The organism is Streptomyces sp. NPDC029138, from assembly GCF_055564375.1.
On the sequence record NZ_JBVHWM010000048.1, the window covers coordinates 1 to 57,011 of the forward strand.

Consider the following 57,011-nt stretch of genomic DNA (forward strand, 5'->3'; position numbering starts at 1 on the left):
TACTACGGCGACGAGATCGGCATGGGCGACAACATCTGGCTCGGCGACCGCGACGCCGTACGCACCCCCATGCAGTGGACCCCCGACCGCAACGCGGGCTTCTCGTCCTGTGACCCGGGACGCCTGTTCCTGCCCGCGATCATGGACCCGGTCTACGGCTACCAGGTCACCAACGTCGAGGCGTCCATGGCCTCACCCTCCAGCCTGCTGCACTGGACCCGCCGCATGATCGAGATCCGCAAGCAGAATCCTGCCTTCGGACTGGGGTCCTACACCGAGCTGCCGTCGTCGAACCCGGCGGTGCTCGCCTTCCTGCGCGAGTACGAGGACGACCTCGTGCTGTGCGTCCACAACTTCTCCCGCTTCGCGCAGCCCACGGAGCTGGACCTGAGCCGGTTCGGCGGGCGGCATCCCGTCGAGCTGTTCGGCGGGGTCCGGTTCCCGGCGATCGGCGAGCTGCCGTACCTGCTCACCCTCGCGGGACACGGCTTCTACTGGTTCCGGCTGCGGCGGGAACCCGTATAGCGCGGGCCCGGGTGGGGCGGTGCGGCGTTTCCACCGTCCCACCCGGGGCACGCATCAGTAACACCCCGACGCCCCCCGGGGAAAGGACGTGACGCCCATGGCGGAAACGGTCACCTCTTCCGGCACCACCGGTTCACTCCTCGCCTCGCTCGATCCCCTGCTGCGCGCCTGGCTGCCCCGGCAGCGCTGGTTCGCGGGCAAGGGACGCCCGGTCACCGGGTTCACCCCCGTGTCCGTCACCGAACTGCTGCCGCCCGACGGCCGGCTGGGTCTCTACCACCTGCTCGTGCGCGTCCACCAGCCCACCGTGCCCGGCGCCCCGCCGCACCCCGGCGACTGCTACCAGCTCCTCATAGGCGTGCGCGAGGCGCTGCCGCCCCGGCTCGCGCCCGCGCTGATCGGACATGTGACCGAGGGCTCGCTCGCCGGACGCACGGTGTACGAGGCCCTGTACGACGCCCGGCCCGCCGAGGTGCTCCTGGAGGCCCTGCGCACCCAGGCCCGCATCGGCGGGCTGCGCTTCGAGCGGGACCCGGCGCGGGAGATCCGGGCGGGCCTCGTGGCCCGGCTGATGACCGCCGAACAGTCCAACTCGTCGGTGGTCTACGGAGATACGTTCATCCTGAAGCTGCTGCGCCGGGTGGTGCCCGGCGTCAATCCCGATCTGGAGCTTCCCCTCGCCCTGGCCCGCGAGGGCTGCCCCCGGGTGCCGGCGCCCACGGCCTGGCTGCACGCCGAGGTGGCGGCGGACACCTACGTCCTGGCCGTGCTCCAGCCGTTTGTGAGCGGCGCCGCCGACGGCTGGGAGCTGGCGCTGCGCGAGCTGGCCAAGGGCGAGGACTTCGCCGCCGAGGCCCGCGCGCTGGGCCGGGCCACCGCCGAGGTGCACACCGCGCTCGCCCGGGCCCTGCCGACGGTCACCCTCGGCCACACCCAGCTGGAGCTGCTGGTCGACGGCATGACCGAGCGGCTGGCGGCGGCCGTGCAGGCGGTGCCGGCGCTGCGGCCGTACGAGCGCGGGCTGCGCTCGGCGTACGAGGCGCTCGGCACGCTCGCCGCCGAGGGCCGCACCTGGACCGCCCAGCGCGTCCACGGGGATCTGCACCTCGGCCAGTGCCTGCGCTCGCCGTCCGGCGCGTGGTCGCTGATCGACTTCGAGGGCGAGCCGGCCCGGCCGCTGTCCGAGCGGCGCATGCCGCAGCCGCCGGTACGGGACATCGCGGGGATGCTCCGCTCCTTCGACTACGCGGCCCACTCGGCGACCCCGCCCGCCCCGGAGTGGGCGCACACCTGCCGGGCCGCCTACTGCTCCGGATACGCGGAGGTGGCCGGCCGCGATCCGCGTACCGACCCGGTGCTGCTGCGGGCCTACGAGACCGACAAGGCGGTCTACGAGGTCGTCTACGAGGCCCGGCACCGGCCCGACTGGCTCCCCGTACCGCTGAGCGCGGTGCGCCGCCTCGCCCTGCCCGACCAGGAGGCTTGTCCGTGACCCCCAAGGGACACAAGGAATCCAAGGCCCACAAGGAATCCAAGGCCAAGAAGGAATCCGCGGCCAGGAAGAAGACCGCCGCCAGGAAGCCGCCGGCCCAGGAGGTCCCCGCGCAGGCACCGCCGCCCGCCGTGGACGTCCCGCCGCGGGCACCGGCACCCGCCGTCGCGGTCCCCCCGCAGGCACCGGCACCCCGTGCGGAGGTCGCCGTGTCCCCGGCCGTCGACGCCGGCGACCGCGAACGGCTGCTGCACGGCACCCACCACGATCCGCACTCCGTGCTGGGCGCGCACCCCGTCCCGGGCGGGGTCGCCTTCCGTGCGTTCCGCCCGTACGCGCGGGCGGTCACCGTGGTCTCGGGCGAGCTGCGGGCGGAGTTGCACGACGACGGCGACGGCTTCTTCTCCGGCCTGCTCCCGCTCACCGAGGTCCCCGCCTACCGGCTGCTGGTGACGTACGACGGCACGGTGCACGAGACCGAGGACGCCTACCGCTTCCTGCCCACCCTCGGCGACCTGGACCTGCATCTGATCGGCGAGGGCCGGCACGAGCAGCTGTGGCAGGCGCTCGGCGCGCACGTCACCACCCACCAGGGCGTCACCGGCACCCGGTTCGCGGTGTGGGCGCCGAACGCGCGAGGCGTCCGGGTCACGGGCGGGTTCAACTTCTGGGACGGCACCGGTTTCCCGATGCGCTCGCTCGGCGGCACCGGGGTCTGGGAGCTGTTCGTGCCGGGGATCGGCGAGGGCGAGCTGTACAAGTTCGAGATCACCCGCCCGGACGGCTCGCGCACCCGGCGCGCCGACCCGCTGGCCCGCCGTACCGAGGTGCCGCCCGCCACCTCCTCGATCGTGCACGCCTCGCACCACGAGTGGGGTGACGCCCAGTGGCTGGCGCACCGGGCGGACACCCCGGTGCACGCGGCCCCCTTCTCGGTCTACGAGCTGCACCTGCCGTCCTGGCGTCCGGGGCTGACGTACCGCCAGCTGGCCGAGCAACTTCCCGCGTACGTCAAGGAGATGGGCTTCACGCACGTCGAGCTGATGCCGGTCGCCGAGCATCCCTTCGGCGGCTCCTGGGGCTACCAGGTCACCGGCTTCTACGCCCCGACGGCCCGGCTCGGCACCCCCGACGACTTCAAGTACCTGGTGGACAAGCTGCACCAGGCCGGCATCGGGGTGCTGATGGACTGGGTGCCGGCGCACTTCCCACGCGACGACTGGGCCCTCGCGGAGTTCGACGGGCGTCCGCTGTACGAGCACCACGACCCGCTGCGGGCCGCCCATCCCGACTGGGGCACGCTGGAGTTCGACTTCGGCCGGCGCGAGGTGCGCAACTTCCTCGTCGCGAACGCCGTGTACTGGTGCGAGGAGTTCCACATCGACGGGCTGCGCGTGGACGCGGTCGCCTCGATGCTCTACCTGGACTACTCGCGCGAGCCGGGCCAGTGGACGCCGAACGAGCACGGCGGCCGGGAGAACCTGGACGCGGTGGCCTTCCTCCAGGAGATGAACGCCACCGTCTACCGGCGCTGCCCGGGCGTGGTGACCGTCGCCGAGGAGTCCACGGCCTGGGACGGCGTCACCCGGCCCACCCACCACAAGGGCCCGAGCGGCTTCGGCGGGCTCGGCTTCGGGCTGAAGTGGAACATGGGCTGGATGCACGACTCGCTCCAGTACATGAGCCACGACCCCGTGCACCGCAGGTACCACCACCACGAGATGACGTTCTCGATGGTGTACGCCTACAGCGAGAACTACGTCCTGCCGATCTCCCACGACGAGGTGGTGCACGGCAAGCGGTCCCTGGTGTCGAAGATGCCGGGCGACTGGTGGCAGCAGCGCGCCAACCACCGGGCCTACCTGGCCTTCATGTGGGCCCACCCGGGCAAGCAACTGTTGTTCATGGGGCAGGAGTTCGCCCAGGGCGCCGAGTGGTCCGAGGCGCACGGCCCCGACTGGTGGCTGCTCGACCCGGCGTACGGCGCCGAGGCGGACCACCGGGGCGTGCGGGACCTCGTCCGGGATCTGAACGCGGTGTACCGGGCGACCCCGGCGCTGTGGCAGCGGGACACCGACCCGGCGGGCTTCGAGTGGATCACCGGCGACGCGGCGGAGGACAACGTCTTCGCGTTCCTGCGCCACGACGCCGAGGGCACCCCGCTGCTCGCGGTCTCCCACCTGGCTCCCGTGGTCCGCCACGACTACCGCCTCGGGGTCCCGGACGACATCCCGGCCTGGGTGGAGGTCCTGAACACCGACGCGGCCCGCTACGGCGGCAGCGACGTCACCCACCCGGATGTCGTGAAGCCCGAGCCCCAGCCCTGGCACGGCCGCCCGGCGAGCATCCGCCTGACCCTGCCCCCGCTGGCGACGGTGTGGCTCCGCCCGGCCTGACCGGGTGGTGCGCGTCCTATAGTGGCCGCACGTCTTCGGGGTACCACGGGGGGACTGAGGTACGTGCGGCAGTACAGAGCACTGACCGCCCTGCTGTGTGCCGTGGCCGTTCTCCTGCTGAGCGGCTGCGGCACCCAGGTGGCGGGGCGAGGCGGAGGGGCGACGCCCACGGCGACCGGGCCGGTCCCCTGGACCCTCGCGGAGCCCTCCCGGGTCACCGCCGCCCGGATCGGCGCCGACCACCGAACGCTGAGCATCGACGCGGACGTGCCCAGCGGCAGGCACCCCTGCGTACGGAACCTCAAGGCGGTCGACACCGACGCCGAGTACGGCGCCGTGCCGGGCACCGTTCATGTGCAGATCACCTTCACCTCCCCGTCCGGTGACCGGCGTTCCGGGTGCGTCGAGGAGACGACGGCCACGGTCCGGGTACGGCTGCCCGAGCCGCTGGGCGAGCGCGAGCTGGTGGTCGACAACCGCACGGTCTTCACCGCTGACGGCGCGAAGCCGCCCGCCCTGCGGATGTGCGGGCGCCTCGGCTGCCATCCGCCGGCCACCGGCTGCACCCCGGCCTCCTACGACCAGGCGCTGATCGCGGCCGGGGCGCCCCAGCACACCTACCGGGACGCCGAGCACTGCGACGGCAGGTGGCTGGTCCTGGACTTCTCCTGGCGCACCGGCCCGGCGTGCGACTCCGACGACAAGAACCCCGCCTGCTCGGCCCGGCTGGGCGACCGCTGGTTCTTCCGGGCGGAGCGCTCCGGCTGGAAGCCGGTCTTCGAGAGTGCCGCCGGAGGCTGCGAGGCAGTCCGGCGCAGGGTTCCGGAATTCCCGGCCGAGCTGTGCGCGGAGCTGGCCCCGCTGTCCGCCACGCTGCACCCGGGCCACCCACCGCCGTCGGCGTCACCGACGGCCGGTGGAAGCCCCGCCCCGACGGCTACGGCCCGGTGACGCCCGTGGCGAGCGCCTTCGGGAGTTCGCCCGCGGAGAGCACGCCGAGCCGCTGGGTGGCCCGGGTCAGGGCCACGTACAGGTCGCTCGTGCCGTAGGCGCCCGGCTCGACCACCAGGACGGAGTCGAATTCGAGGCCCTTGGACTGCCGGGGGTCGAGCAGGACGACCGTCCGCGTCAGGTCGGGCTCGGCGCCGGCCGTGACGCCGTCCAGGCGGGCGGCCAGGGAGCGGTGCAGGTCGCGCGGGGCGATCACCGCGAGCCGGCCCTCCGTCGGGGTGAGTTCGGCGACCGCCTTGGCGACCGCGCCGGGCAGGTCGTCGGTCACCCGCCGCACCCAGGGGCGTTCGCCGGTGGAGCGGACGGAACTGGGCGGTTCGAAGTCCGGGTTCTCGGCGCGGACCACGGCCGCCGCCAGGTCCATGATCTCCGCCGGGGTGCGGTAGTTGACGCCCAGGCGGGTGTGCTCCCAGCGGTCCTCGACGTAGGGCGCGAGGATGTCCGCCCAGGAGCCGACGCCGGCCGCCTCCGCCGTCTGGGCCGGGTCGCCGACCAGGGTCATCGAGCGGGTCGGGCTGCGCCGCATCAGCAGCCGCCAGGCCATCGGCGACAGCTCCTGCGCCTCGTCGACGATGATGTGCCCGAACGCCCAGGTGCGGTCGGCGGCGGCCCGCTCGGCCGCGCTGCGGTGGTCGGCCTCCTCCTGCCGCTCTGCGAACCGCTCGGCGTCGATGATGTCGTGCGCGGACAGGACCTCGGAAGAGTCCGGGTCGTCGTCCTCCTTGTCCTCGAACTCGTAGGTCCGGGACGCGTAGGAGACGTCCAGGACGCCCTGCGCGTAGGCCACCTGCGTCTCGCGTTCGCGTTCGGCGCGGGCGCGCGCCACCCGGTCGTCCTCGCCCAGGAGTTCGGCCGCCTCGTCCAGCAGCGGGACGTCGGCGACGGTCCAGGCGCGGGTCACCGGGCGGCGGATCGCCTCGGCGTCCTCCTTCGGCAGGTAGCCGTCGGGCTCGGCGAGGAAGTCGGCGACCAGCCGCTGCGGGGTGATCCGGGGCCACAGCTGGTCGATGGCGTCCCAGACCTCGGGGTTCTCGGCGAGTTCGTCGCGGATCTGGGTGATGTCGGCGGCGTCGAGCAGGCTGCTGCCGTCGTAGGGGTCGGTGCCCACGCGTTCGGCGTACAGCTCGGTGAGCGTGTTGAGGATGTGCCCCTCGAAGTACTCACGGGCGACGTTGTGCGGCAGCTTGGCGGCGCGGGTGCGCTCGCGGGCGACGTTCACCAGGCCGTCGTCCAGCATGAGCACCTCGCGGTCGTGCTCGATCGCGATGACCGGGTCGGGCAGGGCCTGCCGGTCGCGTACGGCGGTGGCGAGCACGTCGGCCATGCCGGCACGGCCCTTGACGGCGGCGGCCTCGGGGGTGTCGGCGGCGGTGGCCTTCACGCCGGGGAACAGCTCGCCGACCGTGGCCAGCAGCACGCCGGTCTCGCCGAGGGAGGGCAGCACCTCGCCGATGTAGCCGAGGAAGGCCGGGTTGGGGCCGACGATGAGGACCGCCCGGCGGGCCAGCAGCTCCCGGTGCTCGTACAGCAGATAGGCCGCGCGGTGGAGGGCGACCGCGGTCTTGCCGGTGCCGGGACCGCCCTCGACGACCAGCAAGCCCCGGTGGGGCGCCCGGATGATCCGGTCCTGGTCGGCCTGGATGGTCTGCACGATGTCGCTCATCCGGCCGGTACGGGCGGAGTTCAGCGCGGCCAGCAGGACGGCGTCGCCATTGTGGTCCTCGTGCCCGGTGCGGGTGGCGTCGCCGAGGTCGAGGATCTCGTCGTGCAGGGAGGTGACGGTCCGGCCCTCGGAGGCGATGTGCCGGCGGCGGCGCAGACCCATCGGGGTGTGGCCGGTGGCCAGGTAGAAGGGGCGGGCGACATCGGCCCGCCAGTCGATGAGGACCGGCGTGCGCTCGGCGTCGTCCTCGCGCAGCCCGATCCGGCCGATGTGGTGCGTGGTGCCGTCGGCGAGGTCGATCCGGCCGAAGCAGAGCGAGCCGTCAACGGCGTTCAGCGCGGCGAGCAGCCCGGAGCGCTCGGCGACCAGGATGTCCCGCTCCAGCCGGGCCTGCATGGGCTTGTCGCCCTGGGCGAGCGCGTCGGCGACGGAGGTCTCGGCCGCGCCGCGCAGCACGTCCACGCGCGCGTACAGCCCGTCGATGAATTCCTGCTCGTGCCGGATTTCATCGTCTGGAAAGTCGGTGTTTGACAATTCCGCTCCCGCCCGGATATACTCTGCTCAGTAAATGTCTTCGTGATTCATCGAAATGAAGTCACGAATCATTGAATATACGCACAGGAATCCCCCGAGCGCAATTGCTCAGGGGATTTTTTTGTGGGCGGGGCCGGGTTCACGGCTGTGCGTGCGCAGGCGGTCAGCGGGCCGCGCTGTCCACCAGCTCCTTCTCCTCGGTCGTGGACTCCGGCGTGCCGGCCTCGCGGCGCGGCAGCAGGACGGCCACCAGGACGGTGCCGATGCCGAGGATCACCGCGCCGACCAGGCTGGTGTGGGCGACCGCGTCGGAGAAGGCGGAGCCCACCGCGTCGGCCATCTGCCGGGCACCGGCGGACAGCTCACCGGCCTGCTGCTTGAGCTGCGCGGCCTGCTGCGGGTCGCTCGCCTGCTGGGCCTGTACGGCGGCCTGCCGCGCCTTCTCGCCGATGCCCTCCGCGACGGCGTACCCGGCGCCGACCGAGTCCTGGGCGGTGTCCAGGGCGCTCGCCGGGAGCTTGCTGCCGGCGGTGGCGCCGGACAGGTGGTCGCCGTAGGAGGTGGCGAGCAGCGAGCCGAGGAGGGCGATGCCGAGCGAGCCCCCCAGCTCCAGCGAGGTGTCGTTGACCGCGCCGCCGACGCCCAGCTCGGACTCCGGGAACGCGCCCATGATGGCGTCGGTGCAGGGCGAGAGGGCGAGGCCGATGGCGAGACCCAGGACGATCAGGGGCGCCACGAAGTCGCCGTAGGTGGAGCCCGCGTCCACCCGGGTGAGCAGGGCGAGGGCGGTCGTACCGCCGACCATGCCCGCGCTGACGGTCCACTTCATGCCGAGGCGCGGGGTGAGCCAGCCGGTCAGGGCCGAGCCGACGAAGACGGCGCCGGCGAGCGGCAGCATCCGCACACCGGTCTCCAGGGCGTCGTAGCCGAGGACGAACTGGAGGTGCTGGGTGAGGTAGTAGAACGCGCCGAAGACGGCCAGGAAGAACAGGGCGACGGCGAGGTTGGAGCCGGCGAACCGGCGGCCGGTGAACCGGCGCACGTCCAGGATCGGGCGCGGGTGACGCAGCTCCCACAGGACGAAGGCGAGCAGGCCGACGCCCGCGGCGACGGCCGCCCCGACGGCCTTGACTCCCCAGCCGAAGTGCGGGCCCTCGATGATCATGTAGACGAGCGCGCCGGCCCAGAGCACCGACAGCAGGCCGCCGACGAGGTCGACGCGGTCGTGGTGACCGGCCCGGGACGGCGGGACGAGGACGAAGGCGGCGACGATCGCGACGGCCGCGACGGGTACGTTGATCAGGAAGGTCGAGGACCAGCCGTGGTCGCGCAGCAGGGCGCCGGCGACCACCGGTCCGGCGGCGATGGCTAGCCCGGCGGTTGCGGTCCACAGCGTGATCGCCTTGGCCCGCTCGGCGCGCGGGAAGGTCGCGGCCAGCAGGGAGAGCGTGGCCGGCATGATCAGCGCCGCGCCGACGCCCATCACGGCCCGGGCCGCGATGACGGTCGCCGCGCTGTCGGCGAGATACCCGAAGACGGCCCCGCCACCGAACACCACCAGACCGAGGACGAGCGCCCCGCGCCGGCTGTACTTGTCGCCGATCGCGCCGAGCAGCAGCATCAGCGCCGCGTAGGGCACGGTGTAGCCGTCGATCACCCACTGAAGGTCGGCGCTGGAGAGCCCGAGGTCCCGGGTCATGTCGGGCGCCGCGACCGTGAGCGCGGTGTTCGCCATCACGATGATCAGCAGGCTGAGGCAGAGCACCAGCAGCGCCCACCACCGCCGGGCGTAGGGGCGGTCCATCCTCTCGACCGGTTCGGTCATGACGAGTCGCATGGCAGGGGTCGCCTTCCTCGGGTACGCGACGAGACTTGCAAAACGGCGTGCAATTGCACAACCATGTGCAATGTACGTCGTTGCACAGCACTGTGCAAGTCGACGGAAGACGCCGGGAAGCCTCCGGGGAGGCACAATGACCGCCATGACCACGGGTAACACCAGCCGCGCCGACGCCAACCGGCGCCGCATCCTCGACGTCGCCCTCGCCGAACTGCTGCGCGATCCGGATGCCTCCATGGACCAGATCGCACGCGCCGCGGGGGTCGTACGACGGACGGTCTACGGCCACTTCCCCAGCCGGGAGGCGCTGATCAGCACCCTGGTCGACGGAGCCGTGGAGGCGCTGGCGGACGCGGACTCCCGGGCCGGCGCCCAAGTGACCGACCCGGCGGAGACGGTGGCCCGCTCGGTGCTCGCCCTGTGGCCGGTCGCCGACCGCTACCGGCTGCTGATCGCCCTGGCGCAGCGCACGGTCACCGTGCAGGGCATCCGCGAACGTCTCGCCCCCCTGCGCGAGAACAGGATCCGCCTCCTCCAGCGCGGCCTGGACGAGGGCGCCTTCAGCTCCCCGCTGCCCGCGCCGGCCCTCGCGTACGTGCACGAGCAGATGCTCTTCGCGGTGATGGAGGCGGTGAACGACGGCCTCCTGGCAGCGGAGGAGGCGGGCCGCTCCGCCACGGTCGCCGTCCTGACCGCGGCGGGCGTACCCGCCTCACGGGCCACCGAGCTGGTGGCCGAGGTGTCGTAGCAAAAGGAAGTGTCTGATCAGGGTGTCCGAGCAAAGGGAGGAGCCGGGCGGCTGAGTTACGGGGGAGCCTCAGCCGCCCGGCGGCGGTACCCGAACGCCCGGCCCGGGTTCAGGCGGGGCCGGACGTCCGGAACTTCTATGGTGGATCAGGCCTTGGCGAGTTCCTTCTGGCCGTCCTCCCGAGGCTCGGGAACCTCCGTCACCTCGGTCCCGCCCTCGTCCAGCAGCGTGGTCTCGTCGAACGGCAGCTCCCCGGCCAGCACCCGCCGCACCCGGACCTTGTCGATCTCCTTGGTCCACGTGCCCACGAGCACCGTCGCGACCGCGTTGCCCGCGAAGTTCGTCAGCGCCCGCGCCTCGCTCATGAACCGGTCGATGCCGACGATCAGCCCGACCCCGTCGACCAGCGCCGGCTTGTGCGACTGGAGACCGCCGGCCAGGGTGGCGAGACCCGCACCGCTGACACCGGCCGCGCCCTTGGAGGCCAGCAGCAGGAAGAGCAGCAGCGGGATCTGCTCGCCGACCGACATCGGCGTACCCAGCGCGTCCGCGATGTAGAGCGACGCCATGGTCATGTAGATCATCGTGCCGTCGAGGTTGAAGGAGTACCCGGTCGGCACGGTGATGCCGACGACCGGCCGGCTGACGCCCAGGTGCTCCATCTTCGCGATCAGCCGCGGCAGCGCGGACTCCGACGAAGAGGTCGACAGGATCAGCAGGAACTCGCGGGCGAGGTACTTGAACAGGGAGAAGACGTTCAGGCCCGCGACGACCCGGAGCAGTGCGCCGAGCACGACGAAGACGAACAGGAAGCAGGTGACGTAGAAGCCGAGCATCAGTACGGCGAGGCTCTTGAGCGCGTCGACACCGGCCGAACCGACCACCGCCGCGATGGCGCCGAAGGCACCGATCGGCGCCGCCCACATCACCATGGACAGGATGCGGAAGACGAGCCGCTGGATGTGCTCGATGCCGCGCAGCACCGGCTGTCCGGCCGAGCCCATGGCCTGGAGCGCGAACCCGGCGAGCAGGGCCACCAGCAGCGTCTGGAGCACCTGGCCCTCGGTGAAGGCGGAGACGAACGTGGTCGGGATGATCGACAGCACGAAGTCGACGGGCGGCAGCGCGTCGGGGGACACCTGGTCGTGCCCGGTCGCCTTGATGGCGTTGGTGATGTGCAGTCCGTCACCCGGGTGCAGCACATTGCCGACGACGAGCCCGATGGCGAGCGCCACGAGCGACATCACGAGGAAGTAGCCGAGAGCGATACCGCCGACGGCGCCGACCTTGGCGGCCTTCCGTACCGATCCGATGCCGAGCACGATCGTGCAGAAGATGATCGGCGAGATCATCATCTTGATCAGGTTCACAAACCCGGTGCCCAGCGGCTTCAGCTCCACCGCGGCATCGGGCCAGATCAGCCCCACGGCGATGCCGAGCGCGACCGCCGCGATGACGGCGATGTACAGGTAATGAGTCCGGTCCCGCTTCGCGCGGGGTGCGGCAGGTGCCGTGTCGGCAGTGCTGGCGGCCACGACTGCCCTCCTTGACGTCTTCGTCGGCTAACAACCGGCGTGCGGCTCACGTCCGGGCGTTTTTGGGGAATGCCGTGACTATCTCCCGGCCTGTGAGGGCGGTCACCCTTCCGTTCATTTAGTTCACGCTTAACCCGAGAGGCACACTGCTGACATGCGCGTACCCACCCTCCCGCGGCCCCGCAGCCTGGCCGGCCAGCTGTTCGCCATACAGGCCGTGCTGATAGCGGTGGTCGTGGCCGGGTACGCGCTGTTCACCTACGTCAGCGACCAGCGGCAGGCCGAGGACGCCGCCGCCCGGCAGGCCACGGCGGTGGCCCGGTCGATCGCCGACTCCCCCTCGGTCCGCGAGGCGATCCGCACCCCCGACCCCACGGCCCGGCTGGAGCCGTACGCCCTCCAGGTCATGCGGGACGCCAACGTCGACTTCGTGACGATCATGAACCCGTCCGGCATCCGCTGGACCCACCCCGACAGGAAGCAGATCGGCAAACGTTTCCTCGGCAACATCGGCCCCGCCCAGCACGGCCGCACCTTCACCGAGACCTACACCGGCACCCTCGGCGCGTCCGTCCGCGCGGTGACCCCCATCTCGGACAACGGCCGGATCGTCGGCCTGGTGAGCGCCGGCATCAAGGTGGAGACGATCAGCGCCCGGGTCCAGGACCAGGTCACGGCCCTGCTCGGGGTGGCGGGCGTGGCCCTGCTGCTGGGCGCGGTCGGCACGTACGTCATCAACGCCCGGCTCCGCCGCCACACCCACGGCATGAACGCCACCGAACTGAGCCGGATGCACGACTACCACCAGGCCGCGCTGCACGCGGTCCGCGAAGGGCTGCTCATGCTGGACGGCCGGTACCGGGTGGCGCTGATCAACGACGGCGGCCGGGAGCTGCTCGGGGTGGGCCCGGAGGAGGCCGTGATCGGCCGCTCGGTGGCCGGCCTGGGACTGCCGGCCCCGCTGACGGGCGCCCTGCTGTCCTCGGAGCCCCGGGTGGACGAGGTGCACCTGACGGCGTCCCGGGTGCTGGTGGTGAACACGTCCCCGGTCTCGGGCGGCGAACACCGGGGCACGGTCGCGACCCTCCGGGACGTCACCGAACTCCAGTCCCTCATGGGCGAGTTGGACTCGGAGCGGGGCTTCACCCAGGCACTGCGCTCACAGGCGCACGAGGCCGCGAACCGCCTGCACACGGTCGTCTCCCTGATCGAGCTGGGCCGGGCCGAGGAGGCGGTGGACTTCGCCACGGCCGAGCTGGAGCTGGCGCAGGCCCTGACCGACCAGGTGGTGGCGGCGGTCAGCGAGCCGGTGCTGGCCGCGCTCCTGCTGGGCAAGACCGCACAGGCGAACGAGCGGGGCGTGGAGCTGGTGGTCTCACCGGACAGCCGGCTGGACGACGGCCTGCTCCCGGAGAGCCTGTCCGCCCGCGACCTGGTCACGATCCTCGGCAACCTGATCGACAACGCCGTGGACGCGGCGCAGGGCAGCGTGCGGGCCCGGGTGACGGTGACGGCGTACGCTACGGCCGCCGAAGTGGTGCTCCGGGTGTCGGACACCGGCCCGGGGGTCGACCCCGCCCACGCCGACCTGGTGTTCCAGCGGGGGTTCTCCACGAAGCCGGCCGAACCCGGCGGACGGGGACTCGGGCTGGCCCTGGTCCGGCAGGCGGTGAACCGCCACGACGGCACGTTGACGGTGGCCGAGGCGGAGGAGGGCGGAGCGGTGTTCGAGGTGCGGTTGCCGTTGCGCACGTCCGGGGGCGGCAGCGGATGACGAACGAGCAGCAGCCCATCCGCGTCCTCGTCGTCGAGGACGACCCCGTGGCCGCCGACGCGCACGTGATGTACGTCGGCCGGGTGCCGGGGTTCGTCGCGGTCGGGAAGGCGCACACGGGGGCGGAGGCGCGGCGCTTCCTGGACCGCACACCGGTGGACCTGCTGCTGCTGGACCTGCACCTCCCCGACGTCCACGGCTTGCAGCTGGCCCGGTCCCTGCGGGCGGCCGGGCATCACGCGGACGTGATAGCGGTGACCTCGGCACGCGACCTGGCGGTGGTGCGGGAAGGTGTCTCCCTGGGCGTCGTCCAGTACGTCCTGAAACCGTTCACCTTCGCGACGTTGCGCGACCGGCTGGTCCGGTACGCCGAGTTCCACGCGGCGGTGGGCGAGGCGAGCGGCCAGGACGAGGTGGACCGCGCCCTGGCCACCCTGCGCGCCCCGACACCGGCGGCCCTGCCGAAGGGGTTGAGCGGGCCGACGCTGGAGCGAGTGACGGCTGCGTTGCGGGACGCCGCTTCGGAGGGGCTCACGGCGGCCGGAGTGGCCGAGGCGGTGGGCATCTCCCGGATCACCGCACGCCGGTACCTGGAACACCTGGTGGACGCGGGGAGGGCCGGCCGGAGTCCGCTGTACGGGCAGGTGGGGAGGCCGGAGCTGGTGTATCGGTGGGTGCGGCAGGGGCGGTGAGGGCGGGAGGCTCACCTGTGCCGTGCGGGGGCAGAAATCTGGCCGCGCGACGGGCGTACGCTGCGTCCCGGGCGGAGCCCGCGCGGTCGTAGGCCTCCGCGGCACGGAGCCAGTACGACCGCGCGTGTGCCGGCTCCCCTGCGGTCTCGTGGATCAACCCGAGTGCGTAGAGGGTCTGCCCCTCGCCGTGCCTGTCCTCGTAGGTCTCGCAGATGTCCAGGGCGTTGAGGCAGGCGTCCAGGGCTGCCCGGGTCCTGCCGGACACGTTGAGCGTGATCCCGTAGTTGTGCCAGGCACGGCCTTCGCGGAGCCGGTCGCCGGTCTCCCGGTACAGCTCAAGGGCACGCTTCAGGGCGCTCAACGCCTCCTTCACCCGGCCGGCCTTGCGGTAGGTGATCGCGAGGTTGTTCCAGGCACCGGCCTCGCCGTGCCGGTCGCCCGTCCGCCGGAGGAGCGCGAGAGCGTGACGCAGGGCGTCGACGGCCTCATCGACTTCTCCGACGTCGTTGCGGATCATGCCCATGTTGGAAAGGGCCTTGGCCTTGCCGCCGTCGCGCTCCAGGGAGTCGTAGAGCGCGTACGCCCGCCGGCACGCGTCGAAGGCCTCCTGCATGCGCCCGGTTCCGCGCAGCGCGATTCCCATCCTGTTCCAGGCATCGGCCTCACCGTGTGCGTCGCCGGCTCGTTCCGCGGCGGCCTGGGCGCAGCGGTTGACGGTGACTCCGTCGTCGAAGTAGCGGCGCCACTCCAGATAGTCGGCCAGCACGGCGGCCAGCGAGGACGCGTCGAAGGAGAGTTTCCGCACGGCGGCCCACCGGGTGGCCCCCACCAGGTTCTCGCGCTCCTCGTCGAGCCAGGCGAGGGCCTCTTCGCGATCGCGGAACGGCTGGGGCGAAGAGCCCTGGGCATGCTTGCCCCGCCACCTCCGATCCGCCGCCTGAGCCTGTGTGAGGTAGAAGGACAGGACGCGTTCCCTCGCGGCTTCACGCTCGGCCGTGGTCACCTTGCCCGCGGCGAATTCCGCGACGAGGTCGTGCAGCCGCCAGCGTCCCCGGTGTCTGCCCTGTTCCAGCAGGTGAGCCCGTTCCAGCGCGCTCAGCAAAGCCTGGCATGCGCCCGGCTCGTCGCCCTGGAGGGCTTCGACAGCGGGCAGCCCCGACTCCCTGCCGGGCAGGAGGGCGAACAGGCGTAGCAGTCGTGCCTCTGCCCCGGGCAGTCGTTGGTAGGACAGCTCGAAGGTGAGACGTACGCTCCGCTCACCGTCATCGAGTCGGTCGACCCGGCTCCGGGCGTTGGCGAGGTCGGAGCACAGCTCATGAACCGGTGTGCCGGGGTCGGCGCACAGCAGGGCGGCGGCGATCTGGAGGGCCAGCGGAAGACGGTCGCACAGTTCCGCGAGCCGGGCTGCCGACTCCCGGTCGTCCGCGATCCTGGAGTCCCCGGCGTCCGCGGCCCGCAGCTCCCGGTCGAGCAGGGCGACGGCACTGTCCGGTGGCAGCTCACCGAGGGTCAGGAGCCGGGCGCCCAGTGTGGGCAGCCGGTGGCGGGAGGTGATCAGTACCCGGTGCCGCTCACCCCCCGGCAGCAGCGGCCGTACCTGCTCCGGCGACGACGCGTTGTCGGCCAGGATCAGCACCGCCTCCCGCTCGGCCAGCACCGACCGGTACAGTCCGGCCCGTTCGTCCGCCGTGGCCGGAATGTGCGCGGGCTCCACGCCGAGCGCCCGCAGCAGGGACTGCAACGTCTGGTCCGCCGTGACCGGAGTGTCGTCGTAGCCGTGCAGGTCCACGAACAGCACGCCGCCCGGGAACCACCCCGCCTCCCGCGCCGCGTACGCCGCCCGCACCGCCAGCGCCGTCTTGCCGATGCCGCCGAGCCCCGACACGGCGGTGACGAGGACGGCCTGTTCGCCACCGGAGCCCGAGGGATCGAGCGCCACCCTCAGCCGGCCCAACGCCTCGTCCCGGCCGGTGAGTCCGGCGGCCCTCGGCGGCAGCGCGTCCAGGGCTGTCGGTGCCGGTGCCTGCTGTTTGTACTCCGCCTTGCCGATGACCGGCCCGCGGAAGTCCCCGCCCCGGAAGTCGACGACATCGCTCACCCGGTCCCACCCCCCGCCCGGAACGGCACGGCGTACTGCACCACGCACACGCCCAGCCCCACGACCGCGACCGCCTCCAGCACGGACACGACCGCCAGCCCGGCGGAGACGTCACCGCCCGCCCAGTACACGACGAGCGCGCTCAGCGGCACCACGCAGAAGGCCAGCAGGTCCACCACGCACTGCGTCATCTTCCGGGACACGCGCCGGGTGTCCTCCCGGTGCGCGCTCTCCCAGCGGAAGACCTCGCCGCCCTCCGCCTGGGCCAGTGCGGCGAGCCGGGGTCCCAAGTCGCCCCGCACGTACGCCCCGATCGCCGAGATCTTCTGGTCGTTGACGAGGTACGTCCAGCCGAGAACGACGCACACCGGCGGCAGCGCGAGCAGCATCGCGGCCTGTCTGGCCTGGGCCGCCGCCGCGATGACGGCCGCCACCACCGTCAGGGTGACGTAGAGCAGGTTGTCCCGGAACCCGATCCGCGTCTTCTGCTCGTCCTTGACGGTCTGGTACTCGGTGAGCAGCAACTGCCCCACGGTGACGTCTCGTTCCGGCACATGAGCCCCTTCCCCCGGCAGTACCGGCAGTACCTTATGAGTGTGCCGGAGACTCAACCCACCGTTCTGGTCCTGACCGCACTGCCCCTGGAATACGCCGCTGTGCGGGCGTACCTCCCGGAGCGGCACGAACGCGTCCACCCCAACGGGACCCGCGTCGAGACGGGCCGGCTGCCGGACAGTTCCTGGCACCTGGCGATCAGCGAGCTGGGCGTGGGGGCCGAGCGTGCCGCCGCGCTCACGGCCCAGCTCATCGAGTGGCTGCGTCCCGGGGCCGTCCTCTTCGTGGGGGTCGCGGGGAGCCTGAAGGACGACATCGAGATCGGCGACGTCGTGGTGGGCACGCAGGTCTACGAGATCCACGGCGGCAAGCAGGCCCACGACGGTTTCAAGGTCCGCCCGAGAGCCCTGCCCGGCTCGCACGCGCTGGAGCAGGCGGCGCGTTCCGCGGCCCGGGACCTGCCGGAGGTCCGGGTGCACTTCGCGCCGATCGCGACCGGTGACGTGGTACTGGCCGACTCCAGGTCGGACATCGCCCGGCACATGGAGGCCCACTACAACGACGCGGGCGCCATCGAGATGGAGGGCTCCGGAGCGGCCCAGGCGGCGCACCTGAGCGGACAGGTGGACGCGCTCGTGGTGCGGGGCGTCAGCGACCGCGCGGACCGGAACAAGCGCCGGGCCGACGCCGGCGGCTCGCAGCAGCGGGCCGCCGCGCACGCGGCGACCGTGGCGGTCGCGATGCTGCGCAAGCACCAGCCCCGCCGCACGGGGTCCGGCGACTCCGAGGAGGGACCCCAAGCACGCCACGGGGGCGACCACATCGACTTCCGGGGCGGGACCTTCCACGGGCCCGTCGTCGGCAAGCAGGTCGGAGACCGGTAAGGGCACGGCCCACGGCCCGGTCCCGCGCGCGACCGCCGCCCTGCCGCCCCGCCCCCTCGGCTTCACCGGCCGGTCGGCGGAGCTGGACCGACCCCGAAGGCAACGCCTACATCGCCGTCTCCGGCCAGGAGGACCGCGCCCTCACCGACTCCCGCGAAGTCCTCCGCGCCCTCATCCGGGAGATCAAGGCCGGCAAGGCGGACCATCTGCTGTAGTCCGCCGAGGATCAATCCCGCGCAGACGCATTGACCTGACTAGACCACTCCTCTTACGTTCACACGGCAGTTCATCTCCGCGCCACCCCCACGTGTGCTCAGGAGGTCATGCCCGTGCGCCCCACCGCCGCCCACTCCCGCCGCCTCCCCCTCTCCCTCCTCCTCACCGCCGCTCTCGCCGCCACCGCGCTCACCGCCTGCGGCAGCGGCTCCGGCAGCAGCCCGGACACCATCAAGGTGTCGTACAAGCAGTCCACCGACAACTCCGTCAAGGTGATGGACACCTACCTCGCCGGGATCAAGAAGCAGTTCGAGCACAAGTACCCCGGCAAGAAGGTGGAGTTCGTGCCGATCAAGGCGCCGGACTCGGAGTACTACACCAAGCTCCAGCAGATGCTGCGCTCGCCGCGCACCGCCCCGGACCTCGTCTACGAGGACACCTTCCTCATCAACTCCGACATCACCAGCGGGTATTTGAAGCCGCTCGACCCGTACCTCGCGAAGTGGCCCGCCTGGAGTCAGTTCATCGACACCGCGAAGGCGGCGGCCAAGGGCCAGGACGGGAAGACGTACGGCGTCCCGGACGGGACCGACACGCGCGGGCTCTGGTTCGACAAGCGGGTGTTCCGGAAGGCCGGGTTGCCGCTGGACTGGCAGCCGAAGACCTGGGACGACGTCCTCGCCGCCGCGCGGACCATCAAGCGGAAGGTCCCCGGCGTCATCCCGCTCAACGTCTACACCGGCAAGCCGGCCGGTGAGCGCGCCACCATGCAGGGCTTCGAGATGCTGCTGTACGGCACCGGCGACGGCACACAGGACCCGATGTACGACAGTGGCAGCAAGAAGTGGATCACGGGTTCGCAGGCTTTCAAGGACTCTCTCGGCTTCATCGAGACCGTCTACAAGGACAAGCTCGGCCCCGAGGTCTCCGACGCCCTCGACCCGAACTTCAACACCACCGTCAACGGCGAACTGCTGCCCCAGGGAAAGCTCGGCATCGCCCTCGACGGCTCCTGGCTGCCGCAGGCCTGGCTGCCGGGCAGCGGGCACGAGTGGCCGGACTGGTCGAAGCAGCTGGGGCTCGCCGCCATGCCGACGCAGGCCGGGCAGGCGCCGGGCAAGGTGAGCATGTCCGGCGGCTGGACCTGGTCGATTCCGGCCAAGGCGGCCAACCCCGACCTCGCCTTCGACTTCGTCCGGACGATGCAGACGAAGGACAACGCCCGGAAGTGGTACATCGCCAACTCCGGGATCGCCGTACGCAAGGACGTCGCCGCCGATCCGGCGTACGCAGGCGCCCAGCCCGGCATCAAGTTCTTCACCGACCTCGTCGCGAGCACCCACTACCGGCCGGCGTATCCCGCGTACCCGAAGGTGTCGACCGCCGTGCAGGAGGCCATGGAGGGGGTCACGACCGGTGACCTGTCCGTGGAGAAGGCGGCGAGCGAGTACGACGCCACGGTCAAGGACGTCACCGGCGGCCAAGTGGTCCACAAGTGAGGCGCCGGAACCTGGCCGTCCGGGCCCTCCCGGTCGGCCCCGCCCTGGTCCTGCTGCTCCTCTTCCTCGCCGGGCCGATCGCCTACTGCCTCTGGATCGCCTTCACCGACCTCCAGCTGACCGGCCAGGCCCACTCCTCCTTCGTCGGTTTCGCCAACTTCCGCCGGGCGTTCCAGGACGACGCGTTCCTGAACGCCGTCTGGCTGACCCTGGTGTTCACGGTGCTGTCCTCGCTCATCGGGCAGAACACGCTGGGGCTGGCGCTGGCCGCGCTGATGAAGCGCGCGTCGAAGCCCGTCCGTACCCTCGCCGGCGGGGTCGTCGTCACCGCGTGGGTGCTGCCGGAGGTCGTCGCCGGGTTCCTGCTCTACGCGTTCTTCCGACGCGAGGGCACCCTGAACGCGATCCTGGACTGGCTCCATCTGCCCCGCCAGAACTGGCTGTTCACGCTGCCCATCCTCGCGGTGTCCTTCGCCAACGTCTGGCGCGGGACGGCGTTCTCGATGCTCGTGTACTCCGCCGCGCTGGACGAGATCCCCGCCGAGATCACGGAGGCCGCCGAGGTGGACGGGGCCGGCGGGTGGCGGCGGCTGTGGCACATCACGCTGCCGATGATCCGGCGCTCCATCGGCACCAACCTCATGCTCAACACCCTCCAGACGCTCTCCGTCTTCGGGCTGATCTGGGTGATGACCCGGGGCGGGCCCGGCGACCGGAGCCAGACGCTGCCGCTGTTCATGTACGAACAGGCCTTCCAGAACAGCATGATCGGGTACGGCACCGCGGTCGCCCTGCTCCTGCTGGTCGTCGGCTCCCTGTTCTCCGTCGTCTATCTGCGGCTGCTGCGGACGGAGGTCTGATGGCCCGTAAGCGCTCCTCCCGGCGGCTTGCCGCGGATGTCTCCCTGCTGGCCGTGGCCGCCGCCTTCGCGCTGCCGCTCGCCTGGGTGCTGCTGTCCGCCGTGGACCCGCACGCCGGCCTCCGGGTCAAGGTCCCGGACGGCCTCACCCTGGCCAACTTCGACGCGATCCTGACCCCGGACATCACCTACACCCCGCTGCTCAACAGCCTGATCCTGTGCGGCGGCGCCACGGCGCTGACCGTCGGCTGCGCCGCGCTCGCCGCGTATCCGCTGTCCCGGTTCCGGTCCCGGCTGAACCGGCCGTTCCTGCTGACGATCCTGTTCGCGACGAGCCTGCCCATCACCGCGATCATGGTGCCGGTGTACGCCCTGTTCGTCCGGGTGAACCTCATCGACACCCTCCAGGGCACGATCTTCTTCTTCGCCGCCTCCCAGCTGCCGTTCGCCATCTGGCTGATGAAGAACTTCATGGACGGCGTGCCGACGGAGCTGGAGGAGGCGGCCTGGACGGACGGGGCCTCGGCGGCGCAGTCCCTCGTCCGGATCGTGCTGCCGCTGATGGGGCCGGGGCTCGCCGTCGTCACCGTGTTCTCGTTCGTGATGATGTGGGGGAACTTCTTCGTCCCGTTCATGCTGCTGCTCACCCCGGAGCAGATGCCGGCCTCGGTGAGCATCAACGACTTCTTCGGCAACCGGGGCATGGTGGCGTACGGCCAGCTCGCCGCGTTCTCGGTGATCTACTCGACGCCGGTGATCCTCCTGTACGTCCTGGTGGCACGGCGGCTGGGCGGCGGGTTCGCCCTGGGCGGCGCGGTCAAGGGGTGAACCGGAAGGCGGTCAAGGGGTGAGCCGGAAGGGTGTTCCGTCCGTTGCATACCGAACGGCCGGAACTGTGCGTTCCGACAATCCGTGATCCTGGCCGACCAGACCGTAGCCATCCCGTCACCGCACCCCTAGCTTGTGCGGGGTGCGCCAACCCTCAGCTCCTCCGTTCAACGCCCCGGCGGCCCGCCGGCTGCGCGCCGCGCTCGGCATGGGCCCCGAGCACGTCGCCTACGGCATGCGGGCCTCGTACGGGCTGCCGTATGTCACACCCGATCTGGTGATCGCCTGGGAACGCGGTGTCGTCACCCCGAGCAATCCGGAACTGACCGCTCTCGCGGGCGTGCTGTGGTGTTCCCCGGGCGAACTCCTCGGCCGCCCGCGAACCCTGCGCGAGCATCGCATCGCCCGTGCCGTCGCGCCCGAGGACGTCGCCCGCGCCGTCGGCATGGACGTGCGGTCGTATCTGCGCACGGAGGAGAGCGGGCAGTGGCGGGGCAACGAACGCCAGTCGGCCGCGCTCGCCCAGGTCCTTGATCTCGCCCTGCCCGACTTCGTCGCCGTCACCGGCCGCGAGGCGAAGCTCGCCGGCCTGCTGCACAGCGCGGTGACCACCCGCTGGCAGGCCTATGTGCGGCCGGTACGAAAACTGGCCACGGTGGACACGGGCGTCCTCGAAGGGGTGCTCCAGGAACTCCACCAGGACTACCAGGGGCACATGGCCGCCACCCTCAGCTGGGGTGGCGGCAGCAGGAGCGCCAGCGAGTCCGGCCAGGAGTTCCTGGACCGGATCGTGGACACCTTCTGGCAGGGCGTGGCGGCGAGGACCGCCTAGAAAGCCGCCTCGAACCGCCTAGAAGACCGACTCGGCCTCGTCCATCCGGTCCTTCGGCACCGTCTTCAGCTCGGTGACGGCCTCCGCGAGCGGCACCATCACGATGTCGGTGCCGCGCAGCGCGGTCATCCTGCCGAAGTCGCCCCGGTGGGCGGCCTCGACGGCCTGCCAGCCGAAGCGGGTGGCGAGGACACGGTCGTACGCGGTGGGAACGCCGCCGCGCTGGACGTGACCGAGGATGACCGGCTTGGCCTCCTTGCCCAGGCGCCGCTCCAGCTCGTACGCCAGCGCGGTGCCGATGCCCTGGAAGCGCTCGTGGCCGAACTGGTCGATCTCGCCCTTGCTGTAGTCCATGGTGCCCTCTGAGGGGTGGGCGCCCTCGGCGACGCAGATGACGGCGAACTTCTTGCCGCGGGCGAACCGCTCCTCGACCATCTTCACGAGGTCGGCGGGGTCGAAGGGCCGCTCGGGCAGGCAGATGCCGTGGGCGCCGGCGGCCATGCCGGACTCCAGGGCGATCCAGCCGGCGTGCCGGCCCATGACCTCGACCACCATCACCCGTTGGTGGGACTCGGCGGTGGTCTTCAGGCGGTCCATCGCCTCGGTGGCCACGCCGACGGCCGTGTCGAAGCCGAAGGTGCGGTCGGTCGAGGAGATGTCGTTGTCGATGGTCTTGGGCACGCCGACGACCGGGAGGCCGGCGTCGGACAGCATCCGGGCGGCCGTCAGGGTGCCCTCGCCGCCGATCGGGATCAGCGCGTCGATGCCGAACTCCTCGACCATGTCGGTGGCCCGCTCACAGGCCTCGCGCAGCCGGTCGCGCTCCAGCCGGGAGGAGCCGAGGATGGTGCCGCCACGGGCCAGGATGCCGCTGACCGCGTCCAGGTCGAGGGTGCGGTAGTGGCGGTCGAGCAGACCCCGGTAGCCGTCCTCGAAACCGATGACCTCGTCGCCGTACTGCGCCACCGCCCGGTGCACGACCGACCGGATCACGGCGTTCAGGCCGGGGCAGTCGCCGCCTGCGGTGAGAACTCCGATGCGCATCGTGCTGTGTCTCCTGCTCGCTGTCGTGTGCCGGTGAGCCGGTGTCGATTGTTTCACGTCCGTGGAGCCGGTGAGATCCTGACGGGCGCCTTATCCGGCGGCAGGGGTACTGTCAAGAGGGTTCTGCTCACCTCGGTGAGCGATTTTTATGCCAAAGAGGCGACGAAAGCGACATGAGGAACGGAGTGGACACGTGACGCGCAGCGTGTACGTGACCGGGATCGACCGCGGTGACGGACGCCAGGTCGTGGAGCTGGGGGTCATGGAACTCCTGACCCGGCAGGTCGACCGGGTGGGCGTGTTCCGTCCACTTGTCCACGACGGCCCGGATCGCCTGTTCGAGCTGCTGCGGGCCCGGTACCGCCTCGCGCAGGACCCGGCGACCGTGTACGGCATGGACTACCACCAGGCGTCCGCGCTCCAGGCCGAGCAGGGCACCGACGAGCTGGTCTCCGCCCTCGTCGACCGCTTCCACCTGGTGGCCCGGGACTACGACGTCGTCCTGGTCCTCGGCACCGATTACGCCGGCACCCAGCTGCCGGACGAGCTGTCGCTGAACGCCCGGCTCGCCAACGAGTTCGGCGCGTCCGTGATCCCGGTGGTCGGGGGCCGCAAGCAGTCCGCCGAGTCCGTGCTCGCCGAGACCCGCAACGCCTACCGCGCCTACGACGGCCTCGGCTGCGACGTGCTCGCCATGGTCGCCAACCGGGTGGCCCGCGAGGACCGCGACGAGATCGCCGAGCGGCTCGCGAACCGGTTGCCGGTGCCGACGTACGTGCTCCCCGACGAGCCCGCCCTGTCCGCGCCGACGGTCGCCCAGATCGGCCAGGCCCTCGGCGCCAAGGTGCTGCTCGGCGACGACTCCGGGCTGGCCCGGGACGCGCTGGGCTTCGTCTTCGGCGGCGCCATGCTGCCGAACTTCCTGGGCGCCCTGACCCCGGGCTGCCTGGTCGTCACCCCGGGCGACCGCGCCGACCTGGTCGTCGGCTCGCTCGCCGCGCACAGCGCCGGCACCCCGCCGATAGCCGGCGTGCTGCTCACCCTGAACGAGGTGCCGAGCGAGGAGATCCTCACCCTCGCCGCCCGCCTCGCCCCGGGCACCCCGGTGCTCTCGGTGTCCGGCAACAGCTTCCCCACCGCCGAGCAGCTGTTCTCCCTGGAGGGCAAGCTGAACGCGGCCACCCCGCGCAAGGCGGAGACCGCGCTCGGCCTGTTCGAGCGGTACGCCGACACCACCGACCTGGCCCGCCGGGTCTCGGCGCCGAGCAGCGACCGGGTCACCCCGATGATGTTCGAGCACAAGCTGCTGGAACAGGCCCGCTCCGACAAGCGGCGGGTCGTGCTGCCGGAGGGCACCGAGGAGCGGGTGCTGCACGCGGCCGAGGTGCTGCTGCGCCGGGGCGTGTGCGACCTGACCCTGCTCGGGCCGGTCGACCAGATCCGCAAGAAGGCCGCGGACCTGGGCATCGACCTCGGCGACACCCAGCTGATCGACCCGGCCACCTCCGAGCTGCGCGACTCCTTCGCCGAGAAGTACGCGGCCCTGCGCGCCCACAAGGGCGTCACGGTCGAGCTGGCCTACGACGTCGTGTCGGACGTCAACTACTTCGGCACCCTGATGGTCCAGGAGGGCCTGGCCGACGGCATGGTGTCGGGCTCGGTGCACTCCACGGCGGCCACCATCCGGCCCGCCTTCGAGATCATCAAGACCAAGCCGGACGCCTCGATCGTCTCGTCGGTGTTCTTCATGTGCCTGGCCGACAAGGTGCTGGTCTACGGCGACTGCGCGGTCAACCCGGACCCGGACGCCGAGCAGCTCGCGGACATCGCCATCCAGTCGGCGACGACGGCCGCGCGGTTCGGCGTGGAGCCGCGGATCGCGATGCTGTCGTACTCCACGGGTACGTCCGGGTCGGGCGCCGACGTCGACAAGGTCCGCGAGGCCACCGAGCTGACCCGCTCGCGCCGGTCCGATCTGAAGATCGAGGGCCCGATCCAGTACGACGCGGCCGTGGAGCCGTCCGTCGCCGCGACCAAGCTGCCCGGTTCCGAGGTCGCCGGGCAGGCCAGCGTGCTGATCTTCCCCGACCTCAACACCGGCAACAACACCTACAAGGCCGTGCAGCGCTCGGCCGGCGCGATCGCCGTCGGCCCGGTGCTCCAGGGGCTGCGCAAGCCGGTCAACGACCTGTCCCGGGGCGCGCTCGTCCAGGACATCGTCAACACCGTCGCCATCACGGCGATCCAGGCCCAGAGCCCGGCCCAGAACCCCAGTGAGAAGGCGTCCCAGCAGTGACCTCCCCCACCCGTGTCCTCGTCCTCAACTCCGGCTCCTCGTCGGTGAAGTACCAGCTGCTGGACATGCGGGACAGCGGCCGGCTCGCGGTGGGCCTGGTCGAGCGCATCGGCGAGCAGACCTCCCGGATCGAGCACACCTGCCTCACCAGTGGCGACACCCGTGAGCACACCGGGCCGATCGCCGACCACGACGCCGCCCTGAAGGCGGTCGCCGAGGAGCTGACCCGGGACGGCCTGGGCCTGGACTCCCCGGAGCTGGCCGCGATCGGCCACCGGGTGGTGCACGGCGGGATGTTCTTCACCGAGCCCACCGTCATCGACGACGAGGTGCTCACCGAGATCGAGCGGCTGATCCCGGTCGCCCCGCTGCACAACCCGGCCAACCTGACCGGCATCCGGACCGCGCAGGCGCTCCGCCCGGACCTGCCCCAGGTCGCCGTCTTCGACACCGCGTTCCACACGACGATGCCGGATTCCGCGGCGCGCTACGCGATCGACCCGAAGATCGCCGACCGCCACCGCATCCGCCGCTACGGCTTCCACGGCACCTCGCACGCGTACGTCTCCCGTCGGACCGCGCGGCTGCTGGGCAAGGACCCGTCCGAGGTCAACGTGATCGTGCTGCACCTGGGCAACGGCGCCTCCGCCTCGGCGGTCGAGAAGGGCCGGTGCGTGGACACCTCCATGGGGCTGACGCCTTTGGAGGGGCTCGTCATGGGTACGCGATCCGGTGATCTGGACCCGGCCGTCATCTTCCATTTGGCCCGGGTTGGGGATATGTCCATGGACGAGATCGACACTCTTCTCAACAAGAGGAGCGGTCTGTTCGGTCTGTGCGGGGACAACGACATGCGGGAGATCCGCCGCCGGATCGACGAGGGCGACGAAGAGGCGGCGCTCGCCTTCGACATTTACATTCACCGGATCAAGAAGTACATCGGCGCCTATTACGCCGTGCTCGGCACGGTGGACGCGGTGGCCTTCACCGCCGGGGTCGGCGAGAACGCGGCACCGGTGCGGGAGGCGGCGATCGCGGGCCTGGAGGGCCTGGGCCTGGCGGTCGACCCGGAGCGGAACGCCGTACGCGGTGACGGTCCGCGCCTGATTTCGCCGGAGTCCGCCCGGGTGGCGGTCGCGGTGGTGCCGACGGATGAAGAACTGGAGATCGCGACGCAGACCTACGCACTGGTCGGAAAGAACAACTGAATAGCACCTGAGCGGTGTGGCACTCATTTGTATCTTCCGCCAGACGGAATATTCCGTAGCGAAACAAACCGATAGGATCGCCCCATGCGCCGTTCGAAAATCGTCTGTACTCTCGGCCCCGCGGTCGACTCCCATGAGATGCTCGTCGCCATGATCGAGGCGGGCATGAACGTGGCCCGGTTCAACTTCAGCCACGGCACCCACGCCGAGCACCAGGCGCGGTACGACCGCGTCCGGGCCGCCTCCAAGGAGACCGGCCGCCCCATCGGCGTCCTCGCCGACCTCCAGGGCCCGAAGATCCGTCTGGAGACCTTCGCCGAGGGTCCGGTCGAGCTGGAGCGCGGTGACGAGTTCGTCATCACGACCGAGGACGTGCCGGGTGACAAGCACATCTGCGGTACGACGTACAAGGGGCTGCCGGGTGACGTCTCGCGCGGCGACCAGGTCCTGATCAACGACGGCAACGTCGAGCTGAAGGTCCTGGACGTCGAGGGTCCGCGGGTGAAGACGATCGTCATCGAGGGCGGTGTCGTCTCCGACCACAAGGGCATCAACCTGCCCGGCACGGCCGTCAACGTGCCCGCGCTGAGCGACAAGGACGTCGAGGACCTGCGCTTCGCCCTCCGCATGGGCTGCGACATGGTCGCGCTGTCCTTCGTCCGGGACGCCAAGGACATCCACGACGTCCACCGCGTCATGGACGAGGAGGGCCGCCGCGTCCCCGTCATCGCCAAGGTGGAGAAGCCGCAGGCGGTGGAGAACATGGAGGACGTCGTCGCGGCGTTCGACGCCGTGATGGTCGCCCGTGGTGACCTGGCCGTCGAGTACCCGCTCGAGAGGGTCCCCATGGTGCAGAAGCGCCTGATCGAGCTGTGCCGGCGCAACGCCAAGCCGGTGATCGTCGCGACCCAGATGATGGAGTCGATGATCACCAACTCGCGTCCGACCCGCGCCGAGGCCTCCGACGTGGCCAACGCGATCCTGGACGGCGCCGACGCGGTCATGCTGTCGGCCGAGTCCAGCGTGGGCGCCTACCCGGTCGAGACGGTCAAGACCATGTCGAAGATCGTCACCGCGGCCGAGCAGGAACTGCTCTCCAAGGGCCTCCAGCCGCTGGTGCCGGGCAAGAAACCGCGCACGCAGGGTGGTTCGGTGGCCCGCGCCGCCGCCGAGATCGCCGACTTCCTCGGCGGCAAGGGCCTGGTCGCCTTCACGCAGTCCGGTGACACCGCGCGCCGGCTCTCCCGCTACCGCGCGATCCAGCCGATCATCGCCTTCACCACGGACGAGGGCACCCGCAACCAGCTCACCCTCAGCTGGGGCGTGGAGTCGCACGTCGTGCCGTTCGTGAACACCACCGACGAGATGGTCGACCTGGTGGACCAGGAGATCGCCCGGCTCGGCCGCTTCGAGACGGGTGACACCCTCATCATCACCGCCGGCTCGCCCCCCGGGGTCCCCGGCACCACCAACATGCTCCGCGTCCACCACCTGGGCACCCAGAGCAACTGACGGACCCGGCACGGGTCTTGTACGGCACCGAGGGCGCCCCCTGTGACAGGGGGCGCCCTCGGTGTTGTGCGGCTCCCGAACTGGCTTGTACGACCGCTCAGTCGGTCGTGTACACGTGCATGCCGGGCACGTGCAGGTTGCCGCCGAACTGGGCCGCCTGGGTCACCTTGACGTTGGTGAAGTAGATCAGCGGGATGTTCAGCGGGGGCGGGCTGTCGGGACTGAACGTCACCGGGATCAGCCCGAACAGGTTGCCCGAGATGCTCTCGGTGTACATCACCGTGTCGCCGCCGGTGATGGTGGACGTCGAGCCCTTGGCCGCCTGGACGTGGTACGTCTTGTTCGCCTGCTTGTCCTTCACCGTCTGGTGCAGGTCGCCGATGTCCGTGCCGCCGGAGATGACGTACTTCAGCACCTTCTTCGTGGTGCCGTTCGCCGTCCTCACCTCGACGATGCCCTGGTAGTCGGCGCCCTTGAGGAGCAGGGAGCTGGCGTTCAGGTACCAGGGGTCGTCCGCCACCGGCACCTTGTTGTCGACGCCGCCCTCGTCGTCCGTGGCCACCGGGCAGTCGTCGGCGGAGGCGGACTCGCTCGCGGACGGGCTCGGCGTGGCCGACGCGGTCGCGTCCCCGGCCGTCTTGGTGGCGTCGTCGGCCGTCCTGGAGACGGTGCCGGTCGCGCCCTCGACGGTGTCCTTGACCGTGTCCGTGGCCTTCTTCGCCGTGTCCTTGACGGTGTCGGAGGCGCCGCCGCCGGAGTCCTTGCCGCCCGTGGACGACGGGTCCGTGGTGTCCGTGGTGCCCGAGGCGTCCGGGGCGGACGACTGGGACGCGGACGGCGTCGGGGTCTGCGACGACGTACCGGAGTCCTTGCCGCCGGTGAGGATGTCACCGAGCGTGTCGCCGATGGTGTCGAGGACGTTCCCGTCGCCCTGGGTCTGCGACGACGCCGACGGGGCCGTGTCAGCGCCGGAACCCGAGCCCGTGCCCGAACCCGAGCCGGAGGAACCGGAGTCCGAGGAACCGGAGCCCGAGCCCGAACCGGAGTCGGAGGACCCCGAGGTCGCGGTCGGCTCGGGCGTGTCCTTGTCGCCGGAACCTGAATCCGACGAAGAGGTGCCGCCCGACTCCTGCGTCTTCCCGCTCCCGGTGGTCTCCGACGGCGACGGCGAGGCCGACGTGCTCTGAGACGCGGACGGCGACGGCGAGGCCGAGGGGTCCTTGGAGTCGTCGTCCAGCGCCTTGACGCAGTCCTTGTACTCGTCGGCCGTCAGGCTCTTCGCCGACGTCGACGGGGACGGACCGCCGTTGTTGTCGGCGAGGGCGAGCGTGGAGGTGAAGCCCATGCCCATGAGCACGGCCGTGGGCATGGCCACCGAGGCTATCGCCTTGCCGGCCGGCATGTGGAACCTTGTGAACAGCGGCTTTCTGGGGGCCGCGTGGCGGGGCCCGGTTCTCGCGCGGGACCCGTCCACATCGGTCCCGCGGGTCACCTCGTCAGCCGGCACTGTGCCTCCCGTTCGCCCCGTTGGCCGGGTTCGTTCCTGACAGGTCGTTCGGCTTGTCCAGTCCGTACACGCGCTGCTCCGGCAGGGGTGCGGCGGCGGGGGAACCGCCCTGGTCCGGTGCCGCCCCGGCCGGCGGCTGCGGCTGCGCGGGCGCGCCCGGTGACCAGGCCACGGCCATCGCCCCGCCGGTCAGCGCGGACAGGAATCCGACGATGAAGCCGCCGACGTTGGACAGCGGAATGGACACCAGCGCCAGCAGGATCGCCGCGACGCCCCCGAACACCCGGATGTGCTGCTGGAACCAGAGGATGATCCCGAGGACGAAGAGCAGTCCACCGATGATCAGGGAACTGGAGCCGCCGGGGGTACCCATCGTCATCGTGAGGTGGCCCAGCTGGAGGTGGGCGTACGGGAAGTACAGGATGAGAAAGCCGCCGAGCATGACGAACAGACCGGCCCAGAACGGACGTGTGCCCCGCCAGGCGCGGAACTGCAGCCTCCGGCGGGTGAACTGGCCGGATGCGGCGGCAGGAGTCTCGGCGCTCATGGAAAACAGCTCCCTGGTGCGGCGTTGCTGTGGTGGTGATGTGTGCCGCGTGTGAGGACGCGGCCGGAGTGGGGACGGGCGGGGGCGCCACCGGCTCCCCCGCCCGTCAGCGAGTGCTTAGTAGCACTCCTTGACACCCGTCGACAGCGACATCTTCAGGCCGCTGAGCTTGAAGGTGCCGGCGGTGGTCGCCCACGCCGTCTGCTTCACGTTCTTCAGCGTGGCCTTGTCGGCCTGCTGCGCGAAGCCGAAGGGGTTGGCCTGCTCGCCGCCGCCCTTCATGCCCGGACCCTTGGAGGCGTCCTTGGCGGCCACGCCGATGTCGATGTTGTCGAACGTCGCGTCGGCGCTGAGGTCGGCAACGTCGATGTAGATGTTGTCGGCCTGGACCTTCGCGGCACCCTCGCCGCCGGCCCGCAGGATCAGGCTGACGTTGCCGAAGATCGGCACGTCCGGCGTGACCACGGACTGGCACAGGTTGGTGATCTCCGCGTGCTTGAACGCGGAGACGGCCACCGGGTGCGCCGTCTTCTTGCCGTCCATCGTGTAGCCGCTGTCGATCGCGCCGTACTGCGAGAAGCCCGTGCCGACGAGCTCGTCGGCGGACACCTTGAACGACTGACCGGACACGCTGAACGAGGCGGCGAGAGCGCCCTGCGCGAGGGCGACACCTATACACGCCGTGGCGGCCACGCTGGGCACCATGACCACAGCGAACCGCTTCCATCTGGTCCCGCCACGCACCTGGGACTCCATATTTCCTCCTTCTCGGACGTACATCTCCTGGCCCGGGCTCGCCCCGAATCAGCGGCTCAGCCGGGCAGGGATGGGAGAAGTGCTACGTCCTCGGGAAGGAGAGCGCCCGCGCTCGGCGGCGCGAACCGCGCCCGAATCACCGGCGATCACCCCCGAGCGACAACCACTGGTCGCGCCTGACACGCATCACGCACAACCCTGCTGGGCAGGCTTCGCCGGCCGGCGAAGACCCCCCTGCCCTAGACCCGGCGCCACTGCCGCCGGCTCTGCTCGGTGGGGACCCAGAGTCTCCCGGTGACCCGACCGGCTGCCGGGGTACGGGAATGGACCGAGCGTCGCCGATCGTGGTGCATTCTCGGCCCGGGCACAAGGGGGTTCGTTACTGGCTAGTAACGGCCGGATAACCGGAGGACGACCGACCGGTCTCGGAGTGCCACGCTCGGTGGCTTCGAAGGGCAGAGCAAAGCCGTTGATCCCTGGACGAACCCAGACAGATCAACGGCCTCGATTTACTCCGAGTAACAGTGACCGCGATTACCAAGATTTGGTAAAGCGCGGCCACCGTGACGCCTCGTCGGCAAACCTTTCACCCCGGCATCACAAGCCGTGGCGTTTAGCGACTGGTCAGAACAGGGCGCGCGCGAGCGCCCTGCGTGCGCCCACCACGCGCGGGTCCTCCTGGCCCACGACCTCGAACAGCTCCAGCAACCGGAGCCGTACCGCCTCCCGGTCGTCACCCACCGTGCGCTGCACGGTCTCGATGAGCCGCCCGAAGGCGTCCTCGACATGCCCGCCCACCAGGTCCAGGTCGGCGGCGGCGATCTGCGCCTGCGCGTCCTTCGGCTTCCCGGCGGCCTCCTGACGCACCCTCTGCGGGTCCATGCCCTGCACCCGCTGGAGCAACTCGGCCTGAGCCAGGCCCAGTTTGGCCTCCGGGTGGGCCGGGTCGTCGGCCAGCACGTTCTTGTACGCCTGGACGGCCCCGCCCAGGTCGCCGGCGTCCAGCGCCAGCGCGGCGGCGTTCAGCATGGCGTCGTACGGCCCCTCCGGCGCCGCGGCCTGCGGGGCACCGCCCGGCTCCGCGTCCGGGTCGACGGTCAGACCGGTCAGCCCGAAGCGCTGCTCGGCGACCGCCACCAACTGGTCCAGGGTCTCCCGGATCTGCTGCTCGCCGGCCACCCCCTGGAAGAGCGGCAGCGCCTGGCCCGCCACGACGGCGAACACGGCCGGGATGCCCTGGATCCCGAACTGCTGCATCAACATCTGGTTGGCGTCGACATCGATCTTGGCGAGGAGGAAGCGCCCGTTGTACTCGACGGCCAGCCGCTCCAGGACCGGGCTCAGCTGCTTGCAGGGCTGACACCACTCGGCCCAGAAGTCGATGACGACCGGGACTTCGGCGGAGCGTTGCAGGACGTCCCGCTCGAACCCCGCCTCATCGACGTCGATGACGAGATCGGCCGGGGAGACGGCCCCCGTGCCGCCGTGCCGGGCGGCTTCGGCGCGCGCCTGCTCCGCCTTGGCCTTGGCCTCCTGGGCCGCCTTCACCGCGGCGAGGTCGACGACACCGCTCATGGACATGTTCCGTGGCTGCATGCGTCTATCCTCCCCCGATCCCGCGTCTGATGGAAAAAAGCGATGCGCGGCGCCGGGTCCCCACCCCACGCCTGGTGGTCGTCGCTCGCGTACGTCCCTCACGAGCTTTCGCTACGACTCGTAGCGTAATGCCATGAGGGCACCGCGCGACACCAGGCCCCGGTGATCTCTCTCACGACCGCACAGATCCCGCCGGTTATGGTCAGGGGATGCAGAGCCGCACTCCCGCCAGCCGTACCGGGCGCCCGCGCAGCGCCGCCGCGGACGCCGCGATCCTGGCCGCGACCCGGGAGGCTCTGGTCGAACTCGGCTGGTCGAAACTCACCCTGGGAGACGTCGCCACGCGGGCCGGGGTTGCGAAGACGACGCTCTACCGCCGCTGGGCCGGCAAGAACGAGCTGGTCGTGGACGCCGTGGCGGAACTCTTCGACGAGCTGGAACTGCCCGACCGCGGCAGCCTCGCCGCCGACATCGAGGGCGTCGTCCTCCAGTTCGCGGCCATCCTGGCCCGCCCGGAGGCGAAGAGCGGCCTGATGGCGGTGGTCGCCGAGGCCACCCGTGACGACGCCCTGCGCGAACGCATCCGCGCCTCCATCGTGGACCGCCAGATGGGCCTGGTCCTGGAGGGCCGCGCCCGGGCCCAGCGACGCGGCGAACTCCCCCCGGAACCGGACCCCGGCGAGGCCGCCCGCACGGTCGACCTCATCTTCGACGTGGTCGCGGGCGCGGTGGTCCACCGCACGCTGGTCAGCGGCAAACCGGCGGACGAGAACTGGGTCCGCAGCTTCACACGGTTGCTGCTGCTGGGCCTGACGAGCGCGTCCTAGCCGCGGGCAGTCGTGCCGCTGGGGCGGCACGGGTGGGCGCGGCGGCACCCCGCACGCGCGGGCGAGCGCACCCATCCGGCCGACGACGACACCGGCACCTAGAAGCCGGCCGGCTCCGTGTACACCCCCCACTCGTCCCGCAGCACCCCACAGATCTCTCCCAGCGTCGCCTCGGCCCGCACGGCCTCCAGCATCGGCTCGATCATGTTGGCCCCGGACCGGGCAGCGGCGAGCATCCCGTCCAGCGCGCCCCGTACGGCCGCCTCGTCCCGCGCGGCCTTCCGCTCGGCGAGCACCCGCACCTGCTCCCGCTCCACCTCGTGGCTGACCCGCAGAATCTCCAGGTCCCCGGTGACGGACCCGGTGTGGACGTTGACGCCGACGACATTCTTGTCCCCCTTCTCCAGCGCCTGCTGATACCGGAACGCGGACTCCGCGATCTCCCCGGTGAACCACCCGTCCTCGATCCCGCGCAGAATCCCGGACGTGATGGGCCCGATCGGGTGCCGCCCGTCCGGGTGAGCCCGCAGCCCCCGCTCCTTGATCTGCTCGAAGATCTTCTCCGCGTCCGCCTCGATCCGGTCCGTCAGCTGCTCGACGTACCAGGACCCGCCGAGCGGATCGGCCACGTTGGCGACGCCGGTCTCCTCCATCAGCACCTGCTGCGTGCGCAGCGCGATCTCCGCGGCCTGCTCGGAGGGCAGGGCGAGGGTCTCGTCGAGCGCGTTGGTGTGCAGCGAGTTGGTCCCGCCGAGCACGGCCGCCAGCGCCTCCACCGCCGTACGCACCACGTTGTTGTACGGCTGCTGCGCGGTCAGCGAGACACCGGCGGTCTGCGTGTGGAACCGCAGCCACTGCGCCTTCTCGGACTTGGCGCCGTACACGTCCCGCATCCACCGCGCCCAGATCCGGCGCGCCGCCCGGAACTTCGCGATCTCCTCGAAGAAGTCGACGTGCGCGTCGAAGAAGAAGGACAGGCCGGGCGCGAAGACGTCGACGTCGAGACCGCGGCTGAGCCCCAGCTCGACGTACCCGAACCCGTCCGCCAGCGTGTACGCCAGCTCCTGCGCGGCCGTGGACCCGGCCTCCCGGATGTGGTAGCCGGAGACGGACAGCGGCTTGTACGCCGGGATGCCCGCCGCGCAGTACTCCATCAGGTCGCCGATCAGCCGCAGATGCGGCTCGGGCTGGAAGAGCCACTCCTTCTGCGCGATGTACTCCTTGAAGATGTCGGTCTGGAGGGTCCCGTTGAGCACCCCCGGATCGACGCCCTGCCGCTCGGCGGCGACCAGGTACATGCAGAAGACGGGTACGGCGGGCCCGCTGATGGTCATGGAGGTCGTCACATCCCCCAGCGGGATGTCCTTGAACAGCACCTCCATGTCGGCGGCCGAGTCGATGGCGACCCCGCAGTGCCCGACCTCGCCGAGCGAACGGGGATCGTCGGAGTCCCGCCCCATGAGCGTCGGCATGTCGAAGGCGACGGACAGACCCCCGCCACCGGCGGCGAGGATCATCTTGTACCGCTCGTTGGTCTGCTCGGCGTTGCCGAACCCGGCGAACTGCCGGATCGTCCAGGTGCGGCCGCGGTAGCCGGTCGGGTGGAGTCCGCGCGTGAACGGGTACTCCCCGGGCCAGCCGATCCGCTCGAATCCCTCGTACGTGTCGCCCGGCCGGGGCCCGTACACCGGCTCCACGGGGTCGCCGGAGAGCGTGGTGAAGTCCGCGTCGCGCTTGCGCGCGGCGTCATAGCGGGCCTGCCAGCGTCGGCGGCCTTCCTCGATGGCGTGAGCGTCCATACCCTCGAATTTACTTGGACGTCCTAGTAAATGTCGATGGCAGACCGCCGCACGGCATCCGTACGGCGGTACCCGCTACGCCTTGGCGACGGCCGGAGCCTGGTCGGTGACCCGGGACTCCAGCTCCTGGCTGACCTTGCGCTCGACGAAGAAGGCGGCGGTGGGGATGGTCCCCGCGAGCAGCACCCAGAGCTGCCGCCCGACCGGCATCTTGGCCTTGGAGCCGAGGTCGAAGGCGAAGATCAGGTAGACGACGTACAGCCAGCCGTGCGCGATACCGACGACCTTCACGAAGCTGTCGGACCCGTCCAGGTCCAGCCCGTACTTGGCGATGCAGCCAAGGGTCAGCAGTACCAGCAGGACACCGGTGACGTAGGCCATGACGCGGTAGCGGGTCAGCACGCTTTTTTTCATGGAGCGAGCGTAACCACCCGTTCCGGGAGATCTTGCCCCGGGTCACCGCTCCTCGAAGTCGTGTGCCGCGATCCGCAGCGGGCGCAGCAGGGCGAAGATCTCCTGGCACTCCTCGGCGTCGTACACCCCGAGCCCGAAGTCCATGGCCATCAGGTCGCGGGTGGCCGCGTCGACCACCTCGCGCCCCTTGTCCGTGATGACGGCCAGCGTGCCGCGCCCGTCGTTGGGATTGGGCCGCTTGGCCACCAGCCCGGACCTCACCAGCCGGTCGACGGTGTTCGTGACGGACGTGGGATGCACCATCAACCGCTCACCGATCTTGGACATCGGCAGCTCACCGGCCTTGGAGAAGGTGAGCAGCACCAGCGCCTCGTACCGGGCGAACGTGAGCCCGTACGGCTTGACCACCGCGTCCACCTCGGAGAGCAGAATCTGCTGGGCCCGCATGATCGAGGTGATCGCGGCCATGGACGGCACGTTTCCCCACCGCTGCTTCCAGAGTTCGTCGGCGCGGGCGATGGGGTCGAACGGGAGGCTGAGAGGCTTCGGCACGTCATCAGACCCTACCGGCCGGTCATATGCCGGTCAGCTCCGTCTCGCCTTTCGGTCCCCGGCCGGTCACGAGCGCGCGCCGGCGGCTACGGGCGGGGCGGCCGACCCAGGGGCGCCGGGAACCGCGCGACGAGCCACCACGCGACCGCACACGCCCCTGAACCCCGGCCCGCGTGACGAGCCACCGCCCGACCGCACCCGGGCCCGTGGACCCCGGCCACCCGAGCTGTCAGGCGCGTCCGCGCCGCCGGAGACGGTGGCCGACGGCCCGCTGGGCGACGGGGCCCAGGGACTCCACCGCGGCCACGAGCGCGCCCAGCTGTTCCAGGGCGTCCAGCGCCGTGTGCGCCCCCGCCTCGTCCACTCCCTCGTACAGCTCGATGCCGACGAAGCACGCCACCACGGCCCGTGCCGGCCCCGCCGGGCCGGCGAACTCGCCGAAGGCGGTCGTCGCCAGGACGCGTCGGATCACCTGCTCGATCTCGGTGATCCACAGCCGCAGTCCGTCGGCCGTCGCCGGGCCCAGCGCCGCGTGCGTCGGGGCGCCGACCAGCAGCTGGCCGAGGAGAGCCACATGGCCGCCGGCCCGCTCGTTCTCATGGATCTCGCGGCCGAGGGCGAGGAGTTCGGAGAGCGTGCCCACCGCGGCGAGGCGCTCGCGGTACCGGGCCACGGCCTTCTCCGCGCCGTACCGGCAGGCCGCGGCGAGCAGCTCGTCCACCGATCCGAAGTGGTGGAAGACCAGCGCCTGATTGACCCCGGCCGCCGCCGTACGGGCCCACGTCTTGGCGATGCCCCGCTCGGTGAGGGTCCGCAGCGCGCCCTCCAGCAGCTTCGCCTTGGTCTCCCGCGCCTTCGCGCTCTCCGGGCTCACGCGCGCGCCTCCTCCCGCACCGGGCGCAGTCCGGGCCGTACGCCCCGGGCGCGGACGTCGGTGTACGACGCCCAGAAGGAGCCCTCGCAGCCGAAGAGTTTTGAGCGGTCGCTCAAAGAGCCGGTACGAGAAAACCCCGGCCCTGAGGACCGGGGTTTCGCGGGCGGGTCGCGCTACTGGGCGAGGTGCCGTTCGACGGTCTCCACCTTGGACGTGAGTCCGTCCGTCACACCGGGGCGGATGTCGGCCTTGAGGACGAGCGACACCCGCGGGGCACGCGCCTCGACGGCGGCGACGGCCCGCCTGACGACGTCCATGACCTCGTCCCACTCGCCCTCGATCGAGGTGAACATGGCGTCGGTGCGGTTGGGCAGGCCCGACTCGCGGACCACGCGCACGGCGTCGGCGACGTACTCCCCCACGTCCTCACCGACGCCGAGAGGCGTCACGGAGAAGGCGACGATCATGCGTTCACGACTCCTTCCTTGCGGGCCCGGGCGGCGATGACGGCGTCCTCGGCCTCGCGGCGCAGCTTCCGCTCGGCGAAGAAGCCGCCGGTGGGCAGCACCGAGAGGACGAAGTAGAGGGCCGCCGTCCTCAGCGGCCACTTGGCGCGGTTCCAGGCGTCCGCCCAGAAGATCACGTACAGGATGAACAGGACGCCGTGGACCGCGCCCATCACGGGGACCGCGTTGAAGTCCGTGGTCCGCTTCAGCACCGAGCAGAGGAGCAGGATCAGGAAGGACACGGCCTCCGGGGCCGAGACCAGTCGGAGACGGCGGAGGGCGGTGGCGGTCTTGATGTCCACGGGTCACCTTCGGTGGGAGTAATCGTTTGTGAACGCACGCACAAGCGCTCCCCCATTGTGGCAAACCGCGCCCTTAGGGGTCCGCTCAGGGTGGGTCTCCACCCATGGGCCCTGTTCCGTCCACCCGCCCGGCCGCTACTTTCGCAGCGTGGCGATGTTCCGGCTCCAAGGGAGCAAGGTCCTCGCCGTCGACATGACCGGGGACGCCGTGAAGGCGAAGAACGGCTCGATGGTCGCGTACGACGGGCAGATGGCCTTCAAGAAGCTGAGCGGTGGCGGCGAGGGGCTGCGCGGGATGGTGACCCGGCGGCTCACCGGCGAGCAGATGACGGTGATGGAGGTGAAAGGGCACGGGACCTGCTGGTTCGCGGACCGGGCGTCCGAGATCAACCTGGTGAGCCTCCAGGGGGACAAGCTCTACGTCGAGGCGGGCAACCTGCTGGCGACGGACGCGGGGCTCAGGACGGGCACGACGTTCACGGGGCTGCGCGGGGCCTCGCAGGGCAACGGCCTGTTCACGACGACCGTGGAGGGCCACGGCCAGGCGGCGATCGTCTCGGACGGGCCGGCGGTCGTGCTCCGGGTCAGCCCGCAGTACCCGCTGATCGTCGATCCGGGCGCCTATGTGGCCCATCAGGGCAACGTCCGGCAGTCCTTCCAGTCCGGTGTGACGTTCCGCACGCTCCTCGGGGAGGGCGGCGGCGAGGCCTTCCAGATCCGCTTCGAGGGCGACGGGCTGGTGTACGTGCAGCCGAGCGAGCGGAACACGATCGCGGGGGACGTGTAGATGACCTTCCGAGAGATCAACTCCAAGATGGTCGAGGCGACAGTGACGCCGGGGCAGCGGCTGTTCAGCCAGCGCGGCGCGATGCTCGCCTACAAGGGGGACGTGTCCTTCACTCCCAGCGTCCAGGGCGGCCAGGGCGGGCTGATGTCCATGATCGGGCGCCGGGTGGCCGGTGAGGCGACTCCGCTGATGACCGTGGAGGGCAGCGGCACGGTGTTCTTCGGGCACGGCGGCCACCACGTCCATGTGATCACCCTCACCGGCGACACGCTCTACGTCGAGGCCGACCGACTGCTCGCCTTCGAGGGCACGCTGCGGCAGGGGACGATGTTCATGGGCTCCCAGGGCGGGGTCATGGGCATGGTGCGGGGGCAGGTCACCGGCCAGGGCCTGTTCACGACGACCCTCCAGGGGCAGGGCTCGGTGGCCGTGATGGCGCACGGCGGCGTCTTCGAGATCCCGATCACCCCGCAGCGCCCGGTCCATGTCGACCCCCAGGCCTACGTCGCCCACCACGGCGACGTCCGCAACAAGCTGTCCACCGCGCTCGGCTGGCGCGACATGGTGGGCCGGGGCTCCGGCGAGGCCTTCCAGCTGGAGCTGAGCGGCAGCGGCACGGTGTACGTCCAGGCGTCGGAGGAGAAGCTGTGAGCACCTACGGAACTCCGGGCGCCGGGCCGGTCGTGTACGACCCGATGACGCTGCCCGCCGACGACAACGTGAACACGTACACCTTCTGTGTGGAGCTGAAGGGCGGGCAGTGGTTCCTACAGAAGGGGAAGATGATCGCCTACTACGGGACGATCGAGTTCAACGGCATCGGGCACGGGCGACTCGACCGACTTGTCCGTACGTCGTTCCATTCGCCACTGCACGCGAGCGACTGGGTCGTGGCCGAGGGCTCCGGCAAGATGTTGCTGGCCGACCGGGCCTTCGACGTCAACTCCTACGACCTGGACGACGGGAACTTGACCATTCGCGCGGGCAACCTGCTCGCTTTTCAGCCAAGTCTTTCGCTCAAGCAGTCGATCGTGCCGGGTTTTCTGACCCTTATCGGAACCGGAAAGTTTGTGGCCGCATCTAACGGGCCGGTGGTGTTCATGGAACCTCCGATCCGGGTCGACCCTCAGGCGCTCGTCGGGTGGGCCGACTGCCCGTCCCCGTGCCATCACTACGACCACGGGTATCTGACGGGTGTACTGGGCGGTCTACGTGCGATGACGGGCCTCGGCGGGGTCTCCGGGGAGGAGCACCAGTTCGAGTTCGTGGGCGCCGGGACGGTCCTGTTGCAGTCGACGGAGACCCTTATGGCCGAGGCGGCCACGGGGGCGATTCCGCCCGAACCGGGGGTGCCCGGTGGTGGCGGAACGGCGCCGAGCGGACACGGTCCGCAATCGTCGGGCGTACCGCGCCTTCCCGGACAGCTGGGGGACCTCCAGCGCCGCTTCGGGCTGTGAGCGGTAGTCTGCGGAGTGTGACGTCGAACGCGTGCGCACCGTCACACCACCCGAAGTAGTTCGTCATTCAACTTCTTAGGTAGACTTCATTCATGGAGACCGAGACGGCCACGCGCTGGCTGACCGATGCGGAGCAGTGCGCTTGGCGCACCCACCTGGAGGTCAACAGGCTGTTGACGTACCAGCTCGAAAAGGATCTGCAACCGTTCGGCCTGACAATGAACGACTACGAGATCCTGGTGAACCTGTCCGAGTCGGAAGACGTACGGATGCGGATGAGCGACCTCGCCTCCGCGACGCTGCAATCCAAGAGCCGGCTCTCGCACCAGATCACGCGTATGGAGAACGCCAACCTGGTGCGCCGCGAGAACTGTGACACGGACCGGCGAGGGCTGTACGCCGTGCTCACGGAGCATGGCATGGAGACGATGAAGAAGGTCGCGCCGCACCACGTCGCGTCGGTGCGGCGGCACTTCATCGATCTGCTGTCGCCGGATGCGTTGATGGAGCTGGACAAGGCGTTGAAGCCCATCGCCGAGCATCTGCGGGGGCAGCGGGGGCGTCCCTGAGCCGGGCTTGCCGGCTCAGGGCGCGGTAGCCGGGCGGGGGTGCGTCGCACGGCCCGGTGCTAACGGGATGACTCCCCAGCGGCAGCACTGCCCGCCGCTACGGCGGCTATCAGGGCGGTTCCGCCCGCCAAGGTGAAGCACAGGGGCAGCGGCAGTCGGCCGATCAGCAACCCGGCCGCCATCGCTCCGCCCGAGCTTCCCGCGTTCACCGCCATGTTCACCCAGGCCCCGGCCCGCGTGCGGGCGTGCTCGGGGGCCGATTCGTCGGCCAGGAGGTAGGCGGTCGTCAGGACCGGCGCGATGAACGCTCCCGCGCAGGCCATGGCGGCCGTGAGGGTCCACAGGTCGGGGGCGAGGCCGGCTGCCGCGAGCACCAGGCCGAGGCCCGCCCCGAACCGGCACAGCCGGGCCCGCGCGGTCGCCCGCCAGCGCACCGCCCCGTTGGCCAGGCCGCCCAGCGCGCTGCCCGCCGAGAGCGCGCCCAGGACCCAGGGGACCAGGGCGGGGTCGTAGGAACGATCCGTGGCGAAGGCCATGACGAGCAGCTCGACGGAACTGAGAGCGAGCCCCGCACCGAGGGCGACCACGACCGGGGACAACAGGCCCCGACCCAAGGCGTCCCGTTCCCGGGCAGACGGTTCCCCGGCGGACCGTTCCGGGGCAGGCGGTTGCCCGACGGCCTGCTCCCCGGCAGACCGCTCCTGCCGAGGCGTCGGGCGCCGGCCGGTCAGCGCCTGGGACGTCACGAAGGCGCACGTGCCCCCGACGTTCAGGGCCGCGCTGAGCAGGATTCCCGCGGCCGGTGGGGCGAACCCCCCGAGCGTGGCGATCAGGGCCGGGCCGGAGACGTACAGCAGTTCCTCGGCTACGCCGTCCAGGCTGTAGGCGCGTTGCAACAGGTCCCGGTCCGTCACCAGTGCGGACCACACGGCGCGCATGGTCGGGCCCAGCGGGGGCGCGCAGCAGCCCGCGAGGGCGGCCGTGAGGGCGATGGCCGCCGCCGGCGCGCCGGGGCGCCAGGTCAGGACGGCCAGGAGGCTCAGCAGGGCCCCGTACAGCGCCGACATGGGCGGCAGGGCCCGGCGTGGGCCGTGGCGGTCGATCAGGGAGGCCCGCAGCGGCATCAGGAAGACCGTTGTGGCGCCGAAGAGGGAGAGGACGGTGCCGGAGACGGCGTAGGAGCCGGTGGCGTGGGTGACGGACAGCAGGACCGCGAGCGAGACCGTGCCGTAGGACAGGCGGGCCGTGAGGGCGGCGGCGAAGGTGCGGCGCGCATGCGGGACGCGCAGGACGGCGGCGTACGAGGGCCGCGAAAGGTGCGTGGACACGCGGGGTTCCTCTGGAAGAGGCGGAAGAGGGACACCGAAGGGCGCGGTGGCCGTTCGTCCGGCCCCGCGATCCCGGGTGCGCTCTACGCCAAGGAGAGGAACATGCCGGTCAAGGTAGCAGCGTGATCACCACGTCGGCGACCCTCAGCCCGCGGTCAGCCCCGCGACCAGCACGTCCGCACGGGAGAGCCTGGCTCGCAGCCCTCCATAAGGCCCGCGACCAGCTCCGAGCGGTACGGGTCCAGCTCACCGGCCAGCCCTCCGCCAGGCCGCGACCGACTCATCCGCCGCGCACGGGAGCAGCCCAGCTCACCGCCGACGACCGATCCGCTCACGCCCCAGCCACCGGCAGCCACACGACCAGCTCATCCGCCGCACGGCACGGGTCCAACACGCCGACGACGACCCGCCCGCGACCCTCACCCCTCCGCCAGGCCGCGACCGACTCACCCGCCGCGCACGGGAGCAGCCCAACTGGCCGACCGACCGGTCCGCTCGCGCCCCAGCCTCCGGCAGCCACACGACCAGCTCATCCGCCGCACGGCACGGGTCCAACACGCCGACGACGACCCGCCGGCGACCCTCACCCCTCCACCAGGCCGCGACCGACTCACCCGCCGCGCACGGGAGCACCAGCTGGCTGCCGACGACCGATCCGCTCGCGCCCCTCAGCCCTCCGTCAGCTCTCCGTCAGCCCCACGATCAGCTGCGACCGCCCTCACCCCTCCGTCAGCCCCGCGACCAGTTCGTCCGCCGCGCGGTACGGGTCCAGTTCGCCGGTGACGATTCGTTCCGCGAGGGCGCTGAGGCGGCGGTCGCCGTGGAGGTCGCCGATGCGTTCGCGCAGGGCCGTCACCGCGATGGTCTCCACCTCGCGGGCCGCGCGGGCCTTGCGGCGCTCCGCGAGGATTCCGCGCTCCTCCATCCACGCCCGGTGCTTCTCCAGGGCCTCCACGACCTCGTCGACGCCCTCCGCGCGCGCCGCGACCGTCTTCACGATCGGCGGGCGCCAGTCGCCGGGGCCCCGGGCCTCGCCCAGGCCCAGCATGTGGTTCAGTTCGCGGGCGGTGGCGTCGGCGCCGTCCCGGTCGGCCTTGTTGACGACGTACACGTCGCCGATCTCCAGGATGCCCGCCTTCGCCGCCTGGATGCCGTCGCCCATGCCGGGGGCCAGGAGGACCACGCTGGTGTCCGCCTGGGAGGCGATCTCCACCTCCGACTGGCCCACGCCGACCGTCTCGACCAGGATCACGTCGCAGCCCGCCGCGTCCAGCACCCGGATGGCCTGGGGCGCGGCCCACGCGAGGCCGCCCAGGTGGCCGCGGGTCGCCATCGAGCGGATGTAGACGCCGGGGTCGGAGGCGTGCTCCGACATCCGGACCCGGTCGCCGAGCAGGGCGCCGCCGGAGAACGGCGACGAGGGGTCGACGGCCAGGACGCCGACCCGCTTGCCCTGCTTGCGGTACGCGGTGACGAGCGCGGAGGTGGAGGTGGACTTGCCGACGCCGGGCGAGCCCGTCAGGCCGACCACGTACGCGTTGCCGGTCAGCGGGGCGAGCGCCGCCATGACCTCCCTCAGCTGCGGGGACGCCCCCTCCACGAGGGAGATCAGCCGGGCCACGGCCCGCGGCCGGCCTTCCCTGGCCTGGGCCACCAGAGAGGAGACGTCCTGCATCACAGCTCCGTTCAGTTCACCACGTGGACACCGGCGTACCGGACACCGGCGTACCGGAAACAGACCTTCGGGGCCTCAGGCCTTCGGTACCCGCACGATCAGCGCGTCACCCTGGCCGCCGCCGCCGCACAGCGCCGCCGCGCCGACGCCGCCGCCGCGCCGCTTCAGCTCCAGCGCCAAGTGGAGCACGAGCCGGGCGCCGGACATGCCGATCGGGTGGCCCAGCGCGATCGCGCCGCCGTTGACGTTCACCTTTTCCGTGGACACGCCGAGGTCCTTCATTGACTGCACGGCGACCGCGGCGAAGGCCTCGTTGATCTCGATGAGGTCCAGGTCGGAGACCTCCAGGCCCTCCTTCTTCAGGGCGTGCTGGATGGCGTTCGACGGCTGGGACTGGAGCGAGTTGTCCGGGCCGGCCACATTGCCGTGCGCGCCGATCTCGGCGAGCCAGGTCAGGCCCAGCTCCTCCGCCTTGGCCTTGCTCATCACGACCACGGCCGCCGCACCGTCCGAGATCTGCGAGGAGGAGCCGGCGGTGATCGTGCCGTCCTTGGCGAAGGCCGGGCGCAGCTTGGCCAGGGACTCGGCGGTGGTGTCGCCGCGGATGCCCTCGTCCTTGCTGAACAGCACCGGGTCGCCCTTGCGCTGCGGGATCTCCACCGGGGTGATCTCGGCCTCGAACAGGCCGTTCTTCTGGGCGGCGGCGGCCCGCTGGTGGGACAGGGCGGCGATCTCGTCCTGCTCGGCGCGGCCGATGCCGAGGCGGGTGTTGTGCTTCTCGGTGGACTCGCCCATCGGGATGTTCTCCCACGGGTCGGTCAGGCCGTCGTAGGCCATCGCGTCGAGCATCTGGACCGCGCCGTACTTGTACCCTTCGCGGGTCTTGGGCAGCAGGTGCGGCGCGTTGGTCATGGACTCCTGGCCGCCGGCGACGACGATGTCGAATTCACCCGCACGGATCAGCTGGTCGGCGAGGGCGATGGCGTCGAGGCCGGAGAGGCACACCTTGTTGACGGTGAGCGCCGGGACGCTCATCGGGATGCCGGCCTTGACGGCGGCCTGGCGGGCCGGGATCTGGCCCGCGCCGGCCTGGAGGACCTGGCCCATGATGACGTACTGCACCTGGTCGCCGCCGATCCCCGCACGGTCGAGGGCGGCCTTGATCGCGAAGCCGCCCAGGTCGGCTCCGGAGAAGGACTTCAGCGAGCCCAGCAGCCGCCCCATGGGCGTCCGGGCGCCCGCGACGATCACTGAGCTGGTCGTTCCAGAAGATCCAGAAGTCATGAGGTGCGATCCCCTTCCAGCTGTACACAGCCGAGGAGTGAACGAGGGTTTACTTCGAATGTACTGAGCGGTTGGACATGGCGTCACCGGCCCGTCGGTGTGATCGCGCGCACGTTGCGTAACCATCCGGGGAGCGCTGCACTGAATCCATGCTGACGCGAATCGACCACATCGGGATCGCCTGCCACGACCTCGACGCGACCGTCGAGTTCTACCGGGCCACGTACGGCTTCGAGGTGTTCCACACCGAGGTCAACGAGGAGCAGGGCGTGCGGGAGGCCATGCTCAAGATCAACGAGACCTCGGACGGCGGCGCCTCCTACCTCCAGCTGCTGGAACCGGTCCGCGAGGACTCCACCGTCGCCAAGTGGCTCGCGAAGAACGGGGAGGGCGTCCATCACATCGCCTTCGGTACGGCGGACGTCGACGGGGACTCCGAGGAGATCCGCGGAAAGGGCGTCCGGGTGCTCTACGACGAGCCACGACGCGGCTCCATGGGGTCGCGGATCACCTTCCTGCACCCCAAGGATTGCCATGGCGTTCTGACAGAACTGGTCACTTCGGCCCCTGTTGAGTCACCTGAGCACTGACCCCCGTACATAAGGGCCGGTAGGGTTGGGGGCGGTCGTCCCTGAAACGGGGACGGCCGCATGCCGGGGTCCGGGTTTCGGGGGACGAGCGTCGGGGCAGCAGCCCGTGCTCCGCCGTCTGTCTGACACCATTCCCCGGGGGCCCCGTTCGGCGGATGGACGGAGCTCGTTGGAGAAGCTGACCAGGGGACGGATGGGACCGCGCAGTGCGGGGCTACGAGAGCCAGGAGCGAGAGCCGGCGGCTGACGTCGACCACCTCTCTCGGTTCGAGGCCGAGATGAAGCGGCTGAGGACCGAGCGCGAGAAGGCGATCCAGCACGCCGAGGACCTCGGCTACCAGGTCGAGGTGCTGCGCGCCAAGCTGCACGAGGCGCGGCGCACCCTCATGACCCGGCCCGCCTACGACGCGGGTGACATCGGCTATCAGGCCGAGCAGTTGCTCCGCAACGCCCAGATGCAGGCCGAGCAGCTGCGCCAGGACGCCGAGCGGGAGCTGAGCCAGGCCCGCGCGCAGACCCAGCGCATCCTTCAGGAGCACGCCGAGCAGGCCGCCCGGCTCCAGGCCGAGCTGCACCAGGAGGCCGTGACCCGGCGCCAGCAGCTGGACCAGGAGCTGGCCGAGCGCAGGGCCACCGTCGAGTCGCACGTCAACGAGAACGTGGCCTGGGCCGAGCAGCTGCGTGCCCGCACCGAGCAGCAGGCCCGCCGGCTGCTGGAGGAGTCCCGCGCGGAGGCCGAGCAGGCGATGGCCGCCGCCCGCGCGGAGGCCGAACGGCTGACCCGGGAGGCCCGGGAGCGGTTGCAGAGCGAGGCCGAGGCGGCGCGCACGGAGGCCGACCAGATCCTGCGCCGGGCCCGCACGGACGCCGAGCGGCTGCTGAACGCCGCCTCCACCCAGGCGCAGGAGGCCACCGAGCACGCCGAGCAGTTGCGGACGGCCACGGTCACCGAGTCGGACGCGGCCCGCCGGCAGGCCACCGAGCTGAGCCGGGCCGCCGAGGAGCGGATGGCGGCGGCCGAGGAGGCGCTGCGCAAGGCGCAGGCCGAGGCCGAGAAGGTGGTCACGGAGGCGAAGGAGGCCGCCGCCAAGGCCCTCGCGAGCGCCGAGGCCGCCAACGAGACGCGCACGCGCACCGCCAAGGAGCAGGTCGCCCGGCTGGTCGAGGAGGCCACCAAGGAGGCCGAGCACACCAAGTCCGAGGCCGAGCAGCTGGTCGCGGACGCCCGCGCCGAGGCCGAGAAGATCGTCGCCGAGGCCGCCGAGAAGGCCCGCTCGATCACCGCCGAGGAGACGGCCACCCAGCTGTCCAAGGCGGCCAGGACCGCCGAGGACGTGCTCAACAAGGCGTCCGAGGACGCCCAGAAGACCACCAGGGCCGCCGCCGAGGAGGCCGAGCGGATCCGCTCGGAGGCCGAGGCCGAGGCGGACCGGCTGCGCGCCGAGGCGCACGACATCGCCGAGCAGCTCAAGGGCGCGGCGAAGGATGACACCAAGGAGTACCGCGCCAAGACGGTCGAGTTGCAGGAGGAGGCCCGCCGGCTGCGCGGCGAGGCCGAGCAGCTGCGCGCCGACGCGGTCGCCGAGGGCGAGTCGATCCGCGCCGAGGCCCGCCGGGAGGCGGTGGCGCAGATCGAGGAGGCGGCCAGGTCCGCCGAGGAGCTGCTGGCCAAGGCCAAGGCGGACGCCGACGAGCTGCGGCAGACCGCGACCGCCGACAGCGAGAAGGTCCGCACCGAGGCCATCGAGCGGGCGACCAGTCTGCGCCGGCAGGCCGAGGAGACCCTGGAGCGCACCCGCAAGGAGGCCGAGCGGCTGCGCGCCGAGGCCGCCGAGCAGGCCGAGACGGTCCGGTCGGACGCCGAGAAGGCCGCGCGGGAGCTGCGCGAGGAGACCGAGAAGGCCGTCGAGTCCCGTCGTACCGAGGCCGCCGAGGAGTTGAACCGGCTTCAGACCGAGGCGCAGGAGCGGCTGGCGTCGGCCGAGGAGGCGCTGACGGACGCCCGCGCGGAGGCGGCCCGGATCCGCCGGGAGGCGGCCGAGGAGACCGAGCGGCTGCGCGCGGAGTCCGCCGAGCGGATCCGTACGCTCCAGCAGCAGGCAGAGGCCGAGGCCGAGCGGCTGCGGAACGAGGCCGCGTCCGACGCGTCCGCCTCCCGCGCCGAGGGCGAGGCCATCGCCGTACGGCTGCGGTCCGAGGCCGCCGCGGAGGCCGAGCGGCTGAAGGCGGAGGCGCAGGACAGCGCCGACCGGGTGCGCGCGGAGGCGCAGGCCGCCGCCGAGCGCCTCGGCACCGAGGCGTCCGAGACCCTGGCCGCCGCGCAGGAGGAGGCAGCCCGGCGCCGCCGCGAGGCCGAGGAACTCCTCGGTGCCGCCCGCGAGGAGGCCGACCAGGAGCGGCAGCGGGCCCGCGAGCAGAGCGAGGAGCTGCTGGCCTCCGCGCGCAAGCGCGTGGAGGAGGCGCAGGCCGAGGCCACCCGTCTGGTGGAGGAGGCCGACCGGCGCGCCACCGAGATGGTCGCGGCCGCCGAGCAGCACGCGCAGCAGGTGCGGGACTCCGTCGCCGGGCTGCACGAGCAGGCGCAGGAGGAGATCGCCGGACTGCGCTCGGCCGCCGAGCACGTGGCGGACCGTACCCGCCGGGAGGCCGAGGAGGAGGCGGACCGGGTCCGCGCCGACGCCTACGCCGAGCGGGAGCGGGCGAGCGAGGACGCCTCGCGGATCCGGCGCGAGGCGAACGAGGAGTCGGAGGCCGCGAAGGCGCTGGCCGAGCGGACGATGGCGGAGGCCATCGCGGAGGCCGAGCGGCTGCGCGCGGACGCGGGCGAGTACGCCCAGCGGGTGCGCACCGAGGCGTCGGACGCGCTGGCCGAGGCCGACCAGGCGGCGGCCCGGACCCGGGCGGACGCCCGCGAGGACGCCAACCGCATCCGCTCCGACGCGGCCACCCAGGCCGACACCCTCATCACCGAGGCCCGCAACGAGGCCGAACGGCTCCAGACCGAGACGGCCGCCGAGGCCGACCGGGTGCGCACGGAGGCGCTCATGGAGGCCGAGCGGCTCCAGACGGAGACCGCCGCGGAGGCCGAGCGCATCCGCACGGAGGCGTCGGAGACGCTCACCGAGGCCACCGAGGCGGCGGCCCGGACCCGGGCGGACGCCCGCGAGGACGCCAACCGCATCCGCTCCGACGCGGCCACCCAGGCCGACACCCTCATCACCGAGGCCCGCAACGAGGCCGAACGGCTCCAGACCGAGACGGCCGCCGAGGCCGACCGGGTGCGCACGGAGGCGTTGACGGAGGCGGACCGGGTCCGTGCCGAGGCGGTCGCGAGCGCCGAGCAGCTGCTCGGGGAGGCGACCGACGAGGCGGAGCGGCTGCGTGCCGAGGCCGCCGAGACCGTCGGTTCGGCGCAGGCGCACGCCGAGCGGCTGCGGGCCGAGGCCGAGCGGTCCAGGGCGGACGCGGAGGCCGAGGCCGAACGGCTCGTCAACTCCGCGCGCGAGGAGGCCGAGCGGACCCTGGACGAGGCGCGCAGGGAGTCCAACAAGCGGCGTTCGGAGGCGGCCGAGCAGGTCGACAAGCTCATCACGGAGACCACGGCCGAGGCCGACAAGCTGCTCACCGAGGCGCAGCAGCAGGCGCTGAAGACGACCGCGGACGCCGAGTCGCAGGCCGACACGATGGTCGGCGCGGCCCGCAGCGAGGCCGACCGGATCGTGTCCGAGGCGACCATCGAGGGCAACTCGCTGGTGGAGAAGGCCCGGACGGACGCGGACGAGCTGCTGGTCGGTGCCCGCCGGGACGCCACCGCGATCAGGCAGCGCGCGGAGGAGCTGCGCGACCGCATCACCAGCGAGATCGAGGAGCTGCACGAGCGGGCCCGCCGCGAGGCCGCCGAGACGATGAAGTCCACCGGCGACCGCTGCGACGCGCTCATCAAGGCCGCCGAGGAGCAGCTGGCGAAGGCCGAGGCGAAGGCCAAGGAGCTGGTCTCGGATGCCAACTCCGAGGCGGGCAAGGTGCGGATCGCCGCGGTCAAGAAGGCGGAGGGGCTGCTCAAGGAGGCCGAGCAGAAGAAGGCCAGCCTCGTCAGGGAGGCCGAGGAGCTGAAGGCGGAGGCGATCCGCGAGGCCCGGCGCACGGTGGAGGAGGGCAAGCGGGAGCTGGAGATCCTGGTGCGCCGGCGCGAGGACATCAACGCCGAGATCTCCCGTGTCCAGGACGTGCTGGAGGCGTTGGAGTCCTTCGAGGCCCCCGCGTCCGGCAAGGACAACGGAGTCAAGGCGGGCGCCACGGTGGGTGCCCCCCGTTCGGGTGGCAAGTCGTCAGAGAGCTAGCGTAAGAGGTACGTTCGGGTGTCTTCTGGGGGCTTTGCCCGACTCCTTGGCAAGCCGTCCGACGGTCAGCCACCCAAAAGGGGTGCCATTCTCCAGATCAAAACCGTATCTGCTCGATGACACACCGCTTCGGCCCCTAGGATTCCCCTTATCACCTCACTCACCGGTCTCATTCGACAGGAACCCCATGAGCGACACTTCCCCCTACGGCTTCGAGCTTGTGCGGCGTGGATACGACCGCGCTCAGGTGGACGAACGTATCTCCAAGCTCGTCTCCGACCGTGACAGCGCTCTCGCCCGCATCACTGCCCTGGAGAAGCGCATCGAGGAGCTGCACCTCGAAACGCAGAACGCCCAGGCCCAGATCACGGACGCCGAGCCGTCGTACGCGGGTCTCGGCGCGCGGGTCGAGAAGATCCTGCGCCTGGCCGAGGAAGAGGCCAAGGAGCTGCGTGAGGAGGCCCGGCGGGCGGCCGAGCAGCACCGCGACCTCGCCGAGTCGGCGGCCCAGCAGGTCCGCAACGACGCCGAGTCGTACGCGGCCGAGCGCAAGGCCAAGGCCGAGGACGAGGGCGTCCGGATCGTCGAGAAGGCCAAGTCCGACGCGGCCCAGCTGCGCGCCGAGGCGCAGAAGGACGCGCAGTCCAAGCGCGAGGAGGCGGACGCCCTCTTCGAGGAGACCCGCGCCAAGGCCGCGCAGGCCGCCGCCGACTTCGAGACGAACCTGGCCAAGCGCCGCGAACAGTCCGAGCGCGATCTGGCCTCGCGTCAGCAGAAGGCCGAGAAGCGCCTCGCCGAGATCGAGCACCGGGCCGAGCAGCTGCGCCTGGAGGCGGAGAAGCTGCGCACCGACGCCGAGCGCCGCGCCCGCCAGACGGTGGAGACCGCCCAGCGCCAGGCCGAGGACATCGTGGCCGACGCCAACGCCAAGGCCGACCGCATCCGTTCGGAATCCGAGCGCGAGCTGGCGGCGCTCACCAACCGCCGCGACAGCATCAACGCCCAGCTGACGAACGTCCGCGAGATGCTCGCCACGCTGACCGGCGCCGCGGTGGCCGCGGCCGGCACGTCGACCGACGACGAGCCGATCTCCCGGGGCGTTCCGGCGCAGCAGTCCCGGTAGGTCCGGGTAGTCGTACGACCCCTGAGGGGCGGTGGGACCGGGTCCCGCCGCCCCTTTGCCGTCGCCTAGCGCAGGCCGTACAGCGGCGGTTCCTTGGTGCCCTCGCCGTTGACGACGATCCAGGTGCCGTCCGCGCGCAGCAGTTGGGTGCGCGCGGTCAACCGGTTGGTGGTGACCATGACGCCGTCGTCCTCGCCGATCCGGTCCCCGTCGGCCGTGTCGAGGGTCCACAGCCGGCCGTTCCCGCCGAGTACGGCCACCCGGTCGGGGCCGGTGGACACCAGCGCGGCGACCCTGTCCGCCCCGGCGCGCCACAGCCGCCGTCCGTCGCTGAGGGAGTAGGCCGAGACGTGGTCGGCGTCGTAGCCGCCCGGCTTGGCGGTGGCGACGACGAGGGTGTCCCCGATGACCGTCGCCGGCAGGGCGGGCCGTGCCGTGAAGCCCTCGCCGGAGACCTGTCCGAGCATCAGGTCCTCGTCGTCGGCGGAGAGCGGGATGCGCACGGGGTCGCCGTCGTCGTCGGGGTAGGCGAGGACGGCCGCGACACCGCGTTCGTCGCGCTCCTCCAGCAGCAGGGTGAACGGTTCGGCGGAGACCACCATGGCCGTGTCGACGGGGCTCTCCACGGGCAGTGCCCGGCTGCCGCGCTGCTTGCCGGTGGCGCCGTCCAGGGTCACCACCCGCCCGCTGCCCTTCTCCGGCGCCTGGCAGGTGACGACGACCCGGGCGGTGCCGCCGGCCGCGGAGACGACGTTCGGCGCGCAGGTCTCGTCGGCCTTGGTTCCGCGCAGATCGGTGGTCCAGCGCGTCCGGCCGTCGGTGAGGCCGTACGCCCGCACCCCGGTGTCGGTCAGAGCGAGGGCCACGTCCCCGTCGGCCGCCAGCAGGCTGTCGCTGCCGGAGGTGAACCCGGAGACGCCCTTGATCTTCCTCTCCCACAGGGTGCGGCCGGTGCGGGTGTCGACGCCCCACACGGTGTCACACGGCTTCTGGTACCGGGCGAACGCGACGAGGCCCATGCCATCGGCCACGCCCTCGCTCATCCCGCACACCGACTCGCGCACCGGCGCCCGCAGGGTCCAGCGGCGGTCGCCGTCGTGGGCGTCGTAGGCGACCAGCGCGTCGCCGCGCACCCGGACCACGGTCGAGCCACGCTCGCCCACGGTCCACACGCCCTCGGCCCGGACGCTCGACGGCCGGTCCCGGTCGGCCTGCCAGGCGAGGTCGAGCACCGGTCCGCGCATCCACAGGTACGCCTGCCATCCGGGCCACAGCGCGAGCAGCACGCCGGTGACGGCGAGGACGGCGGGTACGGCCTTGCCGGGGCGCCGGTCGGTGAACTTGCCGATGGTGACCAGGAGGGCGATGTAGCCGGCGAAGGTCAGCGCGAACGCCAGGAGGAGGGTGGGTGTGGTGCCGTCCGGGCAGGGCCGGTACCGGCCGCCGCAGGAGCCGCCCGGGACGGACTTCCAGCCCAGCACGTGGAACTCCACCGCGAGCCCGGCCGCCGCACCGGCGGCCACCACCGCGAGCCCCGCCCGCGCCGCGCGCCACCCCGGGCGCGGTCTGCCGTCCTGGACCACTGTCTCCCCCACCGTGTCCCGCCCCCCGGCGCCCCCCGCGCCGTTCAAGGGGGCTGGAGCATACCGCGCCCGCTCGAGTGGCAGCCGCCCCCAGCCCGTCCTAGCGTGGCCGCATGATCGAGCTGGACGGGCTGACCAAGCGGTACGGCGAGAAGGTGGCGGTCGACCACCTCACCTTCACCGTCCGGCCGGGCATCGTGACGGGGTTTCTCGGGCCCAACGGCGCCGGGAAGTCCACGACCATGCGGATGATCCTCGGCCTCGACCGCCCCACCGCCGGCGACGTCCGGATCGACGGCACGCACTACGACCGGCTCAAGGACCCGCTGACGTACATCGGCGCGCTGCTGGACGCCAAGGCCGTGCACGGCGGCCGGAGCGCCTGGAACCACCTGCTCTGTCTCGCGCAGAGCAACGGCATCCCGAAGCGCCGGGTGGCTCAGGTGCTGGAGACCGTCGGGCTGACCGCAGTGGCCCGGAAGAAGGCCAAGGGGTTCTCGTACGGCATGGGGCAGCGGCTCGGGATCGCCGCCGCGCTGCTCGGGGACCCGCGGATCCTGATGTTCGACGAGCCGGTGAACGGTCTCGACCCGGAGGGCATCCACTGGATCCGGAATCTGATGAAGTCGCTGGCCGCGCAGGGCCGGACGGTGTTCGTGTCGAGCCATCTGATGAGCGAGATGGCGCTGACGGCCGATCACCTGGTGGTCATCGGGCAGGGGCGGCTGCTCGCGGACACCTCCATGGCCGACTTCATCCGGACGAACTCGCGGTCGTACGTGCGGATCCGCTCGCCGCAGCGCGAGCGGCTGCTCGACGTGCTGCACCAGGCCGGGATCACCGTCGTGGAGGCCGGCGGCGGGGCGCTGGAGGTGGAGGGCGGCAAGGCGGAGCAGATCGGTGAGCTGGCCGCGCGGTACGGGCTCGTGCTGCACGAGCTGAGTCCGCGGCAGGCCTCGCTGGAGGAGGCGTTCATGCAGCTGACGGCGGAAGCGGTGGAGTACCACGCGCAGGCCGGTCCCGGTCCCGCCCCGCAGGACTGGGGCGCCGGCTGGAAGGGGGCCTGAGACCATGGCGGCCGTACAGGTCATCCGGTCCGAGTGGACCAAGATCCGGTCGGTGGCGTCCACGGTGTGGACACTGTCGCTGGCCGTGGTGGTCACCGTCGCCCTCGGGACGCTGATCTCCGCGCTGTCGAACCGGCAGTTCGCGAACATGCCCGCGCGGGAGCGGCTCTCCTTCGATCCCACGGTCGTCAGTTTCGCGGGCATGACCCTCGGCCAGCTCGCGATGATCGTGTTCGGGGTGCTGGTCGTCTCCACCGAGTACAGCACCGGCATGATCCGGGTCTCGCTGGCCGCCGTACCGCGGCGCGGCACCTTCCTGTTCGGCAAGGTCGCGGTGGCGGGCGCGCTCGCGCTCGCCGTCGGCATGGTGACGAGCTTCGCCGCGTTCTTCCTCGGCCAGGCGATGCTCGGCTCGCACCGGGCCGCCATCGGCGACCCCGGCGTGCTGCGCGCGGTGTTCGGTGGCGGGCTCTACATGACCCTGATCGCGATGTTCTCCATGGGCGTCGCCGCGATGCTGCGCTCGCCGATGCTGTCCCTCGGCATCCTGATGCCGTTCTTCTTCCTGATCTCCAACATCCTCGGCAACGTCGACGCCACCAAGAAGATCGGCCGCTTCCTGCCCGACCAGGCCGGCAGCCGGATCATGCAGGTGGTGCCGCGCGTGGCCGACGACACGCCCTACGGCCCCTGGGCCGGGCTCGGGATCATGGCGCTGTGGGTGATCGCCGCGCTGGCCGGCGGCTACGTGCTCCTCGAACGCCGGGACGCCCAGTAGACCCGGCCGTCACGCGCCGTAGTGCTCTGGCTTTACTTTCTTTTGGGCGGAACCGTCAGCGCCTCGATATCCTCCTAACCCTTACGGGGGCGTGTGCCCCGCTGTCCTGAACCTTTCGATGGGTGCGGAGCATGATCGAGGCTGTCGGCCTGACCAAGCGCTACGGCGACAAGACCGCCGTGTACAACCTTTCCTTCCGGGTGCGGCCAGGAGCCGTGACCGGCTTCCTCGGGCCCAACGGCTCGGGCAAGTCCACGACGATGCGGATGATCCTCGGGCTGGACAACCCCACGTCCGGGTCGGTCACCATCGGCGGCTACCCGTACCGCAAGCTGCCCAACGCCCCCCGGCAGGTCGGCGCGCTGCTCGACGCCAAGGCCGTGCACGGCGGCCGGAGCGCCCGCAACCACCTGCTGAGCCTCGCCCAGCTGTCCGGCATCCCGGCCCGGCGCGTGGACGAGGTGCTCGGCGTCGTCGGCCTCCAGGACGTGGCCAGAAAGCGCTCCAAGGGCTTCTCGCTCGGCATGGGCCAGCGCCTCGGCATCGCCGCCGCGCTGCTCGGCGACCCCCAGGTGCTGCTCTTCGACGAGCCGGTCAACGGCCTCGACCCCGAGGGCATCCTCTGGGTCCGCAACCTGATGAAGGCCCTCGCGGCCGAGGGCCGTACGGTCTTCGTCTCCTCGCACCTGATGAGCGAGATGGCGCTGACCGCCGACCACCTCATCGTCATCGGACGCGGACAGTTGCTCGCCGACATGAGCGTGAAGGACTTCATCTCGGCCAACTCGGCCGACTTCGCGCGCGTCCGCACGCCCGACTCCGAGCCGCAGCTGCGCGAGAAGCTGACCTCCGCGCTCACCGAGGCGGGCGGGCATGTGCTCCCCGAGCAGGACGGCGCGCTCCGGATCACCGGACTGCCGCTGCCCCGGATCAGCGACCTCGCGCACGAGTCGGGCGTCCGGCTGTGGGAGCTGTCCCCGCACCAGGCCTCGCTGGAGGAGGCGTACATGCGGATGACGCAGGGCGCCGTGGACTACCGCTCGACCGTCGACCAGAGGGCGGGCCTCCAGCAGCCGCTGCCGCCCGGCGCGCAGCCGCCCATGCCGGTACCGGGCCAGGGCCAACCCGGCTGGTACGCCCCGCCGCCGCCCCAGCAGGGCGGCCAGGCCTTCACGATGCCTCCCGCGGGCCCGTACGGCGGCGCCCCGGCGGCCGGCTACGGCGCTCCGGGCACGGCCCCGGGTGCGGCGCCCGGTGGGACGGCGGGAGCGGCGGCAGGGGCCAACCCCTACGCCCAGCCGGGCGCCCAGGGGCAGCCCGCGGCGCCTGCCCAGCCGGCCGCGCAGGCCGCCTCGGCCGGCCCGGCGCAGGACCAGCCGCCGGCCTTGGCCAAGGCGACTCCGGCCGCCTCCGCGAGCGCCGCTGCCCCGCAGGCCCCCGCTGCCCCGCAGGCCCCCGCCGCCCCGCCCGCCCCGCAGCAGGCGCCCGCCGCGGCTCCCCCGGCCCCCGCCACGAGCCCGGCCGCACCTGCCCCGAGCCCGGCCGCCGGCGCGGCCCCCACGCCCAGCCCGGCCGCCGCTCCCGCCTCCGCCCCCGCCGACCCGACCCAGCCCGAGGACGCCCGATGAGCACCCACCAGCCCCCCATGCCGCAGGCCCCGGCCGCCGCGCCTGACTGGCAGGCGGCGCCCGGTGGGCCGTACCCCGGTTACACCTCGCCCATCCCGGTCGTGCGCACCCACCTCGGGCACGCGCTGGCCTCCGAGTGGACGAAGATCAAGTCGGTGCGCTCCACGATGTGGACGCTCGGCGTGTTCGTGCTGCTCGTGGTCGGCATCGGCCTGCTGGCCGGCGCGCTGGTCCAGGCAAACTCCGACCCCGAGAGCCTGAGCGGCGAGAACCCGCTGTCGTTCGGCTTCTTCGGCCTGCTCCTCGGCAGCATCTGCATCATCACGCTCGGCGTGCTGACCACGGCCTCGGAGTACGGCACCGGCATGATCCGGACGACGATGACCGCGTGCCCCAGCCGGGCCCGGGTGCTCGCCGCCAAGTCGATCGTGTTCTTCGCCGTCGCCTTCGTCGTCACCCTGGCCACCTCCGGCTTCGTGGCCATGGTCCAGGCGTCCATGCTGGAGAACACCGGCGCCCGCACCCCGACCGGCGGTGACTGGCTCAAGGCCACCGTCGGCATCAGCCTCTACATGGCGCTGCTCGGCCTGGTCTCGCTGCTCATCGGCTCGGTCATCCGGCACTCCGCGGGCGCCATCACCATCATGATCGGCGTGGTCCTCGCGCCGCTGGTGCTCGCGCTGTTCATGGTGACGGAGTCGCTGGACAAGCTGCGCGAGTGGCTCTTCGAGTACTCGATCCCCAACCAGCTGAGCGTCTTCTACGCCAACTCCCTGAGCGAGTCCGGCCCGTCCGGCTGGGACCCGCTGTGGATCATGATCGTCCTTGCGGCGGCGGTGTACGCGGGCGCGTACGCGCTGCTCCAGAGCCGGGACGTGTGAGAAGCCGGGACGTGTGAGAGCCGGGACGGGTAGCCGTACGGCTCAGAACCTCGGCGCGTTACGGGACCGCTGCACCCGCGTGGTGCGGCGGTCCTTCGCGTTCCAGCAGGCCTTGTGCCAGTGCCGGCGGTCGTCGACGCCCGCGTACTCCGGCCAGGCCACCACGTGCGGGACAGCGGAGGGGATCAGCTGGTCGCAGC

Annotated in this window: 48 protein-coding genes and 1 pseudogene (1 of these 49 running past the window's edge); 27 read left to right on the forward strand and 22 right to left on the reverse strand. The window is 71.5% G+C overall.

All coding sequences use genetic code 11. From position 1 onward, the window contains the following. The 4 genes from ACZ4WH_RS29840 to ACZ4WH_RS29855 form a co-directional block, all read left to right on the forward strand. Positions 1-525 (forward strand): alpha-glucosidase C-terminal domain-containing protein (locus ACZ4WH_RS29840; protein WP_364825267.1); only part of this gene is annotated, 525 nt, incomplete at its 5' end. Positions 526-622: 97 nt separating this feature from the next. Continuing rightward, the gene (locus ACZ4WH_RS29845) at positions 623-2,017 is read left to right on the forward strand and encodes a maltokinase N-terminal cap-like domain-containing protein (protein WP_468186431.1); all 1,395 of its coding nucleotides are present in this window, start codon (positions 623-625) and stop codon (positions 2,015-2,017) included. After that, a complete protein-coding gene (glgB, locus tag ACZ4WH_RS29850) occupies positions 2,014-4,413 on the forward strand; it encodes a 1,4-alpha-glucan branching enzyme (protein WP_468186434.1) in 2,400 nt (799 codons plus the stop codon). Before ACZ4WH_RS29845 ends, glgB begins: the two co-directional genes overlap by 4 nt. Positions 4,414-4,476: 63 nt before the next feature. Then, positions 4,477-5,364: a hypothetical protein gene (locus ACZ4WH_RS29855; RefSeq protein WP_468186437.1), complete on the forward strand. Its 888-nt coding sequence runs from the start codon at positions 4,477-4,479 to the stop codon at positions 5,362-5,364. Here ACZ4WH_RS29855 and ACZ4WH_RS29860 read toward each other — a convergent pair. Both ACZ4WH_RS29860 and ACZ4WH_RS29865 read right to left on the reverse strand, forming a co-directional pair. Further along, positions 5,351-7,591: a HelD family protein gene (locus tag ACZ4WH_RS29860; protein WP_468186583.1), complete on the reverse strand. Its 2,241-nt coding sequence runs from the start codon at positions 7,589-7,591 to the stop codon at positions 5,351-5,353. The two genes, ACZ4WH_RS29855 and ACZ4WH_RS29860, sit on opposite strands and share 14 nt — an antisense overlap. 193 nt (positions 7,592-7,784) lie before the next feature. Next, entirely contained in the window at positions 7,785-9,458 is a 1,674-nt protein-coding gene (locus ACZ4WH_RS29865) for an MFS transporter (protein ID WP_468186440.1), read from the reverse strand. A 136-nt stretch (positions 9,459-9,594) separates the two neighbouring features. Between ACZ4WH_RS29865 and ACZ4WH_RS29870 the strand changes: the two genes are divergently transcribed. Next, positions 9,595-10,209, forward strand: coding sequence for a TetR/AcrR family transcriptional regulator (locus ACZ4WH_RS29870; RefSeq protein WP_468186443.1), 615 nt, complete (start codon positions 9,595-9,597; stop codon positions 10,207-10,209). A gap of 146 nt (positions 10,210-10,355) precedes the next feature. Here ACZ4WH_RS29870 and ACZ4WH_RS29875 read toward each other — a convergent pair whose 3' ends face one another. After that, positions 10,356-11,744, reverse strand: coding sequence for a cation:dicarboxylate symporter family transporter (locus ACZ4WH_RS29875; protein WP_468186446.1), 1,389 nt, complete (start codon positions 11,742-11,744; stop codon positions 10,356-10,358). Between the two features lie 154 nt (positions 11,745-11,898). Here ACZ4WH_RS29875 and ACZ4WH_RS29880 point away from each other — a divergent pair, with 154 nt between their 5' ends. Beyond that, the gene (locus ACZ4WH_RS29880; RefSeq protein WP_468186449.1) at positions 11,899-13,518 is read left to right on the forward strand and encodes a sensor histidine kinase; all 1,620 of its coding nucleotides are present in this window, start codon (positions 11,899-11,901) and stop codon (positions 13,516-13,518) included. Continuing rightward, the gene (locus ACZ4WH_RS29885; protein WP_468186452.1) at positions 13,515-14,210 is read left to right on the forward strand and encodes a response regulator; all 696 of its coding nucleotides are present in this window, start codon (positions 13,515-13,517) and stop codon (positions 14,208-14,210) included. The genes ACZ4WH_RS29880 and ACZ4WH_RS29885 overlap by 4 nt, the downstream gene beginning before the upstream one ends. Here the strand turns inward: ACZ4WH_RS29885 and ACZ4WH_RS29890 are convergent. Both ACZ4WH_RS29890 and ACZ4WH_RS29895 read right to left on the reverse strand, forming a co-directional pair. Continuing rightward, a complete protein-coding gene (locus tag ACZ4WH_RS29890; RefSeq protein WP_468186455.1) occupies positions 14,092-16,308 on the reverse strand; it encodes a tetratricopeptide repeat protein in 2,217 nt (738 codons plus the stop codon). The two genes, ACZ4WH_RS29885 and ACZ4WH_RS29890, sit on opposite strands and share 119 nt — an antisense overlap. Beyond that, a complete protein-coding gene (locus ACZ4WH_RS29895) occupies positions 16,305-16,862 on the reverse strand; it encodes a hypothetical protein (RefSeq protein WP_468186458.1) in 558 nt (185 codons plus the stop codon). Before ACZ4WH_RS29895 ends, ACZ4WH_RS29890 begins: the two co-directional genes overlap by 4 nt. Before the next feature lie 36 nt (positions 16,863-16,898). On the opposite strand from ACZ4WH_RS29895, the gene ACZ4WH_RS29900 reads away from it, so the two are divergent. The 5 genes from ACZ4WH_RS29900 (at position 16,899) to ACZ4WH_RS29920 (ending at position 21,981) form a co-directional block, all read left to right on the forward strand. Further along, on the forward strand, positions 16,899-17,747 hold the full coding sequence (locus ACZ4WH_RS29900) for a 5'-methylthioadenosine/S-adenosylhomocysteine nucleosidase family protein (protein ID WP_468186586.1): 849 nt from the start codon (positions 16,899-16,901) through the stop codon (positions 17,745-17,747). A gap of 323 nt (positions 17,748-18,070) precedes the next feature. Next, positions 18,071-19,462: an extracellular solute-binding protein gene (locus ACZ4WH_RS29905; RefSeq protein WP_468186461.1), complete on the forward strand. Its 1,392-nt coding sequence runs from the start codon at positions 18,071-18,073 to the stop codon at positions 19,460-19,462. Continuing rightward, positions 19,459-20,322 (forward strand): carbohydrate ABC transporter permease, encoded by an 864-nt coding sequence (locus ACZ4WH_RS29910; RefSeq protein ID WP_468186463.1) that lies wholly within the window; start codon positions 19,459-19,461, stop codon positions 20,320-20,322. Before ACZ4WH_RS29905 ends, ACZ4WH_RS29910 begins: the two co-directional genes overlap by 4 nt. Next, positions 20,322-21,149: a carbohydrate ABC transporter permease gene (locus ACZ4WH_RS29915; RefSeq protein ID WP_468186466.1), complete on the forward strand. Its 828-nt coding sequence runs from the start codon at positions 20,322-20,324 to the stop codon at positions 21,147-21,149. The genes ACZ4WH_RS29910 and ACZ4WH_RS29915 overlap by 1 nt, the downstream gene beginning before the upstream one ends. A gap of 142 nt (positions 21,150-21,291) precedes the next feature. After that, entirely contained in the window at positions 21,292-21,981 is a 690-nt protein-coding gene (locus ACZ4WH_RS29920) for a helix-turn-helix domain-containing protein (protein WP_468186469.1), read from the forward strand. 18 nt (positions 21,982-21,999) lie between these two features. Here ACZ4WH_RS29920 and ACZ4WH_RS29925 read toward each other — a convergent pair whose 3' ends face one another. Continuing rightward, complete coding sequence (locus ACZ4WH_RS29925; protein WP_468186472.1) at positions 22,000-23,025, reverse strand: ATP-dependent 6-phosphofructokinase; 1,026 nt, start codon at positions 23,023-23,025, stop codon at positions 22,000-22,002. Positions 23,026-23,218: 193 nt separating this feature from the next. Between ACZ4WH_RS29925 and pta the strand changes: the two genes are divergently transcribed. The 3 genes from pta (at position 23,219) to pyk (ending at position 28,041) form a co-directional block, all read left to right on the forward strand. Then, positions 23,219-25,321, forward strand: coding sequence for a phosphate acetyltransferase (gene pta / locus ACZ4WH_RS29930; RefSeq protein WP_468186475.1), 2,103 nt, complete (start codon positions 23,219-23,221; stop codon positions 25,319-25,321). Beyond that, a complete protein-coding gene (locus ACZ4WH_RS29935; RefSeq protein WP_468186478.1) occupies positions 25,318-26,529 on the forward strand; it encodes an acetate kinase in 1,212 nt (403 codons plus the stop codon). Before pta ends, ACZ4WH_RS29935 begins: the two co-directional genes overlap by 4 nt. An 84-nt stretch (positions 26,530-26,613) precedes the next feature. Continuing rightward, the gene (gene pyk / locus ACZ4WH_RS29940) at positions 26,614-28,041 is read left to right on the forward strand and encodes a pyruvate kinase (RefSeq protein WP_468186481.1); all 1,428 of its coding nucleotides are present in this window, start codon (positions 26,614-26,616) and stop codon (positions 28,039-28,041) included. A 97-nt stretch (positions 28,042-28,138) separates the two neighbouring features. Here pyk and ACZ4WH_RS29945 read toward each other — a convergent pair whose 3' ends face one another. The 4 genes from ACZ4WH_RS29945 to ACZ4WH_RS29960 all read right to left on the reverse strand — a co-directional run bounded on the left by ACZ4WH_RS29945 (position 28,139) and on the right by ACZ4WH_RS29960 (position 32,447). Continuing rightward, positions 28,139-29,548, reverse strand: coding sequence for a hypothetical protein (locus ACZ4WH_RS29945; protein WP_468186484.1), 1,410 nt, complete (start codon positions 29,546-29,548; stop codon positions 28,139-28,141). Further along, positions 29,538-30,095 carry a DUF6114 domain-containing protein gene (locus ACZ4WH_RS29950; protein WP_468186487.1) on the reverse strand — a complete coding sequence of 186 codons (558 nt, stop codon included), beginning with the start codon at positions 30,093-30,095 and terminating at the stop codon, positions 29,538-29,540. The genes ACZ4WH_RS29945 and ACZ4WH_RS29950 overlap by 11 nt, the downstream gene beginning before the upstream one ends. A 117-nt stretch (positions 30,096-30,212) precedes the next feature. Further along, complete coding sequence (locus ACZ4WH_RS29955; protein WP_468186490.1) at positions 30,213-30,851, reverse strand: DUF6230 family protein; 639 nt, start codon at positions 30,849-30,851, stop codon at positions 30,213-30,215. Positions 30,852-31,475: 624 nt separating this feature from the next. Then, positions 31,476-32,447, reverse strand: a complete 972-nt coding sequence (locus ACZ4WH_RS29960; RefSeq protein ID WP_468186493.1) for a tetratricopeptide repeat protein — start codon at positions 32,445-32,447, stop codon at positions 31,476-31,478. A gap of 209 nt (positions 32,448-32,656) precedes the next feature. Here ACZ4WH_RS29960 and ACZ4WH_RS29965 point away from each other — a divergent pair, with 209 nt between their 5' ends. Next, complete coding sequence (locus ACZ4WH_RS29965) at positions 32,657-33,274, forward strand: TetR/AcrR family transcriptional regulator (protein WP_468186496.1); 618 nt, start codon at positions 32,657-32,659, stop codon at positions 33,272-33,274. 98 nt (positions 33,275-33,372) lie between these two features. Here the strand turns inward: ACZ4WH_RS29965 and ACZ4WH_RS29970 are convergent, their stop codons facing one another. The 7 genes and pseudogenes from ACZ4WH_RS29970 to ACZ4WH_RS30000 all read right to left on the reverse strand — a co-directional run bounded on the left by ACZ4WH_RS29970 (position 33,373) and on the right by ACZ4WH_RS30000 (position 37,721). Beyond that, entirely contained in the window at positions 33,373-35,073 is a 1,701-nt protein-coding gene (locus ACZ4WH_RS29970; protein WP_468186499.1) for an acyl-CoA mutase large subunit family protein, read from the reverse strand. 75 nt (positions 35,074-35,148) lie between these two features. Next, a complete protein-coding gene (locus ACZ4WH_RS29975) occupies positions 35,149-35,487 on the reverse strand; it encodes a DUF3817 domain-containing protein (RefSeq protein ID WP_468186502.1) in 339 nt (112 codons plus the stop codon). A gap of 42 nt (positions 35,488-35,529) precedes the next feature. Continuing rightward, entirely contained in the window at positions 35,530-36,039 is a 510-nt protein-coding gene (locus ACZ4WH_RS29980; protein WP_468186504.1) for a MarR family winged helix-turn-helix transcriptional regulator, read from the reverse strand. A 229-nt stretch (positions 36,040-36,268) separates the two neighbouring features. Beyond that, a complete protein-coding gene (locus ACZ4WH_RS29985) occupies positions 36,269-36,913 on the reverse strand; it encodes a TetR/AcrR family transcriptional regulator (protein WP_468186507.1) in 645 nt (214 codons plus the stop codon). Further along, a pseudogene (locus ACZ4WH_RS29990) lies at positions 36,910-37,011 on the reverse strand (DUF4166 domain-containing protein); the annotation flags it as partial. The gene ACZ4WH_RS29985 and the pseudogene ACZ4WH_RS29990, both read right to left, overlap by 4 nt. Before the next feature lie 75 nt (positions 37,012-37,086). Beyond that, a complete protein-coding gene (locus ACZ4WH_RS29995) occupies positions 37,087-37,380 on the reverse strand; it encodes an MTH1187 family thiamine-binding protein (RefSeq protein WP_189891742.1) in 294 nt (97 codons plus the stop codon). After that, complete coding sequence (locus tag ACZ4WH_RS30000; RefSeq protein WP_225809430.1) at positions 37,377-37,721, reverse strand: DUF3817 domain-containing protein; 345 nt, start codon at positions 37,719-37,721, stop codon at positions 37,377-37,379. Before ACZ4WH_RS30000 ends, ACZ4WH_RS29995 begins: the two co-directional genes overlap by 4 nt. A 154-nt stretch (positions 37,722-37,875) precedes the next feature. On the opposite strand from ACZ4WH_RS30000, the gene ACZ4WH_RS30005 reads away from it, so the two are divergent. The 4 genes from ACZ4WH_RS30005 (at position 37,876) to ACZ4WH_RS30020 (ending at position 40,534) form a co-directional block, all read left to right on the forward strand. Next, a complete protein-coding gene (locus tag ACZ4WH_RS30005) occupies positions 37,876-38,508 on the forward strand; it encodes an AIM24 family protein (RefSeq protein WP_468186589.1) in 633 nt (210 codons plus the stop codon). After that, positions 38,509-39,159 (forward strand): AIM24 family protein, encoded by a 651-nt coding sequence (locus tag ACZ4WH_RS30010; protein WP_468186511.1) that lies wholly within the window; start codon positions 38,509-38,511, stop codon positions 39,157-39,159. Next, entirely contained in the window at positions 39,156-39,965 is an 810-nt protein-coding gene (locus ACZ4WH_RS30015) for an AIM24 family protein (RefSeq protein ID WP_468186514.1), read from the forward strand. The genes ACZ4WH_RS30010 and ACZ4WH_RS30015 overlap by 4 nt, the downstream gene beginning before the upstream one ends. A 92-nt stretch (positions 39,966-40,057) precedes the next feature. Then, a complete protein-coding gene (locus tag ACZ4WH_RS30020) occupies positions 40,058-40,534 on the forward strand; it encodes a MarR family winged helix-turn-helix transcriptional regulator (protein ID WP_468186517.1) in 477 nt (158 codons plus the stop codon). A gap of 59 nt (positions 40,535-40,593) precedes the next feature. Here the strand turns inward: ACZ4WH_RS30020 and ACZ4WH_RS30025 are convergent, their stop codons facing one another. The 3 genes from ACZ4WH_RS30025 to ACZ4WH_RS30035 form a co-directional block, all read right to left on the reverse strand. Then, entirely contained in the window at positions 40,594-41,862 is a 1,269-nt protein-coding gene (locus tag ACZ4WH_RS30025; protein ID WP_468186520.1) for an MFS transporter, read from the reverse strand. Positions 41,863-42,580: 718 nt separating this feature from the next. Further along, the gene (gene meaB / locus ACZ4WH_RS30030; RefSeq protein WP_189891732.1) at positions 42,581-43,537 is read right to left on the reverse strand and encodes a methylmalonyl Co-A mutase-associated GTPase MeaB; all 957 of its coding nucleotides are present in this window, start codon (positions 43,535-43,537) and stop codon (positions 42,581-42,583) included. Positions 43,538-43,612: 75 nt separating this feature from the next. Continuing rightward, a complete protein-coding gene (locus ACZ4WH_RS30035) occupies positions 43,613-44,821 on the reverse strand; it encodes an acetyl-CoA C-acetyltransferase (RefSeq protein ID WP_468186523.1) in 1,209 nt (402 codons plus the stop codon). Positions 44,822-44,970: 149 nt separating this feature from the next. Here ACZ4WH_RS30035 and mce point away from each other — a divergent pair, with 149 nt between their 5' ends. The 3 genes from mce (at position 44,971) to ACZ4WH_RS30050 (ending at position 50,874) form a co-directional block, all read left to right on the forward strand. After that, a complete protein-coding gene (gene mce, locus ACZ4WH_RS30040) occupies positions 44,971-45,411 on the forward strand; it encodes a methylmalonyl-CoA epimerase (RefSeq protein WP_468186526.1) in 441 nt (146 codons plus the stop codon). Between the two features lie 206 nt (positions 45,412-45,617). Further along, the gene (gene scy, locus ACZ4WH_RS30045) at positions 45,618-49,751 is read left to right on the forward strand and encodes a polarized growth protein Scy (RefSeq protein ID WP_468186529.1); all 4,134 of its coding nucleotides are present in this window, start codon (positions 45,618-45,620) and stop codon (positions 49,749-49,751) included. A 187-nt stretch (positions 49,752-49,938) separates the two neighbouring features. Further along, on the forward strand, positions 49,939-50,874 hold the full coding sequence (locus ACZ4WH_RS30050; protein ID WP_014675036.1) for a coiled-coil domain-containing protein: 936 nt from the start codon (positions 49,939-49,941) through the stop codon (positions 50,872-50,874). 65 nt (positions 50,875-50,939) lie between these two features. Here ACZ4WH_RS30050 and ACZ4WH_RS30055 read toward each other — a convergent pair whose 3' ends face one another. Next, on the reverse strand, positions 50,940-52,469 hold the full coding sequence (locus tag ACZ4WH_RS30055; RefSeq protein WP_468186533.1) for an outer membrane protein assembly factor BamB family protein: 1,530 nt from the start codon (positions 52,467-52,469) through the stop codon (positions 50,940-50,942). A gap of 101 nt (positions 52,470-52,570) precedes the next feature. On the opposite strand from ACZ4WH_RS30055, the gene ACZ4WH_RS30060 reads away from it, so the two are divergent. The 4 genes from ACZ4WH_RS30060 to ACZ4WH_RS30075 all read left to right on the forward strand — a co-directional run bounded on the left by ACZ4WH_RS30060 (position 52,571) and on the right by ACZ4WH_RS30075 (position 56,811). Beyond that, positions 52,571-53,524 (forward strand): ABC transporter ATP-binding protein, encoded by a 954-nt coding sequence (locus ACZ4WH_RS30060; protein ID WP_468186536.1) that lies wholly within the window; start codon positions 52,571-52,573, stop codon positions 53,522-53,524. A gap of 4 nt (positions 53,525-53,528) precedes the next feature. Next, positions 53,529-54,302, forward strand: a complete 774-nt coding sequence (locus ACZ4WH_RS30065) for an ABC transporter permease (protein ID WP_468186539.1) — start codon at positions 53,529-53,531, stop codon at positions 54,300-54,302. Positions 54,303-54,433: 131 nt separating this feature from the next. Then, positions 54,434-55,930 (forward strand): ABC transporter ATP-binding protein, encoded by a 1,497-nt coding sequence (locus ACZ4WH_RS30070; RefSeq protein ID WP_468186542.1) that lies wholly within the window; start codon positions 54,434-54,436, stop codon positions 55,928-55,930. Beyond that, a complete protein-coding gene (locus ACZ4WH_RS30075) occupies positions 55,927-56,811 on the forward strand; it encodes an ABC transporter permease (protein WP_468186545.1) in 885 nt (294 codons plus the stop codon). Before ACZ4WH_RS30070 ends, ACZ4WH_RS30075 begins: the two co-directional genes overlap by 4 nt. Before the next feature lie 42 nt (positions 56,812-56,853). On the opposite strand, the gene ACZ4WH_RS30080 is transcribed toward ACZ4WH_RS30075, so the two are convergent. Next, positions 56,854-57,011: the end of an ATP/GTP-binding protein gene (locus ACZ4WH_RS30080; protein WP_468186548.1), read on the reverse strand. The gene runs 175 nt beyond the window's last position; 158 of the gene's 333 nt are visible here — the last part of the coding sequence; the start codon falls outside the window, past its right edge; its stop codon occupies positions 56,854-56,856.

Coding starts and splice junctions, on each gene's coding strand:
- ACZ4WH_RS29845 (WP_468186431.1), top strand. CDS start 623: ATGGCGGAAACGGTCACCTCTTCCGGCACCACCGGTTCACTCCTCGCC.
- ACZ4WH_RS29865 (WP_468186440.1), bottom strand. CDS start 9,458: ATGCGACTCGTCATGACCGAACCGGTCGAGAGGATGGACCGCCCCTAC.
- ACZ4WH_RS29870 (WP_468186443.1), top strand. CDS start 9,595: ATGACCGCCATGACCACGGGTAACACCAGCCGCGCCGACGCCAACCGG.
- ACZ4WH_RS29880 (WP_468186449.1), top strand. CDS start 11,899: ATGCGCGTACCCACCCTCCCGCGGCCCCGCAGCCTGGCCGGCCAGCTG.
- ACZ4WH_RS29885 (WP_468186452.1), top strand. CDS start 13,515: ATGACGAACGAGCAGCAGCCCATCCGCGTCCTCGTCGTCGAGGACGAC.
- ACZ4WH_RS29900 (WP_468186586.1), top strand. CDS start 16,899: ATGAGTGTGCCGGAGACTCAACCCACCGTTCTGGTCCTGACCGCACTG.
- ACZ4WH_RS29905 (WP_468186461.1), top strand. CDS start 18,071: ATGCCCGTGCGCCCCACCGCCGCCCACTCCCGCCGCCTCCCCCTCTCC.
- ACZ4WH_RS29915 (WP_468186466.1), top strand. CDS start 20,322: ATGGCCCGTAAGCGCTCCTCCCGGCGGCTTGCCGCGGATGTCTCCCTG.
- ACZ4WH_RS29925 (WP_468186472.1), bottom strand. CDS start 23,025: ATGCGCATCGGAGTTCTCACCGCAGGCGGCGACTGCCCCGGCCTGAAC.
- pyk (WP_468186481.1), top strand. CDS start 26,614: ATGCGCCGTTCGAAAATCGTCTGTACTCTCGGCCCCGCGGTCGACTCC.
- ACZ4WH_RS29950 (WP_468186487.1), bottom strand. CDS start 30,095: ATGAGCGCCGAGACTCCTGCCGCCGCATCCGGCCAGTTCACCCGCCGG.
- ACZ4WH_RS29955 (WP_468186490.1), bottom strand. CDS start 30,851: ATGGAGTCCCAGGTGCGTGGCGGGACCAGATGGAAGCGGTTCGCTGTG.
- ACZ4WH_RS29960 (WP_468186493.1), bottom strand. CDS start 32,447: ATGCAGCCACGGAACATGTCCATGAGCGGTGTCGTCGACCTCGCCGCG.
- ACZ4WH_RS29965 (WP_468186496.1), top strand. CDS start 32,657: ATGCAGAGCCGCACTCCCGCCAGCCGTACCGGGCGCCCGCGCAGCGCC.
- ACZ4WH_RS29970 (WP_468186499.1), bottom strand. CDS start 35,073: ATGGACGCTCACGCCATCGAGGAAGGCCGCCGACGCTGGCAGGCCCGC.
- ACZ4WH_RS29975 (WP_468186502.1), bottom strand. CDS start 35,487: ATGAAAAAAAGCGTGCTGACCCGCTACCGCGTCATGGCCTACGTCACC.
- ACZ4WH_RS29995 (WP_189891742.1), bottom strand. CDS start 37,380: ATGATCGTCGCCTTCTCCGTGACGCCTCTCGGCGTCGGTGAGGACGTG.
- ACZ4WH_RS30005 (WP_468186589.1), top strand. CDS start 37,876: ATGTTCCGGCTCCAAGGGAGCAAGGTCCTCGCCGTCGACATGACCGGG.
- ACZ4WH_RS30010 (WP_468186511.1), top strand. CDS start 38,509: ATGACCTTCCGAGAGATCAACTCCAAGATGGTCGAGGCGACAGTGACG.
- ACZ4WH_RS30020 (WP_468186517.1), top strand. CDS start 40,058: ATGGAGACCGAGACGGCCACGCGCTGGCTGACCGATGCGGAGCAGTGC.
- meaB (WP_189891732.1), bottom strand. CDS start 43,537: ATGCAGGACGTCTCCTCTCTGGTGGCCCAGGCCAGGGAAGGCCGGCCG.
- ACZ4WH_RS30035 (WP_468186523.1), bottom strand. CDS start 44,821: ATGACTTCTGGATCTTCTGGAACGACCAGCTCAGTGATCGTCGCGGGC.
- mce (WP_468186526.1), top strand. CDS start 44,971: ATGCTGACGCGAATCGACCACATCGGGATCGCCTGCCACGACCTCGAC.
- ACZ4WH_RS30050 (WP_014675036.1), top strand. CDS start 49,939: ATGAGCGACACTTCCCCCTACGGCTTCGAGCTTGTGCGGCGTGGATAC.
- ACZ4WH_RS30060 (WP_468186536.1), top strand. CDS start 52,571: ATGATCGAGCTGGACGGGCTGACCAAGCGGTACGGCGAGAAGGTGGCG.
- ACZ4WH_RS30065 (WP_468186539.1), top strand. CDS start 53,529: ATGGCGGCCGTACAGGTCATCCGGTCCGAGTGGACCAAGATCCGGTCG.
- ACZ4WH_RS30070 (WP_468186542.1), top strand. CDS start 54,434: ATGATCGAGGCTGTCGGCCTGACCAAGCGCTACGGCGACAAGACCGCC.
- ACZ4WH_RS30075 (WP_468186545.1), top strand. CDS start 55,927: ATGAGCACCCACCAGCCCCCCATGCCGCAGGCCCCGGCCGCCGCGCCT.